Below are 57,671 nucleotides of genomic sequence, written 5' to 3' on the forward strand. Positions count from 1 at the left end.
TACTCAACTCACTGAGTAGCTCGTGCCTCGCTATGCGTTGCGCTCTGCCGTCTCAGTGGGGTCGCATTATAGGGAGAACGGATTTTTACGCAAGCGTTTTTTAATAAAAACTATAAATAAAAGCTCTTTCGTGCATTTTTCACTCTAAAGAGCCAAAAGCAGTACAAAAAACAAACTAAACCTATACACAAAGGCCAGTTTGTTTTAAATATAACGATGTATAAAACGCAAAAAGCACCTATAAGGTGCTTTTAAGTTAATTTATTAACTGCGCGTATTAATACAAAATACTATAAAGCTTTCTTCTGTATTTTGCTGCAAGTGCATCTCCATCTGGTAGAGAAGCGATAATTGCTAAAAAGCTTGCTTTAGCCTCATTAAAATTAAGATCCTTTTTAAGTACGCTGAACAGTGTTTCGAGTGCTTCTTCTTTTCGTCCTGCATCATTTAGCAATTGGCTTAGCTCTATTTTCAGGTCTAAGTCATTTGGGTACTTTTCTACTTGAGATTGCTTTTCTTTTATCTCTGGCGAGTCGGTAGCTTCTAGAGCCGCTTCGCATTTAGCTTTTATATTATGAAAATAAGCATCTTGCTCTTGGGCGTCAATGGTATCAATGAGTGCTTGAGCATCATCTAATTTGTGTATTTGAATGCATATATCGGCTAACACAAGCTTTATACGTGCGTTTGCACTGTCTATTTCATACGCTTGCTTTGCGTAATTAAATGCAGCATTTAGATCCGACTTTAATAATGCTTGTTTTGCTTGTTCAAGAAGTAGGTCCTGTTGCGCTGGTAAATGCTTACTCAGGGCTTCGCGAATTTGCGCGTCGGTTTGCGCACCCGCCAATAAATCTACTGGAGCTGAATCTTTTAACAATACAAGTGTAGGTAATGTTTGCAAGCCAACCTGCTGCGCTAATTGCGAGGCGAGTGCTTGTTCTGCGTCACAATCAAGATTAGCCACTACAATATGATCTTTATATTGCGTAGCTAAATTTTCTAATATACCCATTTGGCTAATACACTCAGGACTTTGTGGCGAGTGGAAGTTAAGCAGCACCAACTTTTGTTGTGATGTTTCACCGAGTACTTGCTGAAGGTTTTGTGCGTTGATACTAACTATGTTGCTCATTGAATTAATTGCCATATTCATTTATTTAGGTTTTTATATGGAGACGAACATAATAAATACAAGTATTAAATACTTTCAAATAATGAGGGAAAACATGAAAATCACCTATCTAGCTGCAGCATTTATGATAGCAAGCCCACTTACTTACGCTAAGTCACTAAACTTAGATTTAACTAAGAGTATGCCAGCTATTGAAAAGTTTTACCTCGACTTACATCAATCTCCAGAGCTTTCATATCACGAACAAGAAACTGGCCAAAAAATAGCATCGCAATTAACAAACCTTGGGTTTGACGTAACAGATAATGTGGGCGGCTACGGTGTGGTAGGGATTTATAAAAATGGCACCGGCCCTACAATAATGATTCGTACTGATACCGATGGCCTACCAATCACAGAGCAAACCGGTAAACCTTATGCATCTAAAGTACAAGTGACCAATGGGCATGGGAATAAAGTAGGTGTAATGCATGGCTGTGGCCACGATATACATATGAGCTCGTTTATTGGTACTGCTGAGCAACTTATTGCCCATAAAAATAAGTGGCAAGGAACGTTAATGATGGTTGCGCAACCTGCAGAAGAAGTTGGCGGTGGAGCAAAAGCCATGTTAAGTGAAGGCTTATTTAGTAAATATGCTAAACCTGATCATGTTATTGCGCTGCATGTTAGTGCCAGCGTGCCTGCGGGTAAGGTATCAATGAAAAACGAATACACCATGGCAAGTGTTGATTCAGTAGATATAACTATAAAAGGTAAAGGCGGACACGGCGCCTACCCGCACACTACCGTAGACCCTGTAGTTATTGCGGCGCGTACGGTATTAGCATTACAAACAATCACAAGCCGCGAGCTTTCTCCACTTGAGCCTTCTGTTGTGACTGTGGGCTCTATTCATGGTGGCTCAAAGCATAATGTGATTTCCGATGAAGTAAAACTACAGCTTACGCTTAGAAGCTACAACCCAGAGGTACGGACGGCGCAAATAGCAGCAATAAAACGTATTACAGCGGGTATTGCTCAAAGTGCTGGCCTTACTGAGTCACACTACCCTGTTGTTCACGTTCATGAAGATGAATCTATTCCATCTACTTACAATAACCCTCAGCAAACTAATATTGTTAGGAGTGCTATTGCTGATGCAATTGGCGAAACTAATGTACTTGAGACAAAAGCGGTTATGGCTGGTGAAGATTTTGGACTGTACGGTAGAACTGATGAAAACATTCCTATTACGTTATTTTGGTTAGGTGGAGTAAACCAGCAGCAATATACAAATGCGATGAAAAGTAACCAAACACTTCCTTCATTACACTCAAGTAAATTTGCGCCAGATTATAAAGTAGCATTACCGACCGGTATAAAAGCCATGAGTAACGCTGCAGTCGCGTTATTTAATAAAAAATAAGCGTATTTGAGAGCTCAGCGATTAAGTGATTGCTGAGCTCTTTTTATAATTTGATTTTTTAAATGCTGCTTTTTTACCACCCTTAGCAAAGCGCTTTTTAGTCGGTGTTTTAGGTAGCTTTGAAAATACATGGCTATCACAACTAGCTGCTTGCTGTACAAAACCTTCAAGCTCCACCAGCAGTGGTTGTAAAAATTGTTGGTAGCTCATTGCTTGTTGAGCAATGTTGCCTAAGCTCGCCTCCCATTTAGCGGTCAAATCGGGGCTAGCTAAGCCCTCTGGTAAAACACTAATAAGTGCCAAGCCTGTTTGCGTTGCTTTAATTGATTTACCTTCGCGCTTTAAAAAACGACGCCTAAATAATAATTCAATAATGCCTGCGCGGGTTGCCTCTGTTCCTAACCCATCGGTCTCTTTGAGTATTTTTTTAATTTGTGAATCTTTTACATAACGACTAATGCCGGTCATGGCACTTAGCAATGTTGCATCAGTAAAATGAGACGGTGGCGTAGTGTGTTTTTCTACCACTTCACCTTTAGTGCAGTTAAGCGCCATGCCTTTTGTTAAATGAGGCAAGGTTGCTTCATCTTTTAGCTCGGCTTTGCCCATTAATACCTTAAACCCTAAGCTTACATCTTGCTTTGCATTGGCTTTAAATAAACCTCCCGCAATTGTTACCTCTACTTTAGTTTCGTTATAAATATAATCGGGGTAAAACTGAATTAGGTAATGCCTGCTAATAAGTTCATATACTTTTGCTTCATCAGTCGCCAAAGTCGCTGTTTTTAGTTGTTTAGCGGTAGGTACAATTGCATGGTGTGCAGCCACTTTTGCATCGTTAAAACATTTGCTGCGTTTTTTAGCGTCTGCCCCATTCACAAACTCAGTGTTTTGACCACCATTAGCTGCAATTGCTTTTAAAATTGCAGGCGCATCTACATGATGCTCTTTAGGCAAATAACGATTATCAGAACGAGGGTAAGTAATTAACTTATGACGCTCATAGAGCATTTGGCAAATATCGAGTACTTGCTGAGCTGCCATACCAAATGCCTTTGCAGCATCTATTTGCAGTGCCGATAAATTATAAGGCAGCGGCGCGCTTTGTTTTTTTTGTTTTTGTTCGAGCGCTGTAACCTCGCCTGGTTGATTGGCTATTCGCGAGGCGACGTTTTCGGCTAATGCATTATTTAAAACGCGGCCCTCTTCATCTTGGTACGGCTCGCAGGCTTTGCTTGGTACCCACTTGGCCACAAAGCTTTGCTGCTCAGGAGTTATTAAATGCGCCAACACTTCATAAAATGGTTTTGACACAAAGTTAGCTATTTCGTTATCCCGATTAACCACTAAACCTAAAATTGGGGTTTGTACGCGACCCACCGACAACACATTGCCAAAGCCTGCTTTTTGCCCCGCCAGCGTATAAGCACGCGTAAGGTTCATACCAAATAGCCAATCTGCACGTGAACGCGCAAGCGCCGACACACTAAGCGGAATAAATTCACGATTTGAACGCATAGTAGTAAGCGCTTTTTTTACCGCCGCTAAATTTAAATCACTTATAAGTAAACGTTGAATGCTTTGCTTTTTGGTTTTACTTATTTTGGCTTGCTCTATGACTTCATCAACCAACAATTGGCCTTCGCGATCGGGATCCCCCGCATGCACGAGTACTGATGCCTGCTTAATTAGCTTTTTTAGAATAGTTAATTGCTTACGCGTTTTCGTTTTTGCCTTGAGCTGCCATTGCTGTGGCACTATGGGAAGGTGTTCAAATTGCCACTTTTTAAAACGCGCATCATAATCATCAGGTTCAGCTTGCTCAAGTAAGTGCCCTATACACCACGATACACAGTCACCATTAGCCACTTCTATATAACCATCGTGTTTTTTATGTGGTTTTGGCAATGCATCAGCAATAGCTCTGCCAAGTGATGGCTTTTCTGCGATATAGAGTTTCATGGGAGTTGCTCATTAACTGTTTATATGAACAGTAGTTTAGCACAGCTATTTTAGGGGGAGGGAGTTTTATATTTACTACTAATCTGGTCTTCTTTGTTTTTAACTAAAATATAAATAAGAGGGAGGTAACATACTACTACAGTAGAAATATTAATCAGAGGTAAAAGAGTTTTATACATTAAAGTACTATAAGATAAATCCCATAAATGGCGATCTACAACTCTGAACAACTGTAAAGTTGGGGCCATTACAACCACAAGTTGCCCTAATACACATTGCCATAAATAAACTTTATCTTTTAAGCCTAGATAAGCAATTAATGCCATCCAAGCAATATCATTAAAAGCCCAAATGACGTACCTGTAAATGTTAATATCTTTATCAAACGTTTTTAAAGGCTCATATATAAAAGCACCAAATAAGAAAAAAGCACTCGTGATACAAACAAACCTGAGTGCTAAATAATCTTTTCGTAGAAAAAAAATAACTATAGCTGGAAGTAAAAACAAAACCCAGCTGAGCTCAATAAATGCATATAACTCATTGAACCACCTAAACATAGTTAATCATTAGTCTTATCATCGTCACCACCAGAACCATTTCCCGGCATATAGCAATATTTATCGATTATTTTCACAGAAACACCATTACATATGTTAAAGAAATGTACTTTAAGCTAAAATAATGAACTTGCCAAGATACTTAGGCGATTAAGTACCTTAAAAAGAAACTTAATTAGAGAAATTAGCGCCAGCTACTCGCCTAGCGTACATCAATAGGGTCTGACTCTTTAGCTTTACCTTGTAAGATTGATATTTCTACTCGGCGATTTCTACGTCTATCTTCGTTTGAATCATTCGGAACAAGTGGACGAGTATCAGCACGCCCTACTACCATCATGCGGTTTTTATCAAACCCTTGTACCGTTTGTAATTCGCTTGCGACTGCTACAGCACGCTTTGACGATAAGTCCCAGTTATTAATATATAACTCGTTAGAAACCTGAAAATCATCGGTGTGACCCGATACCGTAATTTCTCCAGGTACATCTTTTAATAACTCACCAATATCTTGAATTATGGGCTTAAACTTAGGTTGTAAAAAAGCACTGCCAGAGGGAAATGAGCCATTTTCACGGATACGAATAATGATTTGCTGCCCTAAAGATTCAAGCTCGATTGCACCATCGATAATTTGTTTTTCGAGCTGTTGCGCTATTTTTTTCACTAACTCGTTAGTTTGTTCTTGATCGGCGGCTGAAGTTGCTTGTTCTGAAGATTGCTGCTGCGATGTACTACGTGACTCGCCACCACGTTTATCGCCACGTTGCTCTTGTCTACCACCAGCAGAGCTTTCATCACCCGCTTGAAATTCTAACATTTGCTGGGTCATTTCAACGGTTTGTTGCTGAATGGTTTCTATCGGGGTAGGTTCAGGCTTACCAGGGGTAAATTCCATAGCAATAACCGAGGTCCCTTTAGGGATATCTTTTACTTCTATTTTGTTTTGCACACCAAATGCAAACTTCATCGAGCCTGCTATTTGCTTAAATTTAAGTACATCCATTTCTGAAAACGCGAGCAAAAGTACAAAAAAGCACATTAAAAGCGACATTAAGTCGGCAAATGTTCCCATCCAAGCAGGCAAACCTGGGGGTGGGCATTTGCACTCTTGATCAGACATGGTTACTCCTCGGTATCTACTTTGCGTTTAGACTCAGCAAGGTAGTTTTTCAATATACCTTCAATTACTTTCGGGTTTTGACCATCTTGAATACCTAAAATAGCATCCAGTATTAGACGCTGATTCATGGCTTCTTCGTCTTTACGAAGCTCAAGTTTTACCTGAATAGGAATAGCCACTACATTTGCTAAAAATGCACCATATAAAGTAGTTAATAATGCCACCGCCATTGCGGGGCCAATGGCTTTAGGGTCATCCATGTTAGATAACATAGCAACTAAGCCTATTAACGTTCCTATCATACCCATTGCAGGGGCTATATCGGCAAGTGACTTAAATAAACCGGCGCCCAGTTCATGACGAGTTGTGGTTAAAGAAATATCTTTTTGAAGCGTGGCACGAACTACATCAGCATCGTGGCCATCAACGAGCATATCTACACCTTTGCGCATAAAAGGGTTTGGTATTTCGGCTTCTTCGAGGGCTAAAAACCCCCCTTTACGGGCTGAGTCAGCAAGTTCAACTGCTTTTTCAATCAGCTCTTCTGGCGATTCGATTTTAAACATAAATGCTTTACCAACAACCTTACCTATGCCCAAAAACTGCGACAAGGTAAAGTTTGATAACACAATAAATAGTGAGCCACCAAATACAATTACACTAGAAGGCGCGTCGGCAAACATCCCCATTTCACCGCTACTACTCATAAACATGGACATGACAATTAAACCAATTGCGCCAAGGATCCCAATTATGGTTGCTAAATCCACATTTCCTCCAAAGTATTATACTTTGTTATTCAAACTTTTATTATTAACTGCTTATCGGCAAGGTACTGAAATACTTAAGCCATTTTTGAAAAAAGTGTAAAACACTGTGTTTGGCCTAATTTTAGATCAAGATACCCTACTCGCCTAGCGACTGATTAATTTTATTGTACACAGTGAGCACTAATACGCATCTTATACATGGTAAAAATGCGATTTAAACTGATATAACTCAAAAAACAACGATCATCCTTTGACCTAGTTTAGCATTCCCCCTAAAATTGGCTCCTAAATTTATCATGCTGGCTGAAATTAAACATGGCGACTAAAAAACCTGAAAACCTAAGTTTTGAACAAGCACTCGAAGAACTATCAACCATTGTCGGTGAAATGGAACAAGGTGATTTATCGCTTGAGCAGTCGTTAAAGCAATTTGAGCGTGGTATAGCCTTAGCTAACGCCTCAACGGGTAAGTTACAACAAGCAGAACAAAAAGTGTCTATTTTGATGGGTAATGACGAAAAAGCAGCGCTTACTTCATTTAACAACGATATGGAATAACCGTGAGCATACAAGAAAAAATAGAATGTGCTCAACAAGATGTCGTAAAGACCCTGCAACAGTACTTTGATCAACCCCTTGATACCGCACACACAGTAAAAGAAGCTACGCAGTACGGCTTATTTAACGGTGGCAAGCGTTTACGCCCCTTTTTAGTCTACGCAAGTGGTGAAATGCTCGGAGCTAATAAGCAAGATTTAGATATTCTTGCTGCTGCTATTGAGTGTATTCATAGCTACTCGTTGGTGCACGATGATTTACCAGCCATGGATGATGACGACCTTCGCCGTGGACGCCCAACTTGCCATATAGAGTTTGACGATGCGCATGCAATTTTAGCAGGCGATGCACTACAAACATTGGCCTTTGAGCTTATCTCGACTCACAATTTTACCTGCAGCGCATCAACACAAGTAAAAATGATCAGCGCACTGGCTAAAGCATCGGGGCTTGAAGGCATGGTCGGCGGGCAAGGGCTAGATATTGCCGCCACAGATAAAGTGATTACAGTACAACAGCTTGAACGAATTCATAGATTAAAAACGGGTGCCTTAATCAACTGTGCCATTACATTAGGTGCATTATGTAGCGAAAAAGCAGACAAACAAACCTTAGAAAACTTACGTGTTTTTGGGTATGCTACAGGGCTGGCATTTCAAGTGCACGACGACATTTTAGATGTTGAAGGTGACACATTTACTTTAGGTAAGCCGCAAGGCTCTGATTTAGCTGCTAATAAAGCAACTTATCCGGCCCTATTAGGTATGCAAGGTGCCAAGCAAATGGCGCAAAATTTAATAGAGCAAGCGCATCAAGCATTAAACAAAATAGATGCTGATACCTCTACTCTAGCGGCGCTGGCAAACTACCTGATTAAACGTGACCATTGAGTGTTACATATACGTATTGCCATTTAGCACTGACATTATTACTCAACAGCGGTAACAACTAGTAAGTTAGCACCGGTGTTAGCGAAGGATAAAATAAATACCATGACACTTGATAGTAGCAAGTATCCATTACTTAACTTGGTTGACGAACCAGCCCACTTACGCGATATAGCGCAAGATAAACTCCCTGCGTTTAGCAACGAGTTACGAGACTATTTACTCAACTCTGTTTCGCAAAGTAGCGGCCATTTAGCGTCTGGTTTAGGAACTGTTGAGCTTACCGTTGCTCTACATTATGTGTATAACACACCAGAAGATCGCCTTGTATGGGATGTAGGCCATCAAGCGTACCCGCATAAAATTTTAACCGGTCGACGCGATTTAATGCATACAATTCGTCAAAAAGACGGATTACATCCATTCCCTTTTCGTGAAGAAAGCCAATACGATACCTTTAGCGTAGGCCATTCAAGTACCTCTATTTCGGCAGCACTTGGTATGTCTATTGCGGCTCAAAAAGAAGGCAAAGGCCGCAAAACTGTTGCCGTTATAGGCGATGGCGCCATTACAGCAGGTATGGCATTTGAAGCAATGAACCACTTAGGCGATGTAAAATCTGACATGTTAATCATTTTAAATGATAACGAAATGTCGATTTCTGAAAACGTCGGAGCGTTAACTAATCACTTTGCGCGTATTTTATCTGGCAGCTTTTACACAAACATTCGCGAAGGCAGTAAGAAGTTACTCTCTGGCGTGCCTCCTGTTAAAGAGCTTGCCAGTAAAGTAGAAGAGCACCTAAAAGGAATGGTTATTCCAGGTACCTTTTTTGAAGAACTAGGTCTTAATTACATTGGCCCAATTGATGGCCACGATGTAAATATGCTCGTAGATACACTGCGTAATATGCGTAATTTAAAAGGGCCTCAGCTTTTACATATAAAAACCCAAAAAGGAAAAGGCTACAAACCCGCAGAAGCTGATCCTATTGGCTATCACGGTGTGCCAAAGTTTGACCCTAATACATCAAGCTTACCTAAATCTAAACCTGGCGCCGCCACTTTCTCTAAGGTGTTTGGTGATTGGTTGTGTGATATGGCCGAGCAAGATAAAAAATTAATGGCTATTACGCCGGCAATGCGTGAAGGCTCAGGTATGGTGCGTTTTTCAAAAGAACACCCAGAGCAGTATTTTGATGTAGCCATAGCAGAGCAGCACGCTGTCACATTGGCCGCCGGTTTTGCCTGTGAAGGGTTAAAACCCGTTGTAGCTATTTACTCGAGCTTTTTACAACGTGCGTATGATCAACTTATCCATGATGTTGCACTGCAAAACTTACCTGTGCTTTTTGCTATAGACCGCGCTGGTATTGTAGGCGCCGACGGCGAAACACACCAAGGTGCGTACGACTTAAGCTTTATGCGCTGTATTCCAAACATGGTTATTATGGCCCCAAGTGATACTAACGAGTGCCGCCATATGCTTTATACCGGTTATAAGGCTAATTGCCCTGTAGCAGTTCGCTACCCTCGTGGTAGTGCCGGTACTGCCGATATTCAAAGCGAAATGACGCTACTAGAAATAGGCAAAGCCAATACCATTAAACAAGGCGCTAAAATTGCTATTTTATCCTTTGGTACTTTGCTTGAAAACGCGCAACTTGCTGCAAATGAGCTAGGTGCAACGCTAGTTAATATGCGCTTTATTAAGCCACTTGATACAAGTTTATTAGATGAGCTTAGCCAAACTCATGATGTAATAGTAACGCTTGAAGACAACGCTATTTGTGGTGGCGCAGGCTCAGCGGTTAATGAATATTTAGCAGCGCAAAAAGCCAACCTAAAAGTGCTTAACTTAGGTATTCCTGATGAATTTATTAAGCACGGCACACAAGCGCAAATGCACGATGAAATGGGTTTAGGCGAACAAGGCATTTTAAATTCAATAAAATCGTTTATCGCTTAATTATTTTTGCTAGCTAGTTTTTAAAGGGAGCCTGATGGCTCCTTTTTTGTTTTTTATTTTTAAATATTTGCATCCAATGTGTATTTCTACGCGTTATCCCTATGAGGTTAACACAGTAAATAGTACGTACTGAGGAGTATAAACAGGCACGTTATTTACTTTCATTTGATGGAATATTAAAAGGTAAAAATGATGAAAAAAGCTAATTTAACTCACTTTCATACACAAAACAGTTCACTTAAACGCCCCCTTTGTTTTTCAGCATTAGCGCTTGGAATAGTACTTGGTATTTCAGGGTGTAGCGGTGATGATGGAGAAAACGGTTTAGCCGGTACGCCGGGAGTAGATGGTCAAGATGGAAGCGATGGCACAAACGGTAACCCCGGCTTTAGTGCTGCCACGTTTATTTTAGCTAATAACGGTGAGCAAAACGCAGGCACTGTTGATTTAATAAACCAGAACGCTGCCAAATTAAAAACCTTTAATACCACTGCAAATGAAGGCGTAGCCTTTGATAGCCTCGGTAATTTAATACAAGCAAGCGACAGCGAAAATGGTAGCATTAAAACTATATGCCAACTTGCCAATCGCGATGAAGGTGCAAGCTTTAGTACTAATCTAGACCGTGAAATTACAGGCCCTGCCACTACACTGGTTAATCCTAAGGGCATAGCGATTGCAAAAAATAGCGGGCTGATATTTATAGCTGATTTTGGTGCCATGCAAATTACCACATTTGGCAGTGCTGCAGCGGGAGATGCCGCGCCGCTTGCTACCACTGTTACCGAAGCCGCCCCGTGGGATGTTGATTATGACCACGTAAACGACCGACTTTATGTAGCACTTACCAACGGTGATGTCGCGGTTTATGATAATTTTGTAAGCGGTGAATTTACCGCTATGCCAAGTCGTACTATTACACCAAGCGATGCCGATGGTGTGCAAATATCGGTAAATATTCACGGCATTGTTTATGATGAAACCACCAATAAACTTATTTTATCGGATGTTGGTAGCGCATCAGATGCTACCGATGGCACGCTTTTTGTTATTAATAATGCCTCTACTGCGCAAGGTAATACATCTGTTGCACGCAGTATTTCAGGCCCTGCGACTATGCTAGGCAACCCTGTAGATATTACCCTTGAGGGTAGCGATTTACGTGTGGCCGAAAAATCAAACGATGCAATTTTAGTGTTTAGTAATATATTTGCCGGTGAAAGTGGCGATATAGCGCCCGATTTAAGTACTGCGTCTACTAAGCCAGAGTCAATTACTAACACGCTAACTCAAAGCTCAATGGCTGATATATCAGATAGTACTGAGCCTAATATGGCGCTATTAGGCGTAGCCGTATCCAGTAATCCAAGCACTGCGGGTGATACAACAGGCCAAATTAGCCGTTTAAATACAGCATTAAGTAGCGAACTTGCAAGCTATAATGCAAGCCAAACGATAGAAAGCGTTAGCTTTGATAAAGCAGGTAATAGCTACGCAACATTCGATAATGCCAGTACAGGAATGGGCGGAATCGTCATCTCTACTAAAGTGGCTTATAACCGTGATGGCGAAACATTTAACGCCAGCCAAGATAGACTGATTTCAGGAAGCAATACAGGCCTTATTTCACCTAAAGGATTAGATATTGCCTCCGATAGTGGAATGATTTTTGTGGCTGAAAATAATGAAACCACGCCGAGCATTGCTATATTTTCAAGCTGTGCCACCGGCGATGTATCACCTCTTATGACCTTAACTTTTGCCAATAATGCACGCCCGTGGGATGTTGATTACGACAGTAACACTGACCGCGCTTTTGTTGCGCTAACTAATGGCACTGTAGCGGTATTTGATCAAGTTAAAAATAAGCTACTAAGTGGCGAGACCACAATAAGTACAGAAGATAGATTAATTACACCTGCCAATAATTCACAAGCACTGGCAGGGCCTACCAATATTCATGGAATAGATTACGACTCATTAAGTGGTGCGTTAATACTTTCTGATGTAGGCAGCGCAGCCGTTGCTGACGATGGCAAAATTTATGTATTAAATAATACCGCAAATGCCTCGGGGCTAGTCAATATAAGCGCGACGATTAGCGGGCCCAATACATTATTAGGAAACCCTGTTGATATTATGTATAGCGGAACCGATTTATACGTTGCTGAAAAGTCTAACAACGTAGTTATGCGCTTTAATAATATTTTAAGTACCGCAGGGGGAGATATAAGTGCCGATGCAAGTATGGCATTTAGTGCTCCTGAGTCAGTGGCTATTTTACCAGCGTGGCTAAACCAGTAATTAAATAGCGTTACCCTCACCATGCCTAACCTACTTTTGTAGGTTGGGCATTATCGCATCCACACTTTAATATCTGCTAAGCCATTACTTTGTAAAATACCCAGCTGCTGATCTACATTCGAATTTTGCTCAAACTCAAACGCATCCAACTGTTTATCAAACGTAATATTTGCCACACCGTCACCACCGCGTTTTTTAACCTGATGAAGCGCTATATCGGCTAAGTTTATCGACGTTTCCCAGCTTATTACTTGCCCACCTAAAAGTGGCAGTGGGTAAAAAGACCACCCCAATGAAGCCGTAATATTGGTTGTTTTACCGTTTGGTAATTGAAACGAATTTAATGCGATTGCTTGGCATAAATCAGAGGCATAGCTGTCAATCATGTTGCACTTAAAATCGCGCAGCAATAATAAAAACTCATCCCCACTCCAGCGTGCTACATAGTCAGAGCCTTGGGTACGCGAATTAAGTAACGCTGCCATTTGTTGTAAGCAGCTATCTCCTGCTATTGGGCCATACGCATCGTTTATACGGCTAAAGTTATCAAAGTTGATAATAAGCAGTACAAGTGACTTACCTTGCGCTTGTAAAGACTGTGCATTACGTTGGAAGTGCTCAATATCTTTAGGGAGCTGATCAAACAAAAAGCGACGGCTACGTAGCCCTGTAAGCTCATCTGAGTGACTAACTAGTTTAAGCTGTGAGTTTACTTGGCCTAATTTATCGTTAGCTTGGCGCAGCTCTAATGTACGCTCTGTAACCAGCGCTTCGAGTACTTCTTGCTTACGGCGCTCTTGCGCTCTAAATACCCAAAAAATAAAGTAAAACAGTAAAATAAACCCACTAACAATTAGCAATCTAAAGTAAATAGTTTCGTCAAAGCGCTGCGGTACTACAAATGCATACTCGACAGTTTGCGCTCTGTCCCAATCTTCGCCTTGGCGTTTTGCCTCAAGCTCAAATAAAAATGACCCCGCCGGTAAATTTGTATAAATGGCTTCTCGGCGTGCATTAGCATAGCGCCAATCACTATCTAACCCACTTAACTTATATCTAAACTCAATACTATTTGGCGCATAATAATCGATGGCGGTGTACTTTAACGTTATGTCGCGCTCATCAGTATCTAGTAAAGGCTTTTCGCCCAATGCTGCGGTAGTTAATGCACGCAGAGGTGTGGTTAGTGTTTCTACTTTAGGCTTTAATACATTTAGGCCAAATAGCTCGGTATTTTTAGGTATTTCTACAATGCCTTGTAAGCTTGGGTACCAAATTGAATAATCGGTCATGGCAACGGCATCGTGTCCTAAACCGTTACAACACTGGCTTGCTTTACCATCGAGCTGCCTATCAAAAGAAGAAATAACCTCTTCCACTTTTAAGCTCGACACCTCTGATTTAAATTGCGCTACTGGCATACGGTAAACACCTTTCATGGTACTTACCCATACACGCTTATAGGTTTCGTCATACTCTAGGCTAAAAATAGAGCCATAGGGTAAGCCGTTGGCTGCATCTAACTGTCGCCAATGCCCTTGTAAACTTCTGTAAAATAAGCCGTCATTAAGCGAGCCAATTAAAATACCTACACCATCTATATGTAATACGCTGGTTATGTATGCACTTTCGAGCGAAGTTTGGTCACCTATTTTTTCAATGCCACGGTCAGTAAAGTAATATGCCCCTTTACTGGTCCCGATTACACCAAAGTTTGCTTTATCGAGCACATACGTTATAAATTTACTGCCTAAAAAGGCATTGTATGCAAAGGGTGTTAACCCGCCATAACTCAGCCTATACAAGCCACGCCCTGTACCTATCCAAAAACCACCTTTGCTTGATGGGCTAATAGCAAATACCGGATTGTCGCGCAGCGCTCTGCCAGGAAAACTGTACAGTTTATCTTGCTCGTAAAAAAACAACCCTCGTCCGGTCGCTATATATAAACGCGAGCCATCAAACTGTAAGTCGTGTACTGTTGCGCGGCCAAATTGCGCACTGGGTATTTTATTGACAAAGTTTTTATTTAAATCGAAATACCCAATACCACTTTTATTTGCCACCCATAAATTACCATCGGGCGCTTGGCTGATTGCCATAACGGCCTCAGTCATTTGCGATAAAGCAGAGTGGCGTTCTATACGCCCTTCGTGTGCAAGCCATAAGCCTTCGCTAAAACTTGCAAGCCAAATATTATTTTGGCTATCGCGGTAAATATCTGCAAACCAAATACTTTGATCAAGCTGACTTGGTTCAACCCATTGCCACTCACCCGACTTAGCCCTAAAGAGCAGTCGTCCATACGTAGAAACCCATAAGCCACCATTGGTGTCGCTCATAAATTTATACACAGCTGAGTTATTCGCATTCGGCAGCGGAAAAGGTCTTAGTTCATCGTCTAAATCCAAAAAGTAGGCACCCAGTTCAGAGGCTAAATATAAATTACCATTTAAAAAAGACAGATCATGAACAATGGTTTGTGCTAACCGCTCAGGCAACGACACCTTAGCTGTTAACTCCAACCTGAGTTTTGAAAAATCTGAGGCGCTTTTAGTTAAGCGTAGTAAATGACGGTCGTTGACAAGCCAAATCCCCTCTGGAGAAAGCGCCATTTGACTAACCGACCCCACTATTTGGGTGATCACGGTGGCATTTACAATAGGAACGAGTTCGTTCGCTTTATCACGTAAATCAACTTGGTTGCGGTCTACATAATAAAGCCCATTAGCTGCAATCCAAATGCTGCCCTTGGCATCTTCTAATATGTCTCTAACTGGGCCTTTAATATTAAATTCTTGTGCGGCAAGCGTTTGCGGGTTTATGACCACCAAGCCACTTTTAGTGCCCACCCACAGATAGCCATTACTATCTATGAGCAGTTTATTAATACCATTGCTTGGCAAAAAAGGACTATTTTGGGTGTTGTAATTAGTGAACGTTGTGCCGTCAAAGCGGCTAAGGCCAAATTGCGTTCCGACCCACATATAGCCTTGCTGATCTTGCACAACACTTTTTAGCGATTGCGAGGGCAAGCCATCTTTGATATTCCATTGCTTAACAACGTAATCAGTAATAGAAGCCCAACTTGGCATGGCACACAACATAAGTACACATACCAGTAAAAATCGCATCATTTCGCTGCCACCTAGTTAAACAAATAAAACACAAAAATTAAAAGGGTAGTAAACCTGCTTTTATTAACGCTTGCAAACAAATAAGCGAAAAAATACCGGCAAGTACATCATCAGCCATTATACCCACGCCACCGTCCATTCGCTTATCGAGCGTTTTGATCGGGCCTGGTTTGGCAATATCAAAAAATCTAAATAATAAAAAGCCTACAAGTAAGGTTTGCCAACTAAGCGCTGCGCCAATCATCGTGATGTAATAACCCGCAACTTCATCCCACACTATAGCTGGGTGGTCGTGCACACCTAAATCATCGGCGGTTTTGCCACACGCCCAAATACCAAAAATACTAATAACCACGGCAAACACGATTTGTAGCCATAGCGGAAAATACATAGTTATAAAAATAAATGGTAAAGCAGCAAATGTACCAAAGGTGCCTGGCGCAACAGGCGCAAGGCCAGTGCCAAACCCTAGACCAAATAACTGGTGCGGGCGCTTTAAATTAAACTGTTTTTTGCTAGTCAAACCTGCTCCTTGGCAAAGTGCTCAAAGCCCTGTTGCTCAAAATTAAATTTTTCACCGTGGTGTAAAAGCTCAATGTGCCCTTCGCCACTTTTTATTTGCCCTATGCACGTTGCTTCTACGCCGTATTGACGTAATTTAAGCTCCAACATGCTTTTATTATCTTCAGAGACAGTAAAAAGTAATTCGTAGTCATCGCCATAGCCTAAAATATACGGCAATTGCGCCTCAAAGCTCAGGCTTGAACGCATAGCGTCTGAGGTTGGGATGTTTTCAATATTTATACTGGCGCTGACTTGTGACATATCAAGTATGTGGGTTAAATCCGCCATAAGGCCATCAGACACATCAATAGCTGATGAAGCAAGGCCACGTAATACTTGCCCTGCAGCCACCCGTGGAGTGGGGTAATCAAAGCGGCTATTTATGTACTTTAAGTGCTCAGGCTCAATACTTAGGCCACGCTTGCGAGATTCAATAGCCAAGCCTGCATCACCTAGCGTGCCAGTTACACATACCCAGTCGCCCACTTTAGCACCTGCACGGCGTAAAGCTTTGCCCTCTGGCACAGTGCCTTTAGCGCATATAGTAACTGTTAAAGGGCCCTGCGTAGTGTCGCCACCAATTATTTGTACATTAAAGTACTCGGCAATTTCGTGCATTCCCTCAGTAAATTCTTCAATCCACTGCTGGTTAATATTTGGTAGGGTTAATGCCACCGACACCCAAGTAGGCTCAGCCCCCATGGCTGCTAAATCACTAAGGTTTACGGCCAGTGCTCGGTGTCCTAATGCTCGGGGAGAAATGTCATCAAAAAAATGAACACCCGATACAAGCGTATCAGTTGTTACTGCAAGTTGGCAGTTTTGCGGAACGGTAACTAATGCACAGTCGTCCCCTATTCCTAGGCTTACATCACGACGAGTTATACCACGACCTTTAAAGTAGCGGTTTATTAATTCAAATTCCTTCATACACAAAAAAGCCGACCTATGCCGGCTCTCCTTTTTAACGTGTACTAACTGTTAAAGCTAAGCTCTTTAGCAGAGCGCTTTAGCAAGGTTAGTATTACTTGCGTAAATGCTTAACAGCTTTATCAAGTACACCGTTTACAAATTTATGGCTGTCTTCAGCGCCAAATATTTTAGCAAGCTCAATGCCTTCATTGATTGCTACTTTGTATGGCACATCTTCACGGAATTTAAGCTCATACGCGCTTAAACGTAAAATTGCACGCTCTACCATATCTAAATCATCAAATGGACGTGTTAAATGCGGAGATACAGCTTCATCTAGTTGCTTATAATTAACGGCAACGCCACGCGCTAAATCTTTAAAGTATTCAACATCAATTTTAGTCACGTCGTTTTCGATCAACATTTGTTGTTCGATATCGGCAATTAAATTGCCACTTAATTGCCAAGAATAAACGGCTTGAAGTGCTAAGATACGTGCTTTACGTCTTGCTGCTGGTTTCACAAAAATTCCTTAAACTTAAATTTTATCTAACACATTAACCATTTCAAGCGCGCCTAATGCCGCTTCGCCGCCTTTGTTACCCATTTTGGTACCAGCGCGTTCAATTGCTTGTTCAATGCTTTCTGTGGTTAATACGCCAAATGCAACCGGGATATCATACTCAAGCGATACATTTGCAAGGCCTTTGTTAGATTCGCCAGCAACGAGGTCAAAGTGTGGTGTACCACCTCTGATCACTACGCCTAATGCGATGATTGCATCATACTCTTTTTTTGCCGCAATGCGTTTTGCCGCTAAAGGTAACTCTACTGCACCGGGTACATACACAACGGTAATGTCATCATCGGCTACGCCACCAGTACGCTTTAGCTCATCAACAGCACCTTCTAGTAGGCTGCTACCAATAAAATCGTTAAAACGAGAAATAACAATAGCGAATTTTTTGCCTGGAGCGTACTTATTACCTTCAATAATTTTCATTTGATAACCCTAAAAATATGTTCAAGCGGTTGCGATTGCGCAAAAATTGCTGCGCATCATACCATAAAAATAAAAAAATAGACTAGTTAAAAGCTGAGCCCTTATTGTGGCTCAACGTAATCAACCACTTCTAAATGAAAGCCCGAAAGTGCATGGTACTTTTTAGGGCGACTCATTAAGCGCATTTGCTTAATACCTAAATCAGCCAGTATTTGCGAGCCCACACCAACGGTACGCGATGTACCTTTAAATTTACGCGGCGTAACATTTTCGCCAGCATCGGCAGCAGCAAATGCTTTTACTGTGGCCTCTAGCTCTTCGGTGCTTTCTTGTTTACCTAAAATAACCAGTGCACCGTTATTTTCTGCAATGTAAGCCATTGCATCAGAAAGCCCCCAACTACGGTCCGCACTTCTGTCTGAAAGTAAAATGTCGTTAAAGGTGCTTTGTAAGTGCACGCGCACAAGCGTTGGTTCTTGCTCTTTAATTTCGCCTTTTAGCAATACGTAGTGCAGTTGGCCGTCAATCGTATCTTTGTAGGTTACTAAATCAAACTCACCGTGCTCAGTGGGTAATTTACACTTAGCCACTTGCTCTATGGTGGTTTCGTTAAGGTTTCGGTATTCAATTAAATCTGCAATTGTGCCAATTTTAATACCATGCTCTTTAGCAAATACTTCTAAATCAGGGCGGCGCGCCATAGTGCCATCGGCATTGAGGATTTCTACAATAACTGATGAGGCTTCAAGGCCGGCTAAACGTGCTAAATCACACCCGGCTTCGGTGTGGCCTGCGCGCGTTAACACGCCACCTGGCTGTGCCATAATAGGAAAAATATGTCCAGGCTGTACGATATCGCTTGGTACGGCGCCTTTTGCAATAGCAGCTTGAACTGTACGCGCTCTATCGGCTGCAGATATACCCGTTGTTACACCTTTGGCAGCTTCAATCGACATAGTAAAGTTAGTAGAAAACGCTGCGCCATTGTTTTTAACCATTAACGGTAAATCAAGCTGCTCACAACGCTCTTGCGTCATAGTTAAACAAATTAAGCCACGGCCATGAGTGGCCATAAAGTTAATTGCTTCGGCGCTAATGTGCTCTGCTGCAATGATTAAATCACCTTCGTTTTCTCTGTCTTCGTCATCCATTAAAATAACCATTTTACCGGCTTTAATGTCGTCGATGATTTCTTGTGCGCTGTGTAAATTCATAAATTTGCTCGTGTAAGTTATCAGTGTCGTTATTTAACAAAACCAGCTTTAGCTAGTAAGCTCATTGAAATATCTGAGCCAGTCGGCTGCTCAGCCCCTTTAATAAGGCGCTCTAAATAACGTGCAATTTGGTCGACTTCTAAATTAACGCGTGTGCCCACTTTAAAATCAGCAATGGTGGTTTGCTCGCTTGTGTGCGGCACTATAGTTAATTTAAATTTATTACCTTGTACAGCGTTTACTGTCAGGCTTATACCATCTATACATACAGACCCTTTGTAAGGAATGTACTTCATTAAGTTTTCATCGGTGCTTAGCCAATATTCTGTAGCGCGCGCATTACTAGTGATGGCTGTAATGGTTGCAATGCCATCAACATGACCTGACACTAAATGCCCGCCTAAACGTGAAACCGGCTGCATGGCTTTTTCAAGGTTAACTGTTTGGCCAATATTATAATTTGCAAACCCAGTTAAGCTGATAGTTTCGTTTGATAAGTCGGCACTAAAGCCATCAATGTGCTTATCAACTACCGTTAAACATACGCCATTAGTGGCAATGCTATCGCCAAGCTTTACATCGCTCATATCAAGATTAGCGCTTTGAATGCGAATGGCTAAATCGCCTTGTTTTTTTTGTAATAGCGCAATTTTGCCTGTGGCTTCAATTATTCCAGTAAACATAGCCCTACTCTTTTAATTAAGTGATTGGAATGTGTTTTGTGGCGGTTATACGTAAATCATCGCCTATTTTCACACACTCTTTAAACGTCAAATTAACGGTGTTTTGCATATCTGTTAGCGGTGCAAAATTAACTAAGCTTTTTGCATCGCACCCCATTAGTTTAGGCGCTAAATAAAATATATATTCGTCTATTAAATTAAGCTCTGTCATTTTACCGGCAAGTGTAGCACCCGCTTCTAAATAAACATGATTAAATTGCAGCTTAGCAAGGTGCGCTAAAACAGACGTTAAATTAACTTTGTTATTTTGCTGTGGCACTTCTATATGCCTTACAAAATGCGGCCACTGCGTTGATTTATCAACCTTGGTAGTGAAAATTATTATTTCACTTTCAATATTAAATACTGCCAGCTCTGGTGTAAGCCTATTTTGTGAGTCAATTATAACACGCACCGGTTGGCGTAGGGGTAATTCAGTAGGCAAAGCCTGTGGCAACTCGCTTAACCTCACATTGAGCTTAGCATCATCGGTAATAACCGTATCGGCGCCCGTTAAAATAGCGCAGCTTTGTGCTCGGTGTAATTGTACATCTTGTCGCGCAGCGCTTCCGGTGATCCACTTACTTTGGCCATTTTTTAGCGCGGTTTTACCATCAATGCTGGCCGCCATTTTACACGTAACATACGGAAGCCCGTGCTCCATACGCTTAAAAAAACCTAAATTAAGTGCGCGCGCTTGCTGCTCTAAAAGCCCAAATGCAACCTCAATACCGGCATCGCTGAGTATTTTAAGCCCTTTACCTGCTACTTGTGGGTTGGTGTCGACCATAGCTGCAATAACTTTTACTACACCTGCGGCTTTTAAACCCTCTGCGCACGGCGGAGTGCGTCCGTAATGGCTGCACGGTTCAAGCGTTACATACGCAGTCGCGCCTTTTGCGTTTTCACCTGCTACAGCAAGGGCATTAACCTCAGCATGCCCCTGCCCAGCTAATTGATGAAACCCTTCACCAATTACGTGGTTATCTTTAACTAAAACACACCCGACATTAGGATTGGGGGTGGTTGTAAATCGCCCTTTTTTTGCAAGCTCGATGGCACGTGCCATGTACATTTCATCTTGCGCAGTAAAGGTTATTTGGTTTTGCATTATTACTCCCCTAAACGGGCAATTTCTTCACCAAATTCGCGTATATCTTCAAACGAGCGATACACAGAGGCAAACCGCACATAGGCTACTTTATCCAGTTTTTTAAGCGCCTCCATTATGCACTCACCCACAAGGTGACTTGATATTTCTCGCTCGCCGGTAGCACGCAACTGCGATTTAATAATATTAACCACTTCATCCACTTGCTCTGTACTAACAGGGCGTTTTTCTAGGGCGCGATTAAGGCCATTGAGTAGTTTATCTTCATTAAAGGGTTCTCGGCTGCCATCTTGTTTAATTACACGTGGCATAACTAACTCGGCACCTTCAAAGGTAGTAAATCGCTCGTGACACTCGTTACATTCACGACGACGGCGAACTTGGTGGCCTCCGCCGACTAGGCGAGAATCAATAACTTTAGTATCTTTTGCGGTACAAAATGGGCAATGCATAACTCGGTACTTCCGTTTTAAAACAAAAAAGGCCGCTATTTAGCGGCCTTTTATCTTAGCAAAAAAATAGGGCCTGTTGGCCTTTCAGGATTAAATTTGTTCTATCTAGGGGTGATTTGATCGCGGCGCGAGGTTTGTAACCTAGTGGGCTAAGTAAAAACCGAGCAACAAAGAGTAAATCACCCCTAGGACGAACCCGAGGGCAGTGCATGTTTGGCATTTATGCTGCGTTATCGCCTATTTGTGTAGAGTAACCACACTACATAGACTCTGCCTTGCCTAAAAACCAAACATACTACTGCAAATTAAACCTCGAAAGGTAAACAGGCCCCTTGTTGTGATCTAAATTACTGCTTCTTATGCAATTAAGCGTATACAGGTAGTTTTGCACAAATTGCTTTAACTTTTTCTTTAACTTGCGCTTGTACTGACTCATCGTTGATGTTGTCTAATACGTCACAAATCCAGCCAGCAAGTTCTTTCGATTCAGCTTCTTTAAAGCCACGACGCGTAATTGCAGGTGAACCAATACGTAAACCAGAAGTAACAAACGGTGAGCGAGGATCGTTTGGTACAGAGTTTTTGTTCACAGTAATGTTTGCATTGCCAAGCGCTGCGTCTGCATCTTTACCTGTGATATCTTTATCGATTAAATCAAGTAAGAATAAGTGGTTTTCTGTTTTATCAGATACGATTTTGTAACCGCGCTCTTGCATAACAGCAACCATAGCTTGAGCATTTTTAACTACTTGTGCTTGGTATGTTTTAAATTCTGGTTGTAGAGCTTCTTTAAATGCCACTGCTTTTGCAGCAATAATGTGACATAAAGGACCACCTTGGCCACCTGGGAACACAGCGCTGTTAAGCTTTTTGTAAATTGCTTCGTCGCCACAAGCAGAAATAATTAAACCACCACGAGGGCCTGCTAATGTTTTGTGTGTTGTTGTTGTTACAACATGCGCATGAGGTACTGGGCTTGGGTAAACACCCGCCGCAATTAAACCAGCAACGTGAGCCATATCAACGAATAAGTAAGCACCTACTTTATCAGCAATCTCACGGAATTTAGCCCAATCAACAATACCTGAGTACGCAGAAAAACCACCAATAATCATTTTTGGTTTGTGCTCAAGTGCTAGCGCTTCTACCTGTGCGTAGTCAATTTCGCCAGTTGCTTCGTCTAGCCCGTACTGGATTGCATTGTATAGCTTACCTGAGAAGCTTACGTGTGAACCGTGCGTTAAGTGACCACCATGAGCTAAGCTCATACCAAGTACAGTGTCGCCCGCTTCTAATAATGCTAAGAAAACAGCTGCATTTGCTTGAGAACCCGCATGTGGCTGAACGTTTGCATAGTCAGAACCAAATAGCTCGTTAGCACGATCAATTGCAAGCTGTTCAACAACGTCTACGTGCTCACAACCGCCATAGTAACGTTTGCCCGGGTAACCTTCTGCGTATTTGTTTGTAAGCTGTGAACCCTGTGCTTCTAGTACGCGTGGGCTACAGTAGTTTTCTGATGCGATTAATTCAATGTGCTCTTCTTGGCGAGCAGTTTCTTTGTTTATCGCGTCAAATAACTCTGGATCAAAATCCGAAATATTCATGCTACGTTCTAACATTGGGGTCTCCTAGGGCAACGTGTATGGTGTTTTTTAGAGGCTTTATTGTACGCTTTAAACGACTCTTTGCCTACGCTCTTAAGTTGAGGATATTTAAACAGGGATTGAATCTATTTCACAGCGTTTTTAAGATGATATTTTTTTATAAATGCATTAATAATTTAAATGGTTTTTATTTTTTACATTTAATTAGTTAATGATAAATACTTTATTTAGCGCGTTCAAAATACAAAAAAAGCGGCCAAAGCCGCTTTTTTAACGCTAGGTTAGTTAGCCTAACTTAGCGAGTATTTCAGTGCGTAACGCTTCATAATCAGGGTTAATGTCGCTTGCTAAACAAGGTTTAGCAAGTGCGTCGCTAAGTGGTTTTGGCATATCAAGTTCAATATTTAGAATCTCTTCTACGCTTTCTTTAAACTTAGCAGGGTGAGCAGTTGCTAAAAAGATACCTGCTGCGCCGGGTGCTTTATTCTCTACAAGACCTTGGTATGCAATAGCGGTATGCGGCTCTGCAACATAACCAGTTTGTTGAATATTTTTCATCACTGCTTGCGTATTTTCTTCGCTCACACTGGTTGAGTAAAAATTATCATAGCTAAACCAGTTATTATCTAACATTGTTTGCACACGTGGCCAGTTATTTGGCTTGCTCACATCCATCGCATTTGAAAGCGACTCAAGTGTGGCATTTGGCGCCCAATTTTTATCAAGCATGTAACGTGGCACGGTGTCGTTTTGATTTGTAGTCGCGCTTAGTTTACCCACCGGCAAACCAATTACAGCACCAATCATGGCGGCACATACATTACCAAAGTTACCACTAGGGACCGAAATATGCGCTGTAGCACGCTTTTCTTTTGGTAGCTGAGCAATGGCTTCAAAGTAATAACATACTTGTGCCACTAGGCGGCTAATGTTGATTGAGTTAGCTGAATTAAGGCCAAGTGTAGATTTAACTTCGTCATCTAAAAACGACTTTTTAACCAGCTCTTGGCAATCATCAAAACTGCCATCAACCGCGTAACAATGAATGTTGTTCCCAAGCGTAGTAAATAGCTTTTGCTGAGCAAGCGAAATTTTGCCTTTAGGGTATAGAATAACCACATCTATGTTTGGCTTGTTGTAAAACGCATGCGCAACAGCAGCGCCAGTATCGCCAGAGGTTGCCGTTAAAATCGTGACTTTTTCGCCTTGATTAAACTGTGCTAAACACTCAGCCATAAAGCGCCCGCCAAAGTCTTTAAACGCAAGCGTAGGGCCATGAAAAAGCTCTAAACAATAGTTATTGTCTTCAACTTCTACCAATTTTACGGGGAAGTTAAACGCATTTTTAACCATTTTAGCAACGGTATCAGTGGGTAATTCATCACCAATAAGGTGCGATAAAATTTTGCTACTGCGGGTAACAAAGTCCATATCTAATAACGCATCTACATCCGCGAGTGGCGCTAAGCTTTCAGGGAAAAATACCCCCTGATTACGCCCAAGCCCTGTTTTTACCGCTTCAACAAACGACACTTTTTGAGAATTTTCTTTTAAATTATGTAATTGCATAAATGCCTATCCTATAAAACTGTTAATTGACGCGTGCCGTCGTTATCTAATTTACAAATGTGGCAAAAGCCCTGCTCATTTATATAGTTTTGCGCTAACCACTGCGCACATTTTTCAGCAGCTTCTAATGTTTTACACACTGTAAATAACGTAGGGCCTGCACCTGAAATACTGACAATTTCTGCACCAAGCGCTGGCAAATTTGCTTTCGCTTCGCTAAACCCTGTTATTAACGGTGCTCGGTACGGCTCTGCTATATCGTCTTGCATAATGCTCAATGCATCATCAAAACGCTGCGTTAATAACAAACTGCTAAATGCCGATAAACGCTGTGCAAACTCAACCCCTGCATGCATGCTTAGCTCTTTAGGTAATACCGAGCGTGCCTTTGCGGTATTAAGCGAAAACCCAGGAAACGCCGCTACGTAGTACCAGTTTTCATCAACTGGTAGAGCAATTGACTTATCAGGAATTAAATCGCCTGTAAGCTGTAAGCCCCCTAAATAACACGGGGTGATGTTGTCATAATGACGTCCGCCACTGACTATCGCTTCAAAATCAGCCATTAATTCAATCAGCTCAACTTGGCTTAAATTGGTTTGAGCAAACTTATCAAGCGCAGCAAAGGTTGCTACCACCGAGCACGCACTCGAACCTAGCCCTGAGCCAATTGGTAAGTTCTTTTTAAGCTCTAATTTTACACTTGGCATATCTGGCGCAACGTGCGCTCTAAAATGCACTAAACATTGATATGCTAGGTTTTCGCTCGCATCGCTTGGTAACTTATGCGCATATTCGCCAGAGCAAACAAACTCATCACTTGCTGCGGCGCTTACTACGGCTACATCACCTAATAAGCTGCCATCAATAGGCGCAAGCGCTGCGCCAAGTGCATCAAAGCCCACTGCAAAATTACCTATAGACGCCGGAGCATATACTTCTATCATAATGCTCTCCTAGCGCGATAACGTTTTTAATACGTCGGCAAATACGCCTGCAGCGGTTACTGCAGAGCCTGCACCGTAACCACGAATTACAAACGGGCGTGGTTGATAATACTGGCTTAAAATAGCTAATGCGTTTTCACCATCACGAATAACATTTAATGCATGCGATGAATCGACCGCTTCAATGCCTACTTTACAGTGGCCTTCTTTAATTGTACCTACATAACGCAGTACCTTGCCCTCTGCTGCCGCACTTTGAATACGGTCGTTAAACTCAGCGTCTAAACTTGGCAGTTTAGCCATAAATTCATCTACGCTGTCGCCCTGTGCAAAACCTTGTGGCAATACCGACTCGACTTCTATATCACTAAGCTCTAATTTCATGCCGGCTTCGCGAGCAATAATAAGTAATTTACGTGCTACATCGGTGCCCGATAGATCATCGCGTGGGTCTGGCTCTGTAAAACCGCTTTCTTTTGCTTTAATAGTTGCCTCAGAAAGTGATAAACCATCTTCTAGTGCACCAAACATGTACGACAGGGAGCCTGATAAAATACCGCTAAACTCAAGTAACTCATCACCTGCACCAAATAACGACTGTAGGTTATCGATTACCGGTAAGCCTGCACCTACGTTTGTTTCGTATAAAAACTTGCGGTTATTTTTTTGTGTTGCTGCAATTAAGTCTTGGTAATAATCATACGAGCTGGTTGTTGCTTTTTTATTAGCGGCAACCACATGGAAGCCCGCATTTAAAAAATCCACATACTGAGCTGCTAGCGCATCAGAAGACGTACAATCTACAAGCACAGGGTTTACTAAGTGATTTTGTTTTACAAACTGCTCAACTAAATTTAAATCAAACGCTTGCTCTGATACTGCAAGCTTTTGCTGCCAGTCATCAAATGCAATACCTTCGCTGTCTAAATGCAATTGACGAGAATTAGCAACGCCATATAGGTTTAACTTAATATTACGTTTTTCAAGCCACGCTTGCTGGCGCTCTAACTGAGAAATAAGCTCTTGGCCTACTAAGCCACAGCCAAGTAAAAATACGTCAATTGAAGGGACGTGCGTAAAAAAGTTTTCATGGCATATTTTCACTGCATCGTTACACAGCTCGCCATCAATAACCGCCGAAATAGCACTTTCTGTAGAATCCTGCGCAATGGCTACAATGTTTACTTGGGCCTGTGCAAGAGAAGCAAAAAACTGTGCTGCTAAACCTTTGTGTGCACGCATGTTATCGCCCACTAAAGTGACAATGGCAAGATTACGTTGTACTTGTACCGGCTCAATTAAGCCTGCTTGTAATTCAAGTTCAAATGCACTTTGTAAGGCTTCTAGCGCGAGCGCTAAATCACTTTCGTGCACACAAAAGCTAATGCTAAATTCACACGATGATTGAGTAATTAATACTATCGATACGTTATCGTGCGCAAGGGCATTAAATACCTTAGAGGCCATGCCCACTTTACCTTTCATGCCAGGGCCTGACACGGTAAGCATTGCTAAGTCTTGCAAGCTAGAAAGCGCTTTTACTGGCTCATCAGATGAATAGTCGTTACCAATTAATGACCCTTGAGCATCTGGGTTATGGGTATTTTTAATTTCGCACGGTACGCCCGCTTTCGCGCACGGTAAAATGGTTTTAGGATGAAGTACTTTAGCGCCAAAGTAAGAAAGCTCCATCGCTTCTTTATAAGATAAGAAATCAACTTTAGTTGCTTTTTTGATGTAGCGCGGATCAGCACTGTACACACCATCTACGTCAGTCCAAATTTGGCAAATTTCAGCATCTAAACACGCCGCTGCAATAGCTGCCGAGTAATCAGAGCCATTACGACCAAGTGTAGTAAGTTCGCCTTGCTCGTTGCTTGCTGTAAAGCCTGGCATAATGTAAATGGTGGCTGGGTTTTCTTTAAGTACTGCTTGAAAGCGTGCTTTACTCGTTACCAAGTCGGCCTCAGCATCAATATAGCCACCAGTAGAGGCAACACAACGCGTTGCTTCAAGGTATTGTGCATTGTGCGAGCTTAATAAACTTTGCATTAGCGATACGCTAACACGCTCACCAAAACTAATTACAAAAGCACGAATTTGATCTGGGCAACACTTAATAAGCGCCACACCATCTAGCTTATTTTTAAGCTCATTAAAATCTGGCCAGTTTGTTACTTCGCCACTGCTTTTTTCTACTTCTGCTTTTAATGTCTCGCATCGGCTTAGCAAAGCTTGCCATTGCTGAGAAAAATCTTGACCTTGCTCAGCGGCACTTGCCAGCGCAACTAATGAATCAGTCATACCTCCGGGTGCAGAAAGTACCAGTAACATTTCATCTTTTAACTGTGCTTTTACCAGCAAAGCTACTTGTTGCAAACAGGCAAAGTCGGCAAGCGAAGAGCCTCCAAATTTTAAAACGCGCATTATTTATGTTCCTCATCCCATAAAACGAAAAAAGGCCTGTGTTCTTAGTGAACACAGGCCTTTAAATTTGTTGCACCGACCTATGCCACTATCCAGTAAGAATGGTGGTTGTAATAATAATGGTCAGTGCGCGATTAATTGTTTTCATAGAGCTAAGACTGCCTTAACAAAGGCTATGCTGTCAACCCCAAATCAAAAGATAAAACAGCCTTTTTGAACATGAAAAAACCTAATGAATGCCAAATTTATGCAAAACTTCACTTAAAGCCGATTTATTAATAGGTTTATTTATAAAGTCGATAGCACCAAGCTGCGCGACTTTTTGTTTCATTTGTTGTTGTATATCAGCGGAGATCACCAGTACAAAACACTCAATTTTTTCTGCCTTAATGCGCTCCAGCACTTGTACGCCGTCAACTTCTGGCATGGTTAAGTCTAAACACAAAAGATCAAATTGCTGCAAGCGTAAAAGCGCCAGCGCATCGGCCCCGTTTGCGGCTTGTTGAATGTCGGCACTCACGCATTCATTTAAACAACGCACAACTTGTTTGCGTGCAACAGTGGAGTCATCACACACTAATATAGAAAATTTCATCATGTTAACTACTAAAATAACCTTCTAAAAATTATAAAAACGAGCCGTCCGTTGGTTTTTGCTATTCTAACACGTTCCTAAAACTCTAACACTTTGCTTGTTCGCATAATGTAATACTGTAACCTTACAATAAAACGTTAAATATTATTAATAATTGCCTTAGCTGCCTATTAAAAATCATCGTTTTTGTAATCTCAGTAGGCATTAAAATTAATTTAAATCAGTTTAGTGCACTATTATTAAAACAAAACGACTCAATAGCTGGGCTATCTCTTTAAAATATAAATTTTTTATTTATTTTTAAGGTTTTATTGACTAACTTTTAAGTTAGAAATTGCAACTTAGATATAATTACACCGGATGAGTAAATCCCATATGTTACAAAAAAGCCTTTCTAAGAAATTGTTAACTAATGTTTTATCAGTGTATTTTTTGCTTACCTTTGTGGTGACATGTGGACAGGTGCTTGCAGAATTTGTAAATACTAAAGACTACATTCGTGATGAGCTAAGTACGCTACAAAAAACCTTTAGCCGAAGCTTAACACGCGCAATTTGGGAACTAAACACAAAGCAAACAATTACAACCGCAGAAGGCTTACTTGCTATACCTATGGTGGAGGGCATTATAGTGCGCGACGACAGCGGGGAAATTATTTCGCAGCTGGGGCGCTCTTTGGATATACACAAACTTTATAACCAACAACTCGTACAAGAGGAAGTCATTATAGAGGACACCAAATCGGGTCTCTTTGGTTATACCTTTCCCCTAATTTTTGAATTTTCGGGGCGCGCTACTCAAGTAGGTGATGTGACCTTGTTCTCTAGCCGCGATGTGGTATTTAGCCGAATAATGGTATCTATTTACTTTTTAATTGGTAACGCCATGATCAAAACCACCTTTTTGATCATTCTGTTTTTAATGGCATTTAGAAAGCTGCTCACCGACCCTTTAAACGAGTTAACCGATCAAATAGAAAACTTAGAGCTTGATGACTTAGAAGGTCAACACATAGACATTGAGACCGAAGAGCATAACGAGCTAAACGTTATGGAGCAGTCTTTTAATAACTTAATAGATAAAGTAGTTCAATACAGAAAAGAGCTTGAGCACACCCAACGTGAGTTGATTGTTAGTAACGAAAAGCTCGACCAGCACAATATACAGCTTGAACAAGATGTTGCCCGTAAAACGTCAAACTTAAGCCAAGCAATGATGGATTTACAACAGCAAAAGTACGAACTAGAAAAACAAAAGCTGGTACTAACCGAAGAAGTTGATTTACGCAGACACACCGAAGAAGAATTATTAACTAAACAAAAAGAGCTTGAACGCTACCTAGACGAGCTAAGCCTTGCTCAAGAGCGCTTAGTAGGCACCGAAAAAATGGCTGCACTAGGCGGATTAGTCGCCGGTATTACACACGACATAAATACACCTATTGGGATTGGTGTAACTGCTATATCGTTTTTACAAGAGCGTTTAAACACGTTAGAAAATGCCTACAAAGAAAAAACGTTATCGCCCAAAGCATTAGAAGAATTTATAAACGAAGCCAAGCAAAGCACGAGCTTGCTTACAACCAACCTTGATAGAGCCTCTGAGCTTATTGCCAGCTTTAAACAAATAGCGGTAGACCAAGCCAGTGAAGCTGTAAGAACAATTAACTTTAAAGACTATTTAAACGAAGTAATTTTATCGCTCCACCCTAAACTTAAAAAAACCAAGCACACCATAAATTTACAGTGTCCGGATGATTTAGTTCTTAACCTGCCTGCAGGGGCAATTAGCCAAATTTTTACCAACTTAATTATGAACTCAATTATTCATGGTTTTGATAATATTGCGCAGGGCAATATTGATATAAATATTAGCGCCGATGACACATTCCTTATTATTGACTACACCGATAACGGCAATGGCGTAACAAAAGAGCAATTAGCCAAATTGTTTGACCCATTTTTTACTACAAAACGCGACCAAGGCGGCAGTGGGTTAGGCACACACATAACCTTTAACTTAGTTAAGCAAACACTTAGCGGCTCAATAGAGGCAAGCAGTGAGCCTGGCAAAGGGCTTCATTACCATATTGAGTTTCCTAAAAACATGCCAAAGCCATTATTTAATCAATAACGGCTTTGCTTAAAATCAGCCATTTCGAGAACCCCATTTTATTGCTATGATTGAGCAAATTTAAAAGATGGAAAAGTTACCTTATGTGGTTTAGTAACCTGATTTGTTATCGCTTTAAGCAAGATGTTTCGTACACTCAAGAAGAGTTTGAAAAAGCGTTAGAACAAGATGTATTTCGCCCTTGTGGCTCTCAAGACCTTTCTACATTTGGTTGGACAAAAGCATTTGGTAAGCATGGTGACTCGCTGGCGCATTTTTCACAAAAAAGCATTTTAGTGTGTGCCAAACGTGAAGAAAAAGTACTGCCTGCATCTGTTGTTAATGAAATGGTTGCCGAAAAAGTAGATCAAATAGAAGCGGAAGAAAACCGCCCTGTTAAAAAGAAAGAAAAAGACGAGTTAAAAGAAAACATTTTAACTACCTTATTACCTCAAGCGTTTAAAAAATCGAGCCTACAGTTTGCTTTTATTGACCAAGAAAACGGCTGGGTTGTAGTTAACAGCGGCAGTTTTAATAAAGCAGAAGAGCTACTTGCATTGCTGCGTAAGTCTCTGGGCACATTACCGGTAGTACCTGCTTTTGCAAACTACGACCTAGATGTATTTTTAACTGATTGGTTAACTAACTTCAGCACCCCTGAAAACTTTGCTATAGGTTTTGATGCTGAGCTAGAAGAAGCCGACGACAGTGGCGCACAGGTTAAACTAAAAGGTCATGATTTATCGTGTGATGAAGTTAAATCGCACCTAGAAAATGGTAAACGCGTGACCAAACTTGCACTTGATTGGCAAGAACGCCTGAAGTTTATGCTGCAAAACGATGGCTCTATCAAGCGTTTAAGCTACTCAGAAACTTTAAAAGAAGAAAACGCCGATATTCCTAAAGAAGATATGGCGGTTAAATTAGATGCTGACTTTATTTTAGCCTCAGAAGAAATCAAGCTACTGCTTGAAGAGCTGACGGCCGGTTTAGGTGATGCAGAAGATTTATAAAACGCTAAAATTATAAGCGCTATTAAAATCAAAAAAAGCACGACTTAGTCGTGCTTTTTGCTTTTACCTTTATAACTGCTAATTAGCTAAATGTGTCTTTTACATTTTCGAGCATGTCGTTGTATTCGTCACTTGAAAATAGCTGCATAGAAGGAATAACGCCTTTATCTATGTAAGTTTGTAAAGCCGCTGATTTATCAGAAACCTGTAAAGTCCCCTCTAAAATAGCGCCAATACGAATAAAATCAACATAACCAATCTCTTCAGGGCGATACGTAGGGTCTGCCCAATGCCTAGCAACATTTACAAATTCAGGTGGAAACTCCCACGCTCCCATAATTGAGCCACCAATTTTACCACTGAGCTTTTGAATTGCATGTGCTAAAAAGCTTGGGTTAGCAAACACCTCTGGGTGGCGCTCAGCTTCGGTTAAAATAGGCAGTACACCAATGTTATATACCAACGACGCCAACGTAATAGCGTCACTATTTAACGATGTACGTTTATTATTTTGTAAATAAAACGCCATAAGCGTTATTGAATGCCCAGCCACATTTAGCGTTTTTTGCCACGCTTTACTCATGTAGCCTTTTATTAGCTCATTATTAGAAACAAACAGCTGCTCCATTGCCATTGCGGTTGCTATATTTTTAATTTGGCGTAAACCAATGCGCGTAACCGCTTGCTGTAAGTTAGACACTTTAACCGCTCGGCCCATAATTGCACTGTTAGCAACTTTAATCATTCGCGCTGAAAGAGCCGGGTCTTGCCCAATCACGTCTGACATTTGCATTAGGTTTACATCAGGGTTATCGGCCGCTTGGCGCACTTTAATTGCAACTTCAGGTAACGTAGGTAAAACCAAAGTGTCGTTATTGATTCTATCAACCAAAATCGTTAATAGTGCATTTTCTGTAGACATAGAACTGTCATCCTTTTGTTTCTGGGCCGCAATGCAACTGCTAACCTCGGATAAAATGAGTAATACAATGAGTATTATCTAACTTACCGATAAAGTTAAGAAAATTATATAAATTAATTGTTATTATCGCCTGCAGACGCGGTACACCGCCAAACACTTGCTATTTACCATTTAGTTTTGCTTTAATGCAGTCACTATAAGGAAACGTTTGTACGCGCTAGCAATTAAATTTAAGCGTACAAATAATTAAACTTACTTTTTTAACAGGCAATCAAATGATCTTAAACAAAATTAGCCAAGCAATTTTACTCTCAGGCGTCGTTTTTCTTAGTGCATGCTCAGAGCAAGCCCCCTCTTCGACCGAAGCCACAGGTGTAGAACTTGCTCAAAAAAGTGCCGCGCAAGCTGGCCCAGATTTAATTAATATTGATAAACAACGTTTAGATATTTACACCGACTTTAGCCTAAAAGCCGACCTATCTCATTTAAGTGAGAATCAAAAAGCCATGGTTGCTAAGCTTATCGATGCCTCTAAAATTATGGACGAGCTATTTTGGAAGCAGGCTTTTGGCGATAATAAAGACGCTTTTTTAGCAAAACTAAGTGATGAAAAAGTACGTAAATTTGCTGATATTAACTACGGCCCTTGGGATCGTTTAAATGGTGACGAACCGTTTTTATCAGGTTACAAAGAAAAAGCCCTTGGCGCACAATTCTACCCAGCCGACATAACAAAAGAAGAGCTAAATAACGCCGACGTAGAAGATAAAAAAGGCCTTTATTCATTAATCAAACGTGATGAGCAAGGTAACCTTTACAGCGTGCCTTACTCAAAAGAATACGCTGAGGAGTTAGCTAAAGCAGCAGATTTATTACGTGAAGCCAGTAAGCTTGCCGATGACAAAGAATTTGCTAATTACTTAAACCTACGTGCTGATGCACTACAAAAAGATGATTTTCAGGGTTCTGACTTTGCCTGGATGGACATGAAAAATAACCCAGTTGATGTGGTTATTGGCCCAATTGAAACCTACGAAGATCAACTCTTCGGCTACCGCTCTGCTTATGAGTCGTATGTACTAATTAAAGATTTAAAATGGAGCGAGCGCCTAGCTAAATTTGCGGCCTTTTTACCAGAGCTGCAAAAAGGTCTACCGGTAGATGCTAAATATAAGCAAGAAGTGCCAGGTTCAGACGCCGATTTAAATGCTTACGATGTGGTTTACTATGCAGGTCACTCAAATGCGGGCAGCAAAACTATTGCCATTAACTTACCAAACGATGAGCAAGTACAGCTTGAAAAAGGCACTCGTCGCCTGCAGCTTAAAAACGCAATGCGTGCAAAATTTGATAAAATTTTAGTGCCAATTGCTGAGCAGTTAATTGTACCTGAGCAACGTAAGCATATTACCTTTAACGCCTTTTTTGCCAATACCATGTTTCACGAAGTGGCTCATGGCCTAGGTATTAAAAACACCATTACAAATAAAGGCACTGTGCGCCAATCATTACAAGAGCACGCAAGTGCACTTGAAGAAGGTAAAGCCGATATTTTAGGTTTATACATGGTTGAGCAGTTACTTAAAAAAGGCGAAATTACCGAAGGCACATTAGAAGATTACTACACCACCTTTATGGCGGGTATTTTCCGCTCAGTACGTTTTGGTGCATCAAGCGCACATGGTAAAGCCAACATGATCCGCTTTAACTTTTTTGCACAAGAAGGCGCTTTTTCTAAAAATGAAGAGGGTTTATACCGTGTAAATATGGAAAAAATGGGCGTGGCTATGGCTAAACTGTCGCGCTTAATTTTAACATTACAAGGTGACGGCGATTACGAAAAAGTAGATCAACTAATTACCACTCATGGCGATATTAAAGAAGAGCTTGCTAAAGACTTAGAAAAACTAAGCCAAGCGAATATTCCGGTTGATGTAACCTTTAAACAAGGTAAAGACGTGTTAGGCCTTAACTAACCCAACACGTAATACTTTGTAATAGTTTAATAAGGCGCTGTAGTTTATAACTGCAGCGCTTTTTTTAGCGCTATTATTTGCTCATCTGTGTATGGCTTTGCAGGAAACTTACCCCACACCGGTGCAGGCCACGCAGCATCAGTTGTAAAACGTGCAATATGATGAATATGTAATTGCGGCACCATATTACCCAAAGCGGCCACGTTTAATTTATCAGGGCTAAACACTTGCATAATAAGCTTGCTGAGTTTGGCCGACTCTTTTAAATATACAATTTGATCGGCATCAGATAAATCGATGATCTCTTTTAAATTAGGTTTTCTGGGCACCAATACAAACCAAGGGTATTGGCTATCGTTAAGTAATAACACCTTACATAAAGGCCAATCTGCCAGTTCTATACAATCGCGCTTAAGCTCTGGGGCGAGTTCAAAAGTGTGGTTCGTCATCGTCACATCCTAGTTAGTCTTTAATAATGGCCACTTTATAGCATTTATTTGCAGTTGCACACGCTTAGCTTTACCATTTAATACAATATTTATAATGAGCTAAGGCAACCTTGTGCTAAAAAAAATAAAACACTTAACCCTCGCACTACCGCTAGCTGTTGGCGCACTAAGCGTACAAGCAAAACCATTATCGCTAGAGCGTATTTTTGATGATCCGAGCTTGTCGGGTAAAGCTCCCGTACAACTTAAGTTTTCACCAGACGGTAGCCGCGTAACTTACCTGCAAGGTAAAACCGATGACTACAACCGTTATGATTTATGGGAATACAACTTAAAAGATAACACCAACAGAATACTGGTTGATTCTGCAAAGCTATTTTCAGGCCCAGAAAACCTCTCTGATGAGGAAAAAGCACGCCGCGAACGCCAACGTATTTTTGGTAAAGGTATTTTAGAGTATAAATGGTCTAAAGATGGCAAAGCCCTGTTATTCCCACTCAATGGTGACCTGTATTATTACGAGCTTGCATCTGGTAAAAGTAAAAAACTTACCAATACAGAAGCGTTTGAAACCGATGCCCGTTTTTCTCCTAAAGGTAACTATGTATCGTTTATTCGCGAGCAAAACCTTTACGCTTTAGCACTTGATTCAGGTAAAGAAATACAACTGAGCAAAGATGGCGGCGGCGTTATTAAAAACGGCATGGCCGAATTTGTAGCACAAGAAGAAATGAGCCGTATGACTGGCTACTGGTGGGCTGGCGATGAATCTAAAATTGCATTCACTCGCGTAGATGAAACCCCAGTAAAAGAAGCCATCCGTAACGAAATTTATGCAGACGAAGTAAAGCTATTTAATCAACGTTACCCATTTACAGGCACCGACAACGTTGAAATACAACTGGGCGTGGTGTCTTTAAATAATCAAAACGTTGACTGGGTTGATTTAGGCGATGATAAAGACATTTACATTGCACGTGCTAAATGGCTAAAAGACAGCACTACCCTTTCGTATCAATGGCAAAATCGCTCACAACATAAGTTAGAACTACGTTTTTACAATAGCGATACTAAAACGCAAAAAGTAGCGCTAACAGAAAACAGCGATACGTGGATCAATTTAAACTTTGATCTGCATTTCTTAAAAGACAAAAAGCATTTTGTATGGGCTTCTGAGCGTGATGGTTTTAAACACCTTTATTTGTACCGCACTAACGGCCAGCTAATTCGACAAATCACCTCAGGAGACTGGGTTGTTGATAGCTTAAAAGGCGTGGATGAGAAAAAAGGCATAGTGTACTTTGCAGGACGTAAAGACACCCCGCTTGAAAGCCATTTATACAGCGCACCACTGTTTAAAAAAGGCAATATTAAGCGCATCACCGAACAAGGCCAATACCACAAAGTGGTAATGGCTAAAGACAGCAAAACGTTTATTGATAATAGCTCATCGGTAAACAAGCCTAACTCGGCGGCACTACGTAAAGTAAATGGCGAATTTATCACATGGCTTGAACAAAATAAGCTTGATGATAGCCACCCATTAACACCTTATTTAAGTGATTTAGCAACTCCAGAGTACGGCACAATTAAAGCAGAAGATGGCCAAGTAATGCATTACCGCTTGTTTAAACCAAGTAATATTGCAGACGGTAAAAAGCACCCAGTAATTGTTAATGTATATGGCGGCCCGCATGCACAACGCGTTACAAATAGCTGGCGCAGCAAAAACTTGTACTTTCAATACATGGCGCAACAAGGCTATGTTATTTTTCAGCTCGATAACCGAGGCTCATACAACCGTGGTAAAAAGTTTGAAGACGCTATTTACAAGCACTTAGGTGTTGTAGAAGTAGCAGATCAAATTAAAGGCGTTGAGTTTTTACGCACGCTTGATTACGTAGACCCACAACGCATTGGTATTTATGGCCACAGTTATGGCGGATACATGGCCCTAATGACCATGTTTAAAGCGGGCGATTACTTTCAAGCCGGTGTATCGGGAGCACCAGTTACTGACTGGGCACTTTACGACACCCATTACACTGAGCGCTACCTTGGTCATCCAAAAACCAATGCCAAAGGCTACGAAGACAGCGCCGTATTCCCATACGCTGATGGCTTAAAAGGCCCATTAATGATTTACCATGGCATGGCCGATGACAACGTGTTATTTACCCACGCCACTAAATTATTTAAACAACTACAAGATAACGAAAAACAGTTTGAAATGATGACCTACCCAGGCTCAAAACACAGCTTACGCGGTAAACAGGTGCAAACACATTTACACCAAACCATCACAAACTTCTTTAATCGACATTTTGATGTTAAATAATCATATGACGACTAAATAGACTAAAGGCTGATTGAAAAATCAGCCTTTTTTTTGTCTTAATAAGTTAGTAAGCCTAGATTAAACGCTTTTTTTAGCTACGCTTATTCTATGCGCTAAGGCGTACACTAATTGAGGACAAATTAATGCTTAACCTACGTAGTTTCAGTATTTTCCAGCGTTTTTTACTGTTAATAGCCATTGTTGCATTTGGCTTAATAGTACTTAGTATATCTAGCTTAACTCATCAATATAGCTCACTCAAAAACGAGCAATATCTAAAAACCCAAAATGTAGTAGAAACGGCATACAGTATTATTGAGCATTACCACCAGCTTGAACAAAACAATACACTCACACAAGCGCAGGCTCAATCACAAGCACTGGCCACTATAAAAGCGCTGCGCTATGACAAAACAAATTACTTTTGGGTAAACAACTACCAACCCCAAATGGTAATGCACCCAATAAAGCCTGCGCTTAACGGTAAAGACTTAAGTAATAATAAAGACCCCGATGGCAAAGCACTTTTTGTAGAAATGGTGAACATTGTAAAACAACAAAAAGAAGGTTTTATTCCTTATAAATGGCCAAAACCAGGAAAAGATCAGCCGGTAGATAAAGTCGCATTTGTAAAAGGCTTTAGCCCGTGGCAATGGATTATTGGCTCAGGCGTATACCTAGATTCAATAGATGAAGCATTTAGCGAGCAGCGTAATCTCATCATAATTAGCGCCTTAGTTATGATTATTGCTGTCATTTTATTAAGTTACTTTATTGGTAAAAGTATACTCACGCCTACTCGTCTTGCCGCAGGCATGATGAAAAACATATCGCAAGGTGAAGGTGACTTAACACGTACGCTAAGCGAATCGGGCAATGATGAAATATCAGAGCTATCACGCTCTTTTAATTTATTTGTTTTAAAAATGCGCGAGTCGTTAGTGCATGTATCGCACAGTGCAGATGATGTAAGCAGACACGCTCACACGGTGGATGAGTCAAGTAGAACAAGCCACTCCTTCATTGAACTACAAAACGACAGTTCCACACAAGTAGCCGCCGCCATGGAGCAAATGACGCACCAAATTCATGATGTGAGTCGTAATGCCGACGCCGCAGAACAAGCTGCCAATGATGCAGCGCACAATGCCTCAACCGGTAAAAACGTGGTAGCGAATACCATTACCGCCATAGAAACACTCTCAAGTAATATAGAAACAGTGAGCCAAGTAACTGAAGATTTAGCAAACGAAAGTAACAATATAGGCTCTGTGCTTGATGTGATCAGAAGTATATCGGAGCAAACAAACTTACTTGCACTCAACGCTGCTATAGAAGCGGCTCGTGCAGGCGAGCACGGCAGAGGGTTTGCAGTTGTTGCCGATGAAGTGCGCACATTAGCCAGCAGAACTGGGCAAAGCACAGATGAAATTCAAGCCATGATCACTAAATTACAAGAAGGCGCTAAAGCGGCAGTAGAGGCGGTAAAATCAAGCCAAGCACTGTCGGTGACGACGGTAGAGCAGGTTTCATCTGCAGATACATCGCTCAATGAAATAGAAAGGCTGGTATCTATAATTACCGACATGAACAGCCAAATAGCCCGTGCCACCGAGCAGCAAACACAAGCTGCTGACGAGGTTAATTTACGTATTAACGAGCTATCTCAATCAACCGAGCAATCACTAAATAATACAAAGCAACTTACCGATGCCAGCGATAACCTTAAACAAAGTAGCCAAGGGCTTTCGAGCGTGGTTAATCGCTTTAAATTAAAATAATTAAAAAACAGAAGCCCTGAATTAACAGGGCTTTTTTATTGTATAAGCGTTTTTAGCTTATACCATTTCGCATAATTAAGTGATCTATTTTTAGGATGGAAAAACGTGTTGATGGCTAGGCAAAAAATTTGCTATTTAGTTGTTCTAAATGAGAATTTTTTAACACAGATAGCGACACGTTTAGCCCCGAAAAATGATTAAGTATTATTGCGGATTGGTATTACATACAGTAGCGTGCAAATAAGCTGGTTACTGATGCTGCGGTTGGCTTGCCGTGCTGCCAATCACCGCCTTCAACACCACTACCAGCAATGTCCATATGTACATAAGGAAGCGGCTGCTCAGAGTCGTTACCGTGTTTATCAAGCCCACCAACAACGGCTAAAAACGCCATAGGGAATTGATGCCCACGGGCTGTAACAGCAGAGGCCGCATTATTGCTTGATAAAACATCATCAGCGAGGGTACGCGGTTTGATAAAGTCGTAATCTTCACGGCGAGAGCGAGAAACCTCAGCTGCATCTGCCCATAAATCACCACAATCCGCTATTTGACGAGAGATATTAGCACTACGTGCAGGTCCGTTTTCAACATACGCTCCGTAAGGACCCATAGCACGTGCCGCGTGGCCTGTAAGGGTTGCTACGGTGAATAATGTTGGATTAACTTCACCTTTGGCTACATCTTTCATTTCGCTAAGTAGGTCACCCATAGCTAAACGCCCTTCTGCATCGGTGTTACCAATGCGTACACGTACGCCTTCACGGCTAGTGATAATTTCATCTGGTACAAAACAATCTGAGCCAATTGAATTACGAACCACAGCTAAGTAAGAAATAACTTTAACGCCTTTAGGTTGGTAATCTGCCACGGCTTTCATAAAGCCCGCAACGGATGCAGCCCCGCCTTTATCACGGCTCATACCCGCCATGTAACCGCCTACTTTTAAATCGGCGCCGCCGGTATCGTAAACTAAGCCTTTACCAACAAACATTAGCGTGCGCGTTACTTCACCTTCTGGCACGTATTCTAGCTTAACAACACGTGGATGGTGGCGCTCAACCGCATAAGATGCGCGAGCAACGGTGCTAAGCATAGGGTAGTTTTTATCTATCGTGTTAATATCGTCAATCACATCAACCGCTACTTTAGAGCCTTTAAAAAGCTCAACACAGTAATCAGCAAAGCGTGGTGGCGCCATACGTTCAGGCTCAGTACCGCATAAATCACGTGCCGCATATTGCCCTGCTGCAATTGCATTTACAGCTTTAACTGTTTGCTCATTTGCATCGATTAAACCAATTTGCGTAATAGGTTCAATGCTTTCGCCGTGGTATTCGCGCGCCTCCAAAGGTTGCCATAATGCTTGGCATGCGCCTAAATACGCCACTTCTAATGCATGCTGGTAACGCGCATCTGTATGTAATTTTGGTAAGTAAATAGCAGGGTTTACACTACCCGCGGCTTTTGCTTCGTTAATCGCTAGTTTAGCAGCATCAAAGTAGCGTCTTACATCATCGTAATCGCGGTTAAGCGGCCCAGTAGGCGCTAAAACAACGCGTACATTATCAACCACTAAAAACGTAACTTGTTTACCAATACGAGAATCTACTTTAGCGTATGATTCGATAGCATCACTTAATGAGTTATTGGCTAATTGAGAAAAGTCATCACTAATTATAATAAGTGCATCGTGAGAAAATGAGTCAAAGCTTGCACTAAGTGATTGTGCAGCTATCGCTTGAGGATATGCCATAAGTAAAACTCCTGTTAGAAAACATAAGGGGCTATTATCGTTGATATAAAAACACAAAACCAGCCAACTGCGATCAGCTCATTTTAATCTGGCAACTTGGTTTTACAGCTAACTAAAGTGACTCAGTGTTTTAAGAAGAAACTAACAACAACTATATAGCTTTTAGTAAAGGCAGCCCCTGCTTGCTCCACGTTTAAATTACTTTGCTAAAGCACTCTAAATTGCAAAAAAGCGTGTAGTTAATCAAGAATACTCAGTTGCAAATTTAAATTAGGTTCATTTTTAACACCTACCCCAATACCTAATAAACGCACCGGTTGCTGCATCCCACGTTGATACGCCTTAGAGAGTAATTCAGTAAAAATAGCAGTATTTAATTGATGATGAGCTTGATCAGCTGAGGTAACAACAAAGTTTGCAAACTTCACTTTTACACTTAGCTTATTAATACGGTTTTGTAGCTGTTGCTTATTAAGGCGCGCTGTTAGCTCTTGGAGTAATTTAGGTAACTGATCTAAACATTCTTGTAAGCTATTTTTGTTGTATTCATAGGTGTGTTCAACACTAAGGGATTTACGGACTCGTTCAGTGGTTACTTTACCAATATATTCGCCAGCACATTTTTGATAAAGCGATACACCAAAATTCCCCACATGCTGCTGCATCCAATTAACGCCTTTCTCGCGAACGTCTTTACCTGTGTATAACCCCTTTAAATTAAGCTTTTCGAGGGTTACTTTGCCCACACCAGGGATTTTACCCAGCGGTAAATTATTTAAAAACGCATCAACTTCATCCGGTAAAACCACAAATTGGCCATTGGGTTTATTTTCGTCACTGGCTATTTTGGCAATAAACTTAATGGGGGCAACCCCGGCAGAGGCAGTAAGGCCGGTATCGTTATAAATATCTGCTCTAATTTGCTGAGCAATAAGCGTTGCGCTGCCTTTGCATGCGGTGCTGTTGGTTACATCTAGGTAAGCTTCATCAAGCGACAGCGGCTCTATTTGGTCGGTATAGCGTTTAAATACAGCGCGTATTTGGTTAGAAATTTCTTTATAAACCGCCATGCGCCCGGGCACAATAACTAAATCGGGACATAATTGCTTAGCGTGGTAGTTAGACATAGCCGAGCGAACACCATATTCGCGCGCTATATAATTTGCTGTAGAGAGCACGCCACGACGGCTATTGCCACCAATCGCTAAAGGCACACTGGCAAGTTTGGGGTTATCGCGCATTTCAACCGCTGCATAAAAGCAGTCCATGTCGATATGAATAAACTTTTTCATTACCACATAACAACTGTTTATTTATACAGCCATTATTAAGGATTCACTTTCATTAAGCAAGTCCATTAAAGCCTGTTTAACTTGCTAAAGTTAAAAGCGCTACTAGGTGTAGCGCGTTAAACCGTGCAAGCTTTAAACAGCTTTTTTAAAACGGCTGCTTAAAGCGCTTTGATTTTTTAAAGCAATGTAGCCAAAAAACAAACTCCAATAAAAACCCCGCAGCTAAAAGCATTATGCCGCCGGAGGCATTACCCATTGCATAGCAAGCAAAAGACGCTATAAAAACTAAACTGGCTAAAGCCCAATTAATTATATTTTGCATGTGTGTTCTCGTGTGTGCGTTGTCTGTGTTATTTAACTGTAGTCCTAAAAATAAATAGGTACAATCATCTTATAAAAAAACATGGCATTTATTGTCTTGAGCTACAAACACCATATTGATAACCTCATTCATTTAAAACTAAGAGTACACATACATGCAAAGGTTCAAAGATCAGCACCCTATTCATACCGATATCACCGTAGCATGGGCCGATATGGACGCCCTACAACATGTTAACAACGTGGTGTACTTGCGTTATTTTGAAATTGCGCGTATCGATTTTCTAAATAAAATAAATCAGTTTGATACGATAAAACCAGGTGGAATAGGCCCGGTCATTAGTGAAAACAATATTCGCTATAAACGTCCAGTGACCTTCCCAGATACCTTAACCGTAGGTATTACTATTTCAGATATAAAAAGCGACCGTTTTATGATGAATTACTCTGTATTTAGCCATGCTCAGCAAGCTATTACTACCACAGGCTATTCTCAAGTTGTTATGTTTGACTTTAAAACAGGACAAAAAGCGGCGATTTCAGAGCCATTACTATCGGCACTACATCAATTCGCTTAATTAGGTTTTATTGCGAATTGGTATTAATTATCCACTCTCAAGATCTTACATAATTTAAGGATTTTAAATGCAATACAGTCCGTTAGGCAGCAGCGGTGTTGATGTTTCTAGAGTATGCTTAGGCAGCATGACTTGGGGTAAACAAAATACCCAACAAGACGCCGATGAGCAAATAGCTTATGCCTTGGCACAAGGCGTTAATTTTATAGATACTGCCGAAATGTATGCCGTTCCTCCTTCACCAGAGACCTACGGTAAAACAGAGCAAATTATAGGTAACTGGCTAAGCCGTAATGCGCAAAAGCGCGGTGATATTGTATTAGCGAGTAAAATTGCAGGCAATGGCTTGTCGTGGGTACGAGATGGCGGCGATATAACACGCAGCGCTGTCATTGAGGCCGTAGATAACTCGCTTAAACGCCTACAAACCGACTACATAGATTTATACCAATTGCATTGGCCTAATCGCTCTACCCCACATTTTGGCAGGCAGTGGCCAGGTAAACTCACTTTTAGTGACGTAGATACTGAGCAACAACAAGCGGGTATGCTTGATATTTTAGAGGGCCTTAATGAGTGCGTTAAAGCCGGAAAAATAAAATATTGTGGCCTTTCAGATGACACCCCATGGGGCATTAGCCAATTTTTAAATTTAGCAAAAGCGCATAACTTACCGCGTATGGTGTCTATTCAGAACGAATTTAGCCTAGCGCACGCTAAAGATTGGCCCTACTTAATTGAGCAGTGTATCCATGAAGATATTGCTTATTTACCTTGGTCGCCGCTTGCTGCTGGCTTGCTAACGGGTAAATACCTAAACGGCGCACGCCCAGCGGGCTCGCGTTGGACATTTATGCAGCGCAATGGCATTTTTAGAGATACCCCTAACGCGCAAAAAGCCACGCAGCGTTATGTAGAGCTTGCACATGCAAGCGGCATAACCCCAGCCCAATTGGCACTTGCTTGGTGTAATCAAGTCGATGGCGTTACCTCGTCAATTATTGGGGCGACCAGCATGGCCCAATTAAAAGAAGACATTGACGCTTTTAGCATAACTTTAAGCGACGACACGCTAACTGAAATTGGCACTATTTTTAAAGATTACCCGCAACCATATTAAACCCAGATAATAGGCAGTTTTTTTACTGCCTTTTTCTCTCTTACATTTGAACATATACAAAGTAAAACTATACTAAAGTTAACTTAAATGGATTATTTTTAGTGAGTTATGCTTAGAAATGTAATTTTATTCTTTGGTGTACTAGGTGGTTTAATGCGTTACGGGTACGCTGACAATACTCACCCAATTGAAGAAATTGTATGGTTACAAAGTTACACGCCCCCGTTTCATATGGATAAAGATTCGCATGCGCCGCAAGGCGGTATTTGTGACAACCTCACCGAGCAACTAATTAACAGCATTGATGATGTAAAACATACGCGACTAATCGTGCCGCAAGAGCGAATTAATAAGCACTTAAATGAAGGCGATAATGCATGTTTTCCGTGTGTTATTCATAAAAAAACGGCCAATGGGGTGTTACAGTTTTCTACCCCCACCACGGTTTACCCGCCTTTTTCGGTTTTAACCACTCAAAAACTTGCTCCAGAAATACGCGCTAAGCATGGCAGCCCTATTAAACTTATTCATTTATTGTCAGACGAGCAATATGTATATGGTCAAGCCGCGGCGCGCAAGTTTACTTCAAAAATTAATAAAATAATCGAAAACACCACGGTGTATCATAAAGCATCGCTAAGCTGGAGCAGCGAAAATGAAAGCCAAGCTGTTATTGCTCGCTTGAGCCGTGGCTTTTTAGATTACACAATAGACTACCCGTTTATGGGGGATTATTTTGTTAACCATAGTAAGTTTAAAAATATAGTCAGTTTGCCAATTGAAGAAGACCCCAGAGAGTTTGTTTTAGGGGCTATAGGGTGTGCAGTAAGAGCACCGAATGATTTTGCTACCAAGGCGCTTAATAAAATAAATAAAGCGCTACATAAGCAGGTATTACAATCGCCTGCTTATATAAATAGTCAGCGTTTTTGGTTAGAGCAAAGTTTTCCGCAGTTTACTAAGCATTACCAACAGCAAATACTTAATCCTATTGCGCCTGCCAGCTCTGCGATAACAAGCAGGTCGAATTAGCATACAAGCTTACTGTAAATACGCTGTTTGCAGCCACTTCCCCTACGCCTGCAGGCGTTCCTGTCATTATTACATCGCCATTTTCTAAGTGCATAAACTCATTAATTTCACTTAAAATATCTTTAGGCTTATGTATCATAAATTGCGTATCGCCTTGTTGAATAACGTTATCGTTAATTTTAAGCTCAAACGTAAACACCTGCTCAGCATCCGCTATAGCTAAAAAGGGCGTTAATAATACCGAGCCGTTAAACGCCTTGGCGCGCTCCCACGGTAGCCCTTTATTTTTAAGCTTACTTTGCACGGTACGTTTAGTTAAATCCAACCCTAAACCTACGCCTGCCAACTCATTATTTTTAATAACAAAACACAGCTCGGCTTCATAGTGCAGTGTGTCGTTATTGTGCGTAGCAAATAAGGTAGACGAAAGGGCACTGTTCGGTTTATTAAACAATACCATTTGATCTGGTAGCTCATTATTAAGCTCGGCAATATGCGCGGTGTAATTACGCCCAACGCATACTACTTTAGAGGGCGTTAATATCTCACTTTCTAGTTTTATCGACTGCATAAAATAACTTCTAAATTACGAGCTGATCAAGGTTTCTAATAAGCTCAGGTTAATCGGTTTCAAAAGTACATGATTAATATTTAAATCTTTGATCTGCTTAGGATCGGGCTCTGCACCACTAACAATCACTAAGCTTAAGTCAGGGTAACGTTCGTTAATTTGCTTACCTAAATCTACACCACGCCCGTCAGGTAAGTGCATATCGAGCAATACCTTATTAAATTGTTGGTCATGATTGAGGGTTTGTAAACACTGTGCACACGTTGAGGTAATAACGGTTTCTACCCCTAAACTTTCTAGCAACAACTGCGTAATTTGCGCTGCATCTTGGTCGTCCTCAACCAATAAAAAGCGCTGCTTTTTCTCTATTACAGCTTTGTCGCTGTGAATGTTTTTAGCTTGAGGCGCATGCTCTGGCGATACTAAGTAATCTTGTAAGCATTGATACAAAGAAGAGCTATCAACGGGCTTTGGTATTACATCGTTAAAACCAAGGGCGGCAAGCTCTTCATGTATGCCTTTCATAGTGGCGGCAGTAAGCGCAATAATTGGGCCTGTGTAGCCCATTTTTCTAAGCTCTATTGTGGCTTCTTTACCACCCATTACAGGCATATGTATATCAATAAAAATAATATCATAAGGAGAGCGATACGCTTGTGCAATTCTTACTTTTTCAAGCGCTTGCTGGCCATGTTCGGCGTAGTCTACGCGCGCACCACATGTGCTAATCATATGGCCAACTAACATGCGTAAATCGCGCAAATCATCAACCACTAATACGCGGCCTGTCACTTTACAGGGGGCTGATTTTGTCTGTAATTGCGAGCCACTGCTAAAGTTTAATACTTGGCGTTCTACTTCACTAATATCGCCTGGGTACACCGAAATAGTAAAAGTAGAGCCTTCGCCCATTCTAGAGGTTAAATCAATACTGCCGTGCATACGCGCTAATAGCTCGGCACAAATCGCAAGGCCTAAGCCTGCTCCGCCAACAGAGCGCGATTCTACATCGGCTATTTGCTCAAAGGGTTTAAAAATTAATGCTTGTTTTTCAGGGGCAATCCCCATGCCTGAATCTTTAATACTAAAAAATAGCATTTCTTGGCCTTCAACCCACTCGGTCCAGGCACTAACCACTATTTCGCCCTTTTCGGTAAATTTAACCGCATTATTGATTAAGTTAATGAGAATTTGGCGTACGCGGGTGGCATCTACTCTCACAATAAGAGGTAAAGGCTGTAGAGACTCAAAGCGAAGCTTTAAACCTTTATCAAGCACAGATACACGCATTAAGGTGTAAACATCAGCCAGCATGCTATCTAAGTTTACTTCACTTAAGGTGAGCTCTAATTTGTCAGCAGCAATTTTAGATAAATCGAGCACATCGTTTAACAAGCTCAGCAAGTGCTTACCGTTTCGGTAAATAACCCCTAGTTCGTTTTCGGCCTGTTTGCTAAAGTCGCTTTGTAGCAGTAACTCTGTGTAACCTAATATAGATGAAAGCGGGGTACGTAATTCGTGGCTTAAGTGGGCTAAAAATCTGTCTTTTGAGCGGTTCTCTGCTTCGGCTTTTAAACGCTCTACTCGCTCGCCTTCAACATCTTTACGCGCTAAAGCATAACGTATAGCGCGAGCAAACCGGCTCGAACTCATTTCTGTTTTTATAAGGTAATCTACCGCGCCGGCATCAAGTGCTGCAGAGTCTAATTCATCATTAGATTGCCCCGTAAGCATAATAATTGGCCCGCTAAACCCATTAGCAATGGCCTTTTTTAATACACTTAGCCCATTTGAGGCGCCTAATCGATAATCAAGCAAACAAATATCGTGATCGTTTTTACTTAAAATGCTTATTGCTTGCTCAGGAGAGCTTATCCATTCTATGTCAAATGTATGTGAATCTAACTGTTCTAAGTAGTCGCAAGTGAGAATGTAATCATCTTCATCGTCTTCTACTAAAAGTAAGCGAGTCACTTTATCTAACATACTACCTCCTTTTAATTGCATTTAATAAGCCCCTAATTAGGGGCTTAATGTTGCTACTTATTTAGTCGTTAAACGTTGTCGGCAGCTCTACAAATTCTACCCAGTATTTTCCTAGGGTTTTCATTAAATCAACCAAGCCATCAAATGTTACCGGTTTAGTAATATAAGAGGCCGCTCCTAAGTTATAGCCTTTAACCATGTCTTCTTCTTGCTTAGAGGTGGTTAAAATAACAACCGGTATACCTTTAAGGTTTGGGTTTGCCTTAATGGCCTCAAGTGCTTCACGGCCATCCATACGTGGCATATTTAAATCAAGCAAAATCAACCCAGGGCGTGGCGATGAATTTTTATCTTCAAACTTACCCTTGCGCTCTAAGTACTCTAATAATTCAACCCCATCTTCCACAAAATGCAGCTCGTTTAATACACGGCTTTCGGCTAGCGCATCTTGCGTGAGTAGGCGATCATCCTCGTCATCATCTGCCATTAATATTGTAATAGGTTTCACTTTTGAATACGGCATCTAAGCCTCTCCTTGAAGTGTGAAAAGCGTTGTTTCCACAGGTAATTTTATTATGAAGGTTGCCCCTTCACCGTCTTTACTATGAGCGGTAATTATCCCACCATGCCGCTCAACTATACGCCTACAAACTGAAAGCCCAATCCCTGTGCCTTTATATTCCGAGCGCCCATGCAGGCGCTGAAATGGTACAAATATTTTATCAGCATACTCTTGTGAGAAACCAATACCATTATCTTTTATGGTAATAATTTGCCAACCCACTTTTTCGTTATGCTCTTCACTAAACTCGTCTTTGTGCTCGTACATTACGCTTATATGTGGCTCAACACCTGGCTTTCTAAACTTAACAGCGTTAGACAGTAAGTTTAAAAACAACTGCTGCATTTGGCTTTTATCGGCTTGAATAACCGGTAGTTCGCCCACCTCTACGTGCGCATTGCTTTCTTTAATGGCAACTTCTAAATCACTTAAAATATCGTTAACTACGCCTTTTAAGTCAGTGTCATCAAAGTCTTTACCTCGCGTTGTTACCCGCGAAAACTCTAGCAAGTCGTTAATAAGGTTAGACATACGTTGCGCTGCATTTTTCATGCGGCCTATGTAATCTATGCCTTTTTCGCCCAGCTCATCTTTAAACATTGTTTCTAGGCGGTCACTAAATGCTTGAATTTTTCGAAGTGGTTCTTGTAAATCATGGCTGGCAACAAACGCAAACTCTTCAAGCTCACGGTTTGAGCGGCTCAGCTCATCTGAATATAAGGTCAGCTCTTGCGTGCGCTCAGACACTTTAGTTGCAAGTGTTTCGTTTTGTATTTCAAGCTCCTCACGGTATTTAGCCGCGTTTCTTAAATTTAGGCGTGTTAATAAAAACATACCTATTATTAAAAGCGCACTGGTAACCGCTGTAATAGCAAAGGTGATTTTTGCTTCATTTTTTATTTGTGCCAGCTTAGAAAAATGGCTCACCTTAAACAGTAATTCTCGGTCTTGAATATCATTAACTTTAACGCGAATATCTTTGTATAGCTCTCGCCCTCTGTGCGTATTTAATACATATAACGCACGGCGCTCTTTGTCATTAGTAGCCAGCTTAACCGTTTGTTTAAGCTCTTTAATTTTAGCTTCTGTTAACACTAATAGCTCAGCAATTCGCTCAGCTTGGCCATCAATTTCAGAGTGTAGAGACTTTACATGCTCCATTTGCGATTCTATTTGCCCTATCGCATCGTAATAAGGCATTAAGTAGTCTTCTTCTTCGGTGAGTAAGTAGCCGCGCTGGCCAGACTCTGCCTGCACAATTGATAAGTGAAGACGCTCAATGGCATCGGCTAATAAGCTGGTGTTATCCAAGCTTTTTTGCGTTTGCGTTAATCCCTGAATAGTACTTAATGCCAAAACTGCATTGCCAACAACAATACACAGTACTATTGCGATAAAAGCGGCCCACGTTATATTCGTTTTACCCTGCTGCTTTTGCTTACTCATTATGTGTAAATACCTAATTTTAAATGACTACTTATTATTAAAATCAGTAATGTTTTGCAAGCTTTCGCTACATTGCTGACAGTTTGAAATTATTTTATCGAGTGCTGCTAACGCTTTATCTTTTGGCATATCGTTTTCTAATACCAGTTTAATGAGCTCTGCATTCATAGAAATTCTATTCAGTGGAGCTCTCGCATCATGTACCAATTTATTTAGCGTATTAACTTCTTTTTCATCACTCATATTACTTCCTATACTTATTCAACCTGAACTCTGGTTAAGAAACTTACTAAAATATTAAATTATAGTGATAACCAAATTCTTTTCTCTAGCCAGAGATTTTCAATGAAAACAAGCCGAATTTACGCGTCAATAGCTGGCCTATTGCAAGCAAATTTAACGCAGTTAACGTTGAAAATAGCTGCTAGAGATAGGTTTATTATTCAGAGTTCAGGTTATTTATATTCTCCAATTCCGCCGTATGCGTTTAATCGGTTATACAATGTTTTTGTACTGATCCCTAGCATTTGCGCAGCTAGCGTTTTATTACCTTGCACCTTATCTAGCGTGGCGTGGATTAACTCTTTTTCGACTTCTTCAATGGTTTGCCCTGCCGAAACATGGTTGTCGGCCACTTGCGTATTTACACGCGAAAACGGCGACTCTAAGTTATCCGGAAGTGTAATTTCGCTCGATTGTGGGTCGCTCATAATAAAGGCGCGATGGATAGCGTGGCGAAGTTCACGCACATTGCCTGGCCATTCGTATTGCTGTAGTTCTTTTAGCTGCTCGTTGTGCCAATAAAACGAAGTGCCATTTTCATCGTTAAGTTGCTCTAAAAAGGCTTTCGCAAGCAGTGGAATATCTTCTTTTCGCTCTCGCAGCGCAGGTATATCAATGGGAAAAACCGCAAGCCTAAAGTAAATATCTTCACGAATAATATTATTTTGCGCTAAGTCGGTCAGCGAACGGTTAGTCGCAGAAATAACGCGGCAGTTTATAGGCAATTCACGATTGCCGCCTACACGTGTTACTTTTTTAGTCTCAAGCACACGCAGTAAGTTTGGCTGCATATCTATAGGCATTTCGGTTACTTCATCTAAAAATAACGTACCGCCGTCTGCTTGCTCAAACACCCCTTCTTTACGGGCAATTGCACCTGTAAAAGCCCCTTTTTCATGGCCAAATAACTCACTACCTATTAATTCTTTAGACAAAGCACCACAGTTGCTCGCCACTAAAGGGCCTTCGCATTGGCTAGCGTTATGAATTGCTTGGGCGACCACTTCTTTACCGGCACCGCTTTCCCCCATTAGCATCACGTTAGCATTGGTTTTTGCTACGCGCTCTATCATGGTGTAAAGCTTTTGCATTGGCTCTGATTCACCAATTAAGCTATTAAAATGGCGAGTAATAGCCGGAACTTTAGCTTTTTTAGCTGTTTTTTTAGGGCCGTTTAATACCAGCTCTAGGTCTTCGCGTTGCAGCGGCTTTAATAAATGCCCAACATCTTGCTCACACATGTCTGCCAAAATCCCTTTTACTGAAGGGTGGCCAGAAATAAGCGTCACTTTTGGAGACTGCCCAATCATTTTTAAATGATCGAGTAAATGAAGACCACTGCCATCTGGCAGCATAAAATCGAGTAATACGTGATCAAAGGTATTATTTTCAAACCATTGATGTGCTTCTTTTAAGCTAGTTGCAGTACAAATGTTGTGCCCGAGGAATTCGACAATGTGGCAAACAACGTCACTAAATTCAACGTCATCATCGACTAAAAGTATGTTTAACATGATAAATCCCTATGCTTTTCTTCTTATTCTACGCACCCTATTTTGCAAATAAAAGGGGCTACTAGAATCTCTTAAAAATGATTAAACTATTGAGTCTTTTAACGTTTAATTTTAACAACCCAGTATGTACGTAAACTTAAGCCATACCGATCATAATTTTTAAAAATAATTAGAATTATTTTTACTACTCGCCTAAGTATACCAGCTGATATAATTTTGCTTTTAAAAAGGAGACAAAATGCAATTATTAAAAACAATGGTCCACCCTGGCATAAATTTAAACCAAGGCACTCAATTTACCCGCCGCACAGGCCGCGCCATTGTGATTAAAGATGCACACATTTTATTAATGTATACCAATCGCTACGAAGACTACAGTTTACCCGGCGGCGGTGTAGATGAAGGTGAAACCCTAGAGCAAGGGTTAATAAGAGAGCTTAGCGAAGAAACTGGCGCGCAAAATATACAGGTTATTAAACCCTTTGGGTTATACGAAGAGTACCGCCCTTGGTACAAAGACGACTTTGATATTATACACATACAGTCGTATTGCTATTTATGCGATACAGACAAAGAGCTTGGCAAAGCACAGCTTGAACATTACGAGCAACAAAATGGTATGACGCCTAAATGGGTCAATATATACGACGCCATTGCACACAACGAGCGCACAATGAGCCTTAGCAAAAAACAAGGGCTGTCTATCATTCGAGAAACTTACCTACTTAAACAAATAGCACAGCAACTGTTTAACTAAGGCTGTAAAATTTGCATAAAGCAGTATTTTTTACTGCTTGCTCATCACTCGCTTTTTATTTACATCCCATAATTAAATTTAAAGCGACCACTATTCAATAACTTAAACCCTATTTTACTTTATAAAACAAACTGGCTTTGTGTTTGCACCCTTACTGATAACTAATTTGTAAGGAGATAAAAATGAGTAACACAGTTAAAACAATCAACCCCGCAACTGAACAAACCATTGATACCTACACGCTGCTTTCTCAAGAGGAAGCTGAGCAAGTAGTCGAAAAATCTCACGAAACATATTTAAAATGGCGCCAAACCTCATTTACCGAGCGTGCTAAGTATTTAAATAAACTAGCCTCTTTATTCGAAGAGCAAAAAGAAGCCATTGCTAAGCTAATGACCGAAGAAATGGGTAAAGTGTACGAGCAAGGTTTTCAAGAAATTGAACTTTGCGCAGGTATTTGTCGTTATACAGCCGAAAACGGCCCACAAGTACTTGGCGATGAAGAGCGCGATATGGATGGCGGCCGTGCTATTGTTAGCTACCAACCAACGGGCGTTTTATTAGGTATTCAGCCTTGGAACTTCCCGCTTTACCAAGTAATTCGTTACAGTGCAGCTAACATTATGGCCGGTAACACCACCGTACTTAAACATGCCGGTAATGTATTTGGTATGGCAGAGAAAATCGATACCCTGTTTAAACAAGCGGGCTTCCCTGAATATTGCTTTAGCAACTTACTTATTGATGGCAAAACTGCCAGCGCGCTTATTTCACACAAAGCAATCAGCGGCGTAACATTTACAGGCAGTGACGCTACCGGTAAAAAAGTAGCTGAAGAAGCAGGTAAATACGTTAAAAAAACAGTGCTTGAGCTTGGTAGTAACGATGCCTACTTAGTACTTGATGATGCAGATTTAGACCTTGCTGTTGAAACCTGTGTTACAGGGCGCATGATCAACAACGGCGAAACCTGTGTATCGGCAAAACGCTTTGTGGTTGTAGAGTCATTATATGATGACTTTAAAGAAAAAATTAAAGCCCAATTTGAAGCATTAAAAATGGGCGACCCAATGGCCGAAGATACCGATCTAGGCCCAATGGCTCGTGAAGATTTACGTGATAAAATTCACGACCAAGTAATGCAATCTGTTGAAGCAGGTGCAAATGTTGTAACAGGCGGTGAAGTACCATCGCAAACAGGTTACTACTACCCACCGACTATTCTTGATAATTTATCGCCGGGCATGCCAGCATACGATGACGAATTATTTGGCCCTGTAGCCTCGCTCATTAAAGCAAAAGACAACGACGATGCAATGCGTATCGCCAACGACTCTCGCTATGGTTTAGGCGGTGGTATTTTCTCTAAAGATGAGAAAAAAGCCATTGAACTGGCTAAAAAGCACTTTGACACAGGTATGATCAATATTAACGGTTACGGCCTTGCTCAACCAAACCTACCGTTTGGTGGTGTTAAAGAAAGTGGTTACGGCCGAGAGCACGGCGGCTTTGGTATGCGCGAATTTGTGAATATCAAATGTATTATGATTAATAGCTAATATAGCTACACCTGAGATACACGTATTTAAAGAATATTTATACGTGTTTTAAAAAATATTATTAAGCCTAAAGGTGAGCAATCACTTTTAGGCTTTTTTGTGGGTATAGCTACTAAGTGTAATGCGTTTAAAGGCTATATTTTGCTTAAAAATTCACACCTAAAACTTCACTTCACAATTTAGCTTATTTAGTAAAAGCCCAAGCATGTTGATTAAAATTGTGATTTCAGATTGCTCGATAAGCTCTGCAAAACATAGCGCTAAGATTTGATATATAGAAGTTGGTACTGAACCTAAAGATTTGATGGATAGACTCAAAATGACAGACAATAATGAGCGAGGAGCGTTCATTGAGGTGGGCTAAACATCGTCGTTAATAGATTGGTTAAACTGCTCTTTGCGCATATATTCATGAAGATGAGCGACGAGCGCATATTGTTCTATTTATCTTTTCTTTAAAGTTTCAGAAAACTTAGTGATAGTAATACCTTAGGTTATTTGTTAAAACTATATCATGCAGAGAAATGAGCGTAGCGTCGGCAGAAATATGCGCGATGAGCGCACTATTAAATTGTTATGTGTTCAATCAAAGCATGGAGTTATAAATGGCAATTTTTGGTATTGGTGCATATTACGACAAAGATATGAGTCAAGAATTTATCGATAATTCAATCGCGGGTCCAGGCTGGGACAAATCCGAAGCTCCTGAATTATTTCAATACATAGCTTCATTAAAAGTCGGTGATATCGTTTATATAAAATCATGTCCACCGAGTAGCAAAGATATCCATGTTAAAGGCATAGGTTTCATTGCCGACCATGAACTCTTAACTGATATTGTGGATACTAAAGATCTAGTAAGTGCCGGGCGCCGAGTAAATTGGATTAATACAGAAAAATTTAAAGTCCCTAAACCACAGGAAAAGAATAATGTGCGTTTAAATACTATGTATGAAGAGTTTCACCCTAAGGTGCAACAAGCAATAATGCTAAAAGTAATTGGCACTATAAACAACACATAACAAGTTGCTTAAACGGAACTAAAACAGTGGGTTACGTTTCGATTCGCTCCACATTATAACCCACAATTTTAGTCCGCTTAGCAAGGCGTTAGGAGCCATAATGGAAACATGTTTAGATATTCACAATTATCAGTGTTGGTACTTGGAAAACCTTCAGTATCAGGACAGGCTCTTGACTCTGACGCTAGGTGAAAGCTCTAGGGTTTCAGAAGAGCATACGGATCCTAAGAAATTCCTTGTTGTTTTTTCAGATACGATTCAATATCAAGTTTACGATGAATGTGATCATTCAAAAGATTTTCATGCTAACAGGGAAAGTGGCGTAGTTGGAGAATATCAAAACTCCAGTCTCATAGAATATTTAAAATCAGAGACTTTAATCTATGACACAACGCCAGGTGAACTTAGGCATTTTTCTATCATGACTGGCAATGAGTTCATCCACGTAATTACCAGAAAAGAGCCATTAATTTTAAATGTCACCTAACAAAAAAATTATGTCGCCCGCAGGCGAGCTGGGACACAAACAGGCAGGCGGCTTCGCCATTATGCCCCACATTTCTGCGCCCCTTATTTAAAAGTTAAAAGTCTATGAACCATCCGCTATTGCCAATGCCAGAACGAACAAAAGAATCAGATGCGGTTTATGCTGTATTGGGACGAGCGTTGGCATATGCTACAGAATTTGAAAGTAACTGTAGAGCGTTAGCCCACCTTTTTGATATTGAAAAATCGGAGAGTGAGTTCTCTTATGAGGTATGCAAGCTAGTCAAGTCAGGTACTTTGCATGCTAAGATAAAACTACTCATTGATGAGCATGGATTGCCTGATTGGGTAGAAGAAAAGATTCATGGTGCAAGAAAAGCAAGAAACTTTATCGCACATGAAGCTGCCGAAGATCATAAAATAATGATGTCAACTTCACAGTTAATGAAAAGTTTCGAAACTACTATCATGCAAATGACAGGTGAGATTGCCGATGGAAATCAAATCGTGCTAGATGTAACGAGTTTACTGAAAGAGGGGAAGCGTGTTCATGGTTCTGACACAGTTGCATATTCTTTCGCTGTTGCTTCCTGGATTAGTCGTGAGAACTTTTAACAAAGCAGTCAACTTGATGCTGCGTTCTGCTTTGGGGTGGCTACGCCACTGTACCCCAAAGCTTCTCTCCACACGCAGCGCAAGTTACTCCGACGTTACCACTGTTTGCAATTGGCACTCTCCTGCCACTCGACAACATAAATATTGATTATAATTGGCAAGGTATTTTACTGTGTCGGATGGCGCTTCGCTTATCCGACCTACACTGGCTGATGAAGTTATCAAGTTTGATGAAATATCAAGAATTAAACCTGAGCGTTCAAGTTAAAACATATTCAACTAACAGCTAATAGCTAAAAACCAATAGCTGTTACCCCTTCTCAAACCTTGGCACTTTTCGCTTATCGGCTTTGCTCATAGCAAGTTCTTGTATCTCTTCTTGCTTAAGCTCGTCTGATTTATCTTCTAATGAATGCTGCTTGGCGTTTTCATACACCAGCTCGGTAAGCAGTGCAAAATGGTCAGAGCCATATTTTGCAAGGCGCTTAATGCGCTTTACTTTAAAGCCTTGGCTGTGAAATAAATGATCGAGCGGCCAGCGCATAAAAAAGTAACTTGCGTGAAAGGTGTTATAAAAGCCACGGCCTTTACGTGGGTCTAAAAAACCACTTATTTGCATAAACAAACGGGTGCTACGCGACCATGCCACATCGTTTAAATCACCGGCTACAATGGTCGGGCGTGTTGGCTTTTTAAGTGCTTTAGCGACCATTATTAGCTCTGAGTCGCGTGGGCGCGATGAGTCTTCTTCAGTGGGACTTGGTGGCGCGGGGTGTATAAAGTGCCCTTGCATTTCAAGGCCTTCATTGTTTTCGAACAGGATATGAATTGAAGGAATATCATCTTCAATGAGCTCACATATTTGCGCATCAAGAATTTTAAATTTACTGTATAAATGCATGCCGTAGCGGTTGTCTTTAGGGCATTCAATATAATAGGGGTAGTTTTTTTTAAGAACAGCTAATTTATTTTCCCACCAGCTGTCGCTTTCAAGGGTAATTAATAAGTCGGGCTGGTGTTTATCAACCAGTGAGATTAGTTGCTCACTATTGTGGTTTGACATAAGCACATTAGCCGACATGATTCTAACACTGTGATCTTCGCTCACTGAGGCCGTTTTAACTTCTTTTTTAGCAAGCCAAGTGTAAGGAAATATCCACTTACCTTGTAATGCCATGGTTAGTAATGCGGTTAAAGCAGTATACAAATACCCGCTATTGCCGCTTTGCCACAGTAAATAAAACGA

The 57,671-nt window shown here is 41.0% G+C and carries 48 protein-coding genes (1 of these 48 running past the window's edge); 18 read left to right on the forward strand and 30 right to left on the reverse strand.

The window, feature by feature from the left end; translation table 11 throughout:
* Positions 1-277 precede the first annotated feature (277 nt).
* Positions 278-1,135, reverse strand: a complete 858-nt coding sequence (locus tag OIZ54_RS18275) for a tetratricopeptide repeat protein (RefSeq protein ID WP_264391008.1) — start codon at positions 1,133-1,135, stop codon at positions 278-280.
* Between the two features lie 94 nt (positions 1,136-1,229).
* Here OIZ54_RS18275 and OIZ54_RS18280 point away from each other — a divergent pair, with 94 nt between their 5' ends.
* Positions 1,230-2,543, forward strand: a complete 1,314-nt coding sequence (locus tag OIZ54_RS18280; RefSeq protein ID WP_264391009.1) for a M20 metallopeptidase family protein — start codon at positions 1,230-1,232, stop codon at positions 2,541-2,543.
* 21 nt (positions 2,544-2,564) lie between these two features.
* Here OIZ54_RS18280 and OIZ54_RS18285 read toward each other — a convergent pair whose 3' ends face one another.
* The 4 genes from OIZ54_RS18285 to pomA all read right to left on the reverse strand — a co-directional run bounded on the left by OIZ54_RS18285 (position 2,565) and on the right by pomA (position 6,958).
* Positions 2,565-4,505: a DNA topoisomerase III gene (locus OIZ54_RS18285; RefSeq protein ID WP_264391010.1), complete on the reverse strand. Its 1,941-nt coding sequence runs from the start codon at positions 4,503-4,505 to the stop codon at positions 2,565-2,567.
* A gap of 50 nt (positions 4,506-4,555) precedes the next feature.
* Positions 4,556-5,065 (reverse strand): hypothetical protein, encoded by a 510-nt coding sequence (locus OIZ54_RS18290; protein WP_096042163.1) that lies wholly within the window; start codon positions 5,063-5,065, stop codon positions 4,556-4,558.
* Positions 5,066-5,267: 202 nt separating this feature from the next.
* Complete coding sequence (locus tag OIZ54_RS18295) at positions 5,268-6,188, reverse strand: flagellar motor protein MotB (protein ID WP_004586875.1); 921 nt, start codon at positions 6,186-6,188, stop codon at positions 5,268-5,270.
* Between the two features lie 2 nt (positions 6,189-6,190).
* Entirely contained in the window at positions 6,191-6,958 is a 768-nt protein-coding gene (pomA, locus tag OIZ54_RS18300) for a flagellar motor protein PomA (RefSeq protein WP_004586874.1), read from the reverse strand.
* A 315-nt stretch (positions 6,959-7,273) separates the two neighbouring features.
* Between pomA and OIZ54_RS18305 the strand changes: the two genes are divergently transcribed.
* The 4 genes from OIZ54_RS18305 to OIZ54_RS18320 all read left to right on the forward strand — a co-directional run bounded on the left by OIZ54_RS18305 (position 7,274) and on the right by OIZ54_RS18320 (position 12,675).
* On the forward strand, positions 7,274-7,516 hold the full coding sequence (locus OIZ54_RS18305) for an exodeoxyribonuclease VII small subunit (RefSeq protein WP_004586873.1): 243 nt from the start codon (positions 7,274-7,276) through the stop codon (positions 7,514-7,516).
* A gap of 2 nt (positions 7,517-7,518) precedes the next feature.
* Positions 7,519-8,406, forward strand: coding sequence for a (2E,6E)-farnesyl diphosphate synthase (gene ispA / locus OIZ54_RS18310; RefSeq protein WP_096740052.1), 888 nt, complete (start codon positions 7,519-7,521; stop codon positions 8,404-8,406).
* A gap of 102 nt (positions 8,407-8,508) precedes the next feature.
* Complete coding sequence (gene dxs, locus OIZ54_RS18315; protein WP_029773765.1) at positions 8,509-10,371, forward strand: 1-deoxy-D-xylulose-5-phosphate synthase; 1,863 nt, start codon at positions 8,509-8,511, stop codon at positions 10,369-10,371.
* 192 nt (positions 10,372-10,563) lie between these two features.
* Positions 10,564-12,675 (forward strand): hypothetical protein, encoded by a 2,112-nt coding sequence (locus OIZ54_RS18320; RefSeq protein WP_264391039.1) that lies wholly within the window; start codon positions 10,564-10,566, stop codon positions 12,673-12,675.
* A 50-nt stretch (positions 12,676-12,725) separates the two neighbouring features.
* On the opposite strand, the gene OIZ54_RS18325 is transcribed toward OIZ54_RS18320, so the two are convergent.
* The 14 genes from OIZ54_RS18325 to OIZ54_RS18390 form a co-directional block, all read right to left on the reverse strand.
* The gene (locus OIZ54_RS18325; RefSeq protein ID WP_029773767.1) at positions 12,726-15,812 is read right to left on the reverse strand and encodes a ligand-binding sensor domain-containing diguanylate cyclase; all 3,087 of its coding nucleotides are present in this window, start codon (positions 15,810-15,812) and stop codon (positions 12,726-12,728) included.
* A 37-nt stretch (positions 15,813-15,849) separates the two neighbouring features.
* On the reverse strand, positions 15,850-16,335 hold the full coding sequence (locus OIZ54_RS18330; protein WP_264391011.1) for a phosphatidylglycerophosphatase A: 486 nt from the start codon (positions 16,333-16,335) through the stop codon (positions 15,850-15,852).
* Positions 16,332-17,306 carry a thiamine-phosphate kinase gene (thiL, locus tag OIZ54_RS18335; RefSeq protein ID WP_055254703.1) on the reverse strand — a complete coding sequence of 325 codons (975 nt, stop codon included), beginning with the start codon at positions 17,304-17,306 and terminating at the stop codon, positions 16,332-16,334. Before thiL ends, OIZ54_RS18330 begins: the two co-directional genes overlap by 4 nt.
* 94 nt (positions 17,307-17,400) lie before the next feature.
* A complete protein-coding gene (nusB, locus tag OIZ54_RS18340) occupies positions 17,401-17,811 on the reverse strand; it encodes a transcription antitermination factor NusB (RefSeq protein ID WP_004586866.1) in 411 nt (136 codons plus the stop codon).
* A gap of 15 nt (positions 17,812-17,826) precedes the next feature.
* Positions 17,827-18,291 (reverse strand): 6,7-dimethyl-8-ribityllumazine synthase, encoded by a 465-nt coding sequence (gene ribE, locus OIZ54_RS18345; protein WP_004586865.1) that lies wholly within the window; start codon positions 18,289-18,291, stop codon positions 17,827-17,829.
* Positions 18,292-18,392: 101 nt separating this feature from the next.
* Positions 18,393-19,505, reverse strand: coding sequence for a bifunctional 3,4-dihydroxy-2-butanone-4-phosphate synthase/GTP cyclohydrolase II (gene ribBA, locus OIZ54_RS18350; protein WP_055254705.1), 1,113 nt, complete (start codon positions 19,503-19,505; stop codon positions 18,393-18,395).
* Positions 19,506-19,534: 29 nt separating this feature from the next.
* Positions 19,535-20,188, reverse strand: a complete 654-nt coding sequence (locus OIZ54_RS18355) for a riboflavin synthase (protein ID WP_004586863.1) — start codon at positions 20,186-20,188, stop codon at positions 19,535-19,537.
* Positions 20,189-20,204: 16 nt separating this feature from the next.
* Entirely contained in the window at positions 20,205-21,338 is a 1,134-nt protein-coding gene (gene ribD, locus OIZ54_RS18360) for a bifunctional diaminohydroxyphosphoribosylaminopyrimidine deaminase/5-amino-6-(5-phosphoribosylamino)uracil reductase RibD (protein ID WP_154945723.1), read from the reverse strand.
* A gap of 2 nt (positions 21,339-21,340) precedes the next feature.
* Positions 21,341-21,790, reverse strand: a complete 450-nt coding sequence (gene nrdR / locus OIZ54_RS18365; RefSeq protein WP_004586861.1) for a transcriptional regulator NrdR — start codon at positions 21,788-21,790, stop codon at positions 21,341-21,343.
* A gap of 365 nt (positions 21,791-22,155) precedes the next feature.
* A complete protein-coding gene (gene glyA, locus OIZ54_RS18370) occupies positions 22,156-23,412 on the reverse strand; it encodes a serine hydroxymethyltransferase (RefSeq protein ID WP_024031685.1) in 1,257 nt (418 codons plus the stop codon).
* A 270-nt stretch (positions 23,413-23,682) separates the two neighbouring features.
* On the reverse strand, positions 23,683-24,966 hold the full coding sequence (thrC, locus tag OIZ54_RS18375; protein ID WP_096042168.1) for a threonine synthase: 1,284 nt from the start codon (positions 24,964-24,966) through the stop codon (positions 23,683-23,685).
* Positions 24,967-24,977: 11 nt separating this feature from the next.
* Entirely contained in the window at positions 24,978-25,913 is a 936-nt protein-coding gene (gene thrB, locus OIZ54_RS18380; protein ID WP_029773773.1) for a homoserine kinase, read from the reverse strand.
* Positions 25,914-25,922: 9 nt separating this feature from the next.
* Positions 25,923-28,340 (reverse strand): bifunctional aspartate kinase/homoserine dehydrogenase I, encoded by a 2,418-nt coding sequence (gene thrA / locus OIZ54_RS18385; protein ID WP_004586857.1) that lies wholly within the window; start codon positions 28,338-28,340, stop codon positions 25,923-25,925.
* Between the two features lie 229 nt (positions 28,341-28,569).
* Positions 28,570-28,938 carry a response regulator gene (locus OIZ54_RS18390; RefSeq protein ID WP_024031682.1) on the reverse strand — a complete coding sequence of 123 codons (369 nt, stop codon included), beginning with the start codon at positions 28,936-28,938 and terminating at the stop codon, positions 28,570-28,572.
* 372 nt (positions 28,939-29,310) lie between these two features.
* Here OIZ54_RS18390 and OIZ54_RS18395 point away from each other — a divergent pair, with 372 nt between their 5' ends.
* Together OIZ54_RS18395 and rdgC are read left to right on the forward strand one after the other, a co-directional pair.
* Positions 29,311-31,068, forward strand: a complete 1,758-nt coding sequence (locus OIZ54_RS18395) for an ATP-binding protein (RefSeq protein ID WP_264391012.1) — start codon at positions 29,311-29,313, stop codon at positions 31,066-31,068.
* Positions 31,069-31,151: 83 nt separating this feature from the next.
* Positions 31,152-32,060 carry a recombination-associated protein RdgC gene (gene rdgC, locus OIZ54_RS18400; RefSeq protein ID WP_004586854.1) on the forward strand — a complete coding sequence of 303 codons (909 nt, stop codon included), beginning with the start codon at positions 31,152-31,154 and terminating at the stop codon, positions 32,058-32,060.
* Between the two features lie 82 nt (positions 32,061-32,142).
* Here rdgC and OIZ54_RS18405 read toward each other — a convergent pair whose 3' ends face one another.
* Complete coding sequence (locus OIZ54_RS18405; protein WP_004586853.1) at positions 32,143-32,982, reverse strand: HDOD domain-containing protein; 840 nt, start codon at positions 32,980-32,982, stop codon at positions 32,143-32,145.
* 275 nt (positions 32,983-33,257) lie between these two features.
* On the opposite strand from OIZ54_RS18405, the gene OIZ54_RS18410 reads away from it, so the two are divergent.
* Positions 33,258-34,958, forward strand: coding sequence for a dipeptidyl-peptidase 3 family protein (locus OIZ54_RS18410; RefSeq protein WP_264391013.1), 1,701 nt, complete (start codon positions 33,258-33,260; stop codon positions 34,956-34,958).
* Between the two features lie 44 nt (positions 34,959-35,002).
* Here OIZ54_RS18410 and OIZ54_RS18415 read toward each other — a convergent pair whose 3' ends face one another.
* Entirely contained in the window at positions 35,003-35,407 is a 405-nt protein-coding gene (locus OIZ54_RS18415) for an HIT domain-containing protein (RefSeq protein ID WP_004586851.1), read from the reverse strand.
* A 112-nt stretch (positions 35,408-35,519) separates the two neighbouring features.
* On the opposite strand from OIZ54_RS18415, the gene OIZ54_RS18420 reads away from it, so the two are divergent.
* Both OIZ54_RS18420 and OIZ54_RS18425 read left to right on the forward strand, forming a co-directional pair.
* On the forward strand, positions 35,520-37,745 hold the full coding sequence (locus OIZ54_RS18420) for a S9 family peptidase (protein ID WP_004586850.1): 2,226 nt from the start codon (positions 35,520-35,522) through the stop codon (positions 37,743-37,745).
* Between the two features lie 143 nt (positions 37,746-37,888).
* A complete protein-coding gene (locus OIZ54_RS18425) occupies positions 37,889-39,526 on the forward strand; it encodes a methyl-accepting chemotaxis protein (protein ID WP_264391014.1) in 1,638 nt (545 codons plus the stop codon).
* 220 nt (positions 39,527-39,746) lie between these two features.
* Here the strand turns inward: OIZ54_RS18425 and OIZ54_RS18430 are convergent, their stop codons facing one another.
* Together OIZ54_RS18430 and dinB are read right to left on the reverse strand one after the other, a co-directional pair.
* The gene (locus OIZ54_RS18430; RefSeq protein WP_264391015.1) at positions 39,747-41,282 is read right to left on the reverse strand and encodes a M17 family metallopeptidase; all 1,536 of its coding nucleotides are present in this window, start codon (positions 41,280-41,282) and stop codon (positions 39,747-39,749) included.
* 239 nt (positions 41,283-41,521) lie between these two features.
* A complete protein-coding gene (gene dinB / locus OIZ54_RS18435) occupies positions 41,522-42,574 on the reverse strand; it encodes a DNA polymerase IV (protein WP_264391016.1) in 1,053 nt (350 codons plus the stop codon).
* A gap of 476 nt (positions 42,575-43,050) precedes the next feature.
* Between dinB and OIZ54_RS18440 the strand changes: the two genes are divergently transcribed.
* The 3 genes from OIZ54_RS18440 (at position 43,051) to OIZ54_RS18450 (ending at position 45,625) form a co-directional block, all read left to right on the forward strand.
* Positions 43,051-43,473, forward strand: a complete 423-nt coding sequence (locus tag OIZ54_RS18440) for an acyl-CoA thioesterase (protein WP_004588512.1) — start codon at positions 43,051-43,053, stop codon at positions 43,471-43,473.
* A gap of 67 nt (positions 43,474-43,540) precedes the next feature.
* Positions 43,541-44,593 carry an aldo/keto reductase gene (locus OIZ54_RS18445; RefSeq protein ID WP_096740061.1) on the forward strand — a complete coding sequence of 351 codons (1,053 nt, stop codon included), beginning with the start codon at positions 43,541-43,543 and terminating at the stop codon, positions 44,591-44,593.
* A 108-nt stretch (positions 44,594-44,701) separates the two neighbouring features.
* Positions 44,702-45,625, forward strand: coding sequence for an ABC transporter substrate-binding protein (locus tag OIZ54_RS18450; protein WP_413680553.1), 924 nt, complete (start codon positions 44,702-44,704; stop codon positions 45,623-45,625).
* Here OIZ54_RS18450 and OIZ54_RS18455 read toward each other — a convergent pair.
* The 6 genes from OIZ54_RS18455 to OIZ54_RS18480 all read right to left on the reverse strand — a co-directional run bounded on the left by OIZ54_RS18455 (position 45,582) and on the right by OIZ54_RS18480 (position 51,986).
* A complete protein-coding gene (locus OIZ54_RS18455) occupies positions 45,582-46,196 on the reverse strand; it encodes a fumarylacetoacetate hydrolase family protein (protein WP_264391017.1) in 615 nt (204 codons plus the stop codon). The two genes, OIZ54_RS18450 and OIZ54_RS18455, sit on opposite strands and share 44 nt — an antisense overlap.
* Positions 46,197-46,211: 15 nt before the next feature.
* Positions 46,212-48,182 (reverse strand): hybrid sensor histidine kinase/response regulator, encoded by a 1,971-nt coding sequence (locus OIZ54_RS18460; RefSeq protein WP_264391041.1) that lies wholly within the window; start codon positions 48,180-48,182, stop codon positions 46,212-46,214.
* A gap of 61 nt (positions 48,183-48,243) precedes the next feature.
* Entirely contained in the window at positions 48,244-48,705 is a 462-nt protein-coding gene (locus tag OIZ54_RS18465) for a response regulator (protein WP_024031669.1), read from the reverse strand.
* Entirely contained in the window at positions 48,706-50,190 is a 1,485-nt protein-coding gene (locus OIZ54_RS18470) for a sensor histidine kinase (protein WP_121637056.1), read from the reverse strand.
* Between the two features lie 27 nt (positions 50,191-50,217).
* Complete coding sequence (locus tag OIZ54_RS18475) at positions 50,218-50,433, reverse strand: hypothetical protein (RefSeq protein WP_004588505.1); 216 nt, start codon at positions 50,431-50,433, stop codon at positions 50,218-50,220.
* A 212-nt stretch (positions 50,434-50,645) separates the two neighbouring features.
* The gene (locus OIZ54_RS18480) at positions 50,646-51,986 is read right to left on the reverse strand and encodes a sigma-54-dependent transcriptional regulator (RefSeq protein WP_024031667.1); all 1,341 of its coding nucleotides are present in this window, start codon (positions 51,984-51,986) and stop codon (positions 50,646-50,648) included.
* Positions 51,987-52,224: 238 nt separating this feature from the next.
* Here OIZ54_RS18480 and OIZ54_RS18485 point away from each other — a divergent pair, with 238 nt between their 5' ends.
* The 5 genes from OIZ54_RS18485 (at position 52,225) to OIZ54_RS18505 (ending at position 56,425) form a co-directional block, all read left to right on the forward strand.
* Positions 52,225-52,743: an NUDIX hydrolase gene (locus OIZ54_RS18485; protein ID WP_126006098.1), complete on the forward strand. Its 519-nt coding sequence runs from the start codon at positions 52,225-52,227 to the stop codon at positions 52,741-52,743.
* A 182-nt stretch (positions 52,744-52,925) separates the two neighbouring features.
* Positions 52,926-54,302 carry an NAD-dependent succinate-semialdehyde dehydrogenase gene (locus tag OIZ54_RS18490; RefSeq protein WP_004588502.1) on the forward strand — a complete coding sequence of 459 codons (1,377 nt, stop codon included), beginning with the start codon at positions 52,926-52,928 and terminating at the stop codon, positions 54,300-54,302.
* A gap of 605 nt (positions 54,303-54,907) precedes the next feature.
* Entirely contained in the window at positions 54,908-55,324 is a 417-nt protein-coding gene (locus OIZ54_RS18495; RefSeq protein WP_102313316.1) for a hypothetical protein, read from the forward strand.
* A 100-nt stretch (positions 55,325-55,424) separates the two neighbouring features.
* The gene (locus OIZ54_RS18500) at positions 55,425-55,811 is read left to right on the forward strand and encodes a hypothetical protein (protein ID WP_256846674.1); all 387 of its coding nucleotides are present in this window, start codon (positions 55,425-55,427) and stop codon (positions 55,809-55,811) included.
* Positions 55,812-55,915: 104 nt separating this feature from the next.
* Complete coding sequence (locus tag OIZ54_RS18505) at positions 55,916-56,425, forward strand: hypothetical protein (protein WP_256846675.1); 510 nt, start codon at positions 55,916-55,918, stop codon at positions 56,423-56,425.
* Between the two features lie 310 nt (positions 56,426-56,735).
* Here OIZ54_RS18505 and OIZ54_RS18510 read toward each other — a convergent pair whose 3' ends face one another.
* Positions 56,736-57,671, reverse strand: the 3' portion of a protein-coding gene (locus tag OIZ54_RS18510) for an endonuclease/exonuclease/phosphatase family protein (protein WP_264391018.1). The gene runs 144 nt beyond the window's last position; 936 of the gene's 1,080 nt are visible here — the last part of the coding sequence; the start codon falls outside the window, past its right edge; its stop codon occupies positions 56,736-56,738.

The organism is Pseudoalteromonas sp. A3, assembly GCF_025942345.1.
GTDB classification, from domain to species: domain Bacteria; phylum Pseudomonadota; class Gammaproteobacteria; order Enterobacterales; family Alteromonadaceae; genus Pseudoalteromonas; species Pseudoalteromonas atlantica.

Coding starts and splice junctions, on each gene's coding strand:
- OIZ54_RS18445 (WP_096740061.1), top strand. CDS start 43,541: ATGCAATACAGTCCGTTAGGCAGCAGCGGTGTTGATGTTTCTAGAGTA.
- OIZ54_RS18505 (WP_256846675.1), top strand. CDS start 55,916: ATGAACCATCCGCTATTGCCAATGCCAGAACGAACAAAAGAATCAGAT.
- OIZ54_RS18320 (WP_264391039.1), top strand. CDS start 10,564: ATGAAAAAAGCTAATTTAACTCACTTTCATACACAAAACAGTTCACTT.
- OIZ54_RS18440 (WP_004588512.1), top strand. CDS start 43,051: ATGCAAAGGTTCAAAGATCAGCACCCTATTCATACCGATATCACCGTA.
- OIZ54_RS18410 (WP_264391013.1), top strand. CDS start 33,258: ATGATCTTAAACAAAATTAGCCAAGCAATTTTACTCTCAGGCGTCGTT.
- OIZ54_RS18465 (WP_024031669.1), bottom strand. CDS start 48,705: ATGCCGTATTCAAAAGTGAAACCTATTACAATATTAATGGCAGATGAT.
- dxs (WP_029773765.1), top strand. CDS start 8,509: ATGACACTTGATAGTAGCAAGTATCCATTACTTAACTTGGTTGACGAA.
- thrA (WP_004586857.1), bottom strand. CDS start 28,340: ATGCGCGTTTTAAAATTTGGAGGCTCTTCGCTTGCCGACTTTGCCTGT.
- OIZ54_RS18475 (WP_004588505.1), bottom strand. CDS start 50,433: ATGAGTGATGAAAAAGAAGTTAATACGCTAAATAAATTGGTACATGAT.
- OIZ54_RS18480 (WP_024031667.1), bottom strand. CDS start 51,986: ATGTTAAACATACTTTTAGTCGATGATGACGTTGAATTTAGTGACGTT.
- rdgC (WP_004586854.1), top strand. CDS start 31,152: ATGTGGTTTAGTAACCTGATTTGTTATCGCTTTAAGCAAGATGTTTCG.
- OIZ54_RS18460 (WP_264391041.1), bottom strand. CDS start 48,182: ATGTTAGATAAAGTGACTCGCTTACTTTTAGTAGAAGACGATGAAGAT.
- OIZ54_RS18455 (WP_264391017.1), bottom strand. CDS start 46,196: ATGCAGTCGATAAAACTAGAAAGTGAGATATTAACGCCCTCTAAAGTA.
- OIZ54_RS18495 (WP_102313316.1), top strand. CDS start 54,908: ATGGCAATTTTTGGTATTGGTGCATATTACGACAAAGATATGAGTCAA.
- OIZ54_RS18415 (WP_004586851.1), bottom strand. CDS start 35,407: ATGACGAACCACACTTTTGAACTCGCCCCAGAGCTTAAGCGCGATTGT.
- OIZ54_RS18280 (WP_264391009.1), top strand. CDS start 1,230: ATGAAAATCACCTATCTAGCTGCAGCATTTATGATAGCAAGCCCACTT.
- OIZ54_RS18490 (WP_004588502.1), top strand. CDS start 52,926: ATGAGTAACACAGTTAAAACAATCAACCCCGCAACTGAACAAACCATT.
- thiL (WP_055254703.1), bottom strand. CDS start 17,306: ATGAAGGAATTTGAATTAATAAACCGCTACTTTAAAGGTCGTGGTATA.
- glyA (WP_024031685.1), bottom strand. CDS start 23,412: ATGTTAGAACGTAGCATGAATATTTCGGATTTTGATCCAGAGTTATTT.
- ribBA (WP_055254705.1), bottom strand. CDS start 19,505: ATGAATTTACACAGCGCACAAGAAATCATCGACGACATTAAAGCCGGT.
- dinB (WP_264391016.1), bottom strand. CDS start 42,574: ATGAAAAAGTTTATTCATATCGACATGGACTGCTTTTATGCAGCGGTT.
- thrC (WP_096042168.1), bottom strand. CDS start 24,966: ATGCAATTACATAATTTAAAAGAAAATTCTCAAAAAGTGTCGTTTGTT.
- OIZ54_RS18405 (WP_004586853.1), bottom strand. CDS start 32,982: ATGTCTACAGAAAATGCACTATTAACGATTTTGGTTGATAGAATCAAT.
- OIZ54_RS18450 (WP_413680553.1), top strand. CDS start 44,702: ATGCTTAGAAATGTAATTTTATTCTTTGGTGTACTAGGTGGTTTAATG.
- OIZ54_RS18275 (WP_264391008.1), bottom strand. CDS start 1,135: ATGAGCAACATAGTTAGTATCAACGCACAAAACCTTCAGCAAGTACTC.
- OIZ54_RS18355 (WP_004586863.1), bottom strand. CDS start 20,188: ATGTTTACTGGAATAATTGAAGCCACAGGCAAAATTGCGCTATTACAA.
- OIZ54_RS18500 (WP_256846674.1), top strand. CDS start 55,425: ATGGAAACATGTTTAGATATTCACAATTATCAGTGTTGGTACTTGGAA.
- OIZ54_RS18430 (WP_264391015.1), bottom strand. CDS start 41,282: ATGGCATATCCTCAAGCGATAGCTGCACAATCACTTAGTGCAAGCTTT.
- OIZ54_RS18290 (WP_096042163.1), bottom strand. CDS start 5,065: ATGTTTAGGTGGTTCAATGAGTTATATGCATTTATTGAGCTCAGCTGG.
- thrB (WP_029773773.1), bottom strand. CDS start 25,913: ATGATAGAAGTATATGCTCCGGCGTCTATAGGTAATTTTGCAGTGGGC.
- ribD (WP_154945723.1), bottom strand. CDS start 21,338: ATGCAAAACCAAATAACCTTTACTGCGCAAGATGAAATGTACATGGCA.
- OIZ54_RS18295 (WP_004586875.1), bottom strand. CDS start 6,188: ATGTCTGATCAAGAGTGCAAATGCCCACCCCCAGGTTTGCCTGCTTGG.
- OIZ54_RS18395 (WP_264391012.1), top strand. CDS start 29,311: ATGTTACAAAAAAGCCTTTCTAAGAAATTGTTAACTAATGTTTTATCA.
- nrdR (WP_004586861.1), bottom strand. CDS start 21,790: ATGCATTGCCCATTTTGTACCGCAAAAGATACTAAAGTTATTGATTCT.
- OIZ54_RS18470 (WP_121637056.1), bottom strand. CDS start 50,190: ATGAGTAAGCAAAAGCAGCAGGGTAAAACGAATATAACGTGGGCCGCT.
- OIZ54_RS18285 (WP_264391010.1), bottom strand. CDS start 4,505: ATGAAACTCTATATCGCAGAAAAGCCATCACTTGGCAGAGCTATTGCT.
- OIZ54_RS18425 (WP_264391014.1), top strand. CDS start 37,889: ATGCTTAACCTACGTAGTTTCAGTATTTTCCAGCGTTTTTTACTGTTA.
- OIZ54_RS18485 (WP_126006098.1), top strand. CDS start 52,225: ATGCAATTATTAAAAACAATGGTCCACCCTGGCATAAATTTAAACCAA.
- ribE (WP_004586865.1), bottom strand. CDS start 18,291: ATGAAAATTATTGAAGGTAATAAGTACGCTCCAGGCAAAAAATTCGCT.
- OIZ54_RS18305 (WP_004586873.1), top strand. CDS start 7,274: ATGGCGACTAAAAAACCTGAAAACCTAAGTTTTGAACAAGCACTCGAA.
- OIZ54_RS18390 (WP_024031682.1), bottom strand. CDS start 28,938: ATGATGAAATTTTCTATATTAGTGTGTGATGACTCCACTGTTGCACGC.
- OIZ54_RS18325 (WP_029773767.1), bottom strand. CDS start 15,812: ATGATGCGATTTTTACTGGTATGTGTACTTATGTTGTGTGCCATGCCA.